The 57,671-nt window shown below is 74.0% G+C and carries 46 protein-coding genes and 2 pseudogenes (1 of these 48 running past the window's edge); 31 read left to right on the top strand and 17 right to left on the bottom strand.

The window, feature by feature from the left end:
- On the top strand, positions 1-221 hold the final stretch of the coding sequence (locus ABT403_RS30870) for an ABC transporter permease (RefSeq protein ID WP_344165976.1). The gene continues 2,320 nt to the left of window position 1, outside the view; 221 of the gene's 2,541 nt are visible here — the last part of the coding sequence; the start codon falls outside the window, past its left edge; the stop codon is at positions 219-221.
- Positions 222-392: 171 nt separating this feature from the next.
- On the opposite strand, the gene ABT403_RS30865 is transcribed toward ABT403_RS30870, so the two are convergent.
- The 8 genes from ABT403_RS30865 to ABT403_RS30830 form a co-directional block, all read right to left on the bottom strand.
- Entirely contained in the window at positions 393-791 is a 399-nt protein-coding gene (locus ABT403_RS30865; protein ID WP_344165978.1) for a rhodanese-like domain-containing protein, read from the bottom strand.
- Positions 788-1,321, bottom strand: coding sequence for a cupin domain-containing protein (locus tag ABT403_RS30860; protein WP_344165980.1), 534 nt, complete (start codon positions 1,319-1,321; stop codon positions 788-790). Before ABT403_RS30860 ends, ABT403_RS30865 begins: the two co-directional genes overlap by 4 nt.
- A gap of 79 nt (positions 1,322-1,400) precedes the next feature.
- Positions 1,401-1,448, bottom strand: a complete 48-nt coding sequence (locus ABT403_RS39090) for a hypothetical protein (protein WP_311314449.1) — start codon at positions 1,446-1,448, stop codon at positions 1,401-1,403.
- 72 nt (positions 1,449-1,520) lie between these two features.
- Positions 1,521-3,092, bottom strand: a complete 1,572-nt coding sequence (locus ABT403_RS30850; protein ID WP_344165982.1) for an FAD-dependent monooxygenase — start codon at positions 3,090-3,092, stop codon at positions 1,521-1,523.
- A 164-nt stretch (positions 3,093-3,256) separates the two neighbouring features.
- Positions 3,257-4,150, bottom strand: coding sequence for an amino acid ABC transporter permease (locus ABT403_RS30845; RefSeq protein ID WP_344165984.1), 894 nt, complete (start codon positions 4,148-4,150; stop codon positions 3,257-3,259).
- Complete coding sequence (locus tag ABT403_RS30840) at positions 4,147-4,821, bottom strand: amino acid ABC transporter permease (protein ID WP_344165986.1); 675 nt, start codon at positions 4,819-4,821, stop codon at positions 4,147-4,149. Before ABT403_RS30840 ends, ABT403_RS30845 begins: the two co-directional genes overlap by 4 nt.
- 84 nt (positions 4,822-4,905) lie before the next feature.
- Positions 4,906-5,760, bottom strand: a complete 855-nt coding sequence (locus ABT403_RS30835) for a glutamate ABC transporter substrate-binding protein (RefSeq protein ID WP_344165988.1) — start codon at positions 5,758-5,760, stop codon at positions 4,906-4,908.
- Positions 5,761-5,858: 98 nt separating this feature from the next.
- Entirely contained in the window at positions 5,859-6,644 is a 786-nt protein-coding gene (locus tag ABT403_RS30830; RefSeq protein ID WP_344165990.1) for an amino acid ABC transporter ATP-binding protein, read from the bottom strand.
- A gap of 283 nt (positions 6,645-6,927) precedes the next feature.
- Between ABT403_RS30830 and ABT403_RS30825 the strand changes: the two genes are divergently transcribed.
- Together ABT403_RS30825 and ABT403_RS30820 are read left to right on the top strand one after the other, a co-directional pair.
- Positions 6,928-7,641 (top strand): response regulator transcription factor, encoded by a 714-nt coding sequence (locus ABT403_RS30825; RefSeq protein ID WP_344165992.1) that lies wholly within the window; start codon positions 6,928-6,930, stop codon positions 7,639-7,641.
- 12 nt (positions 7,642-7,653) lie between these two features.
- Entirely contained in the window at positions 7,654-9,069 is a 1,416-nt protein-coding gene (locus ABT403_RS30820; RefSeq protein WP_344165994.1) for a sensor histidine kinase, read from the top strand.
- 4 nt (positions 9,070-9,073) lie between these two features.
- Here ABT403_RS30820 and ABT403_RS30815 read toward each other — a convergent pair whose 3' ends face one another.
- Together ABT403_RS30815 and ABT403_RS30810 are read right to left on the bottom strand one after the other, a co-directional pair.
- A complete protein-coding gene (locus ABT403_RS30815; protein WP_344165996.1) occupies positions 9,074-11,179 on the bottom strand; it encodes an endo-beta-N-acetylglucosaminidase in 2,106 nt (701 codons plus the stop codon).
- An 80-nt stretch (positions 11,180-11,259) separates the two neighbouring features.
- Complete coding sequence (locus ABT403_RS30810; protein WP_344165998.1) at positions 11,260-12,513, bottom strand: glycoside hydrolase 5 family protein; 1,254 nt, start codon at positions 12,511-12,513, stop codon at positions 11,260-11,262.
- A gap of 356 nt (positions 12,514-12,869) precedes the next feature.
- Between ABT403_RS30810 and ABT403_RS30805 the strand changes: the two are divergent.
- The 3 genes and pseudogenes from ABT403_RS30805 to ABT403_RS30795 form a co-directional block, all read left to right on the top strand.
- Positions 12,870-13,400: pseudogene (locus tag ABT403_RS30805) on the top strand (LacI family DNA-binding transcriptional regulator); the annotation flags it as partial.
- Positions 13,401-13,829: 429 nt separating this feature from the next.
- Positions 13,830-14,411, top strand: a pseudogene (locus ABT403_RS30800) (substrate-binding domain-containing protein); the annotation flags it as partial.
- A gap of 109 nt (positions 14,412-14,520) precedes the next feature.
- Positions 14,521-15,444, top strand: coding sequence for an ROK family protein (locus ABT403_RS30795; protein WP_344166701.1), 924 nt, complete (start codon positions 14,521-14,523; stop codon positions 15,442-15,444).
- Positions 15,445-15,453: 9 nt separating this feature from the next.
- Here ABT403_RS30795 and ABT403_RS30790 read toward each other — a convergent pair whose 3' ends face one another.
- Positions 15,454-16,449 (bottom strand): TAXI family TRAP transporter solute-binding subunit, encoded by a 996-nt coding sequence (locus tag ABT403_RS30790; RefSeq protein ID WP_344166000.1) that lies wholly within the window; start codon positions 16,447-16,449, stop codon positions 15,454-15,456.
- A 157-nt stretch (positions 16,450-16,606) separates the two neighbouring features.
- Here ABT403_RS30790 and miaB point away from each other — a divergent pair, with 157 nt between their 5' ends.
- Positions 16,607-18,127, top strand: coding sequence for a tRNA (N6-isopentenyl adenosine(37)-C2)-methylthiotransferase MiaB (gene miaB / locus ABT403_RS30785; RefSeq protein WP_344166002.1), 1,521 nt, complete (start codon positions 16,607-16,609; stop codon positions 18,125-18,127).
- A 138-nt stretch (positions 18,128-18,265) separates the two neighbouring features.
- Entirely contained in the window at positions 18,266-18,973 is a 708-nt protein-coding gene (locus ABT403_RS30780) for a class III extradiol dioxygenase subunit B-like domain-containing protein (protein WP_344166004.1), read from the top strand.
- 103 nt (positions 18,974-19,076) lie between these two features.
- On the opposite strand, the gene ABT403_RS30775 is transcribed toward ABT403_RS30780, so the two are convergent.
- Both ABT403_RS30775 and ABT403_RS30770 read right to left on the bottom strand, forming a co-directional pair.
- On the bottom strand, positions 19,077-19,322 hold the full coding sequence (locus ABT403_RS30775) for an antitoxin (protein WP_344166006.1): 246 nt from the start codon (positions 19,320-19,322) through the stop codon (positions 19,077-19,079).
- 48 nt (positions 19,323-19,370) lie between these two features.
- Positions 19,371-19,565 carry a gliding motility protein gene (locus ABT403_RS30770; protein WP_344166008.1) on the bottom strand — a complete coding sequence of 65 codons (195 nt, stop codon included), beginning with the start codon at positions 19,563-19,565 and terminating at the stop codon, positions 19,371-19,373.
- 217 nt (positions 19,566-19,782) lie between these two features.
- Here ABT403_RS30770 and miaA point away from each other — a divergent pair, with 217 nt between their 5' ends.
- From miaA to hflX, 6 genes are all read left to right on the top strand, one after another.
- The gene (gene miaA, locus ABT403_RS30765) at positions 19,783-20,721 is read left to right on the top strand and encodes a tRNA (adenosine(37)-N6)-dimethylallyltransferase MiaA (RefSeq protein ID WP_344166010.1); all 939 of its coding nucleotides are present in this window, start codon (positions 19,783-19,785) and stop codon (positions 20,719-20,721) included.
- 112 nt (positions 20,722-20,833) lie between these two features.
- Positions 20,834-21,400 (top strand): hypothetical protein, encoded by a 567-nt coding sequence (locus ABT403_RS30760; protein WP_344166703.1) that lies wholly within the window; start codon positions 20,834-20,836, stop codon positions 21,398-21,400.
- A gap of 96 nt (positions 21,401-21,496) precedes the next feature.
- A complete protein-coding gene (gene dapF / locus ABT403_RS30755) occupies positions 21,497-22,372 on the top strand; it encodes a diaminopimelate epimerase (RefSeq protein WP_344166012.1) in 876 nt (291 codons plus the stop codon).
- Between the two features lie 140 nt (positions 22,373-22,512).
- Complete coding sequence (locus ABT403_RS30750) at positions 22,513-24,585, top strand: RelA/SpoT family protein (protein ID WP_344166014.1); 2,073 nt, start codon at positions 22,513-22,515, stop codon at positions 24,583-24,585.
- 110 nt (positions 24,586-24,695) lie between these two features.
- Positions 24,696-26,186, top strand: a complete 1,491-nt coding sequence (locus tag ABT403_RS30745; RefSeq protein ID WP_344166016.1) for a M1 family metallopeptidase — start codon at positions 24,696-24,698, stop codon at positions 26,184-26,186.
- Positions 26,187-26,347: 161 nt separating this feature from the next.
- Positions 26,348-27,853 carry a GTPase HflX gene (gene hflX, locus ABT403_RS30740; RefSeq protein ID WP_344166018.1) on the top strand — a complete coding sequence of 502 codons (1,506 nt, stop codon included), beginning with the start codon at positions 26,348-26,350 and terminating at the stop codon, positions 27,851-27,853.
- A gap of 82 nt (positions 27,854-27,935) precedes the next feature.
- Here the strand turns inward: hflX and ABT403_RS30735 are convergent, their stop codons facing one another.
- On the bottom strand, positions 27,936-29,120 hold the full coding sequence (locus ABT403_RS30735) for a trypsin-like serine peptidase (RefSeq protein WP_344166020.1): 1,185 nt from the start codon (positions 29,118-29,120) through the stop codon (positions 27,936-27,938).
- Positions 29,121-29,461: 341 nt separating this feature from the next.
- Here ABT403_RS30735 and ABT403_RS30730 point away from each other — a divergent pair, with 341 nt between their 5' ends.
- The 5 genes from ABT403_RS30730 (at position 29,462) to ABT403_RS30710 (ending at position 38,397) form a co-directional block, all read left to right on the top strand.
- Positions 29,462-30,808, top strand: coding sequence for a diaminobutyrate--2-oxoglutarate transaminase family protein (locus ABT403_RS30730; RefSeq protein WP_425580276.1), 1,347 nt, complete (start codon positions 29,462-29,464; stop codon positions 30,806-30,808).
- 983 nt (positions 30,809-31,791) lie between these two features.
- The gene (locus ABT403_RS30725) at positions 31,792-33,672 is read left to right on the top strand and encodes an IucA/IucC family protein (protein ID WP_425580277.1); all 1,881 of its coding nucleotides are present in this window, start codon (positions 31,792-31,794) and stop codon (positions 33,670-33,672) included.
- 30 nt (positions 33,673-33,702) lie between these two features.
- A complete protein-coding gene (locus ABT403_RS30720; protein WP_344166022.1) occupies positions 33,703-34,404 on the top strand; it encodes a GNAT family N-acetyltransferase in 702 nt (233 codons plus the stop codon).
- A gap of 114 nt (positions 34,405-34,518) precedes the next feature.
- Positions 34,519-36,375, top strand: a complete 1,857-nt coding sequence (locus tag ABT403_RS30715; RefSeq protein ID WP_425580278.1) for an IucA/IucC family protein — start codon at positions 34,519-34,521, stop codon at positions 36,373-36,375.
- 51 nt (positions 36,376-36,426) lie between these two features.
- Positions 36,427-38,397 (top strand): ATP-dependent DNA helicase, encoded by a 1,971-nt coding sequence (locus tag ABT403_RS30710; RefSeq protein ID WP_344166024.1) that lies wholly within the window; start codon positions 36,427-36,429, stop codon positions 38,395-38,397.
- A gap of 92 nt (positions 38,398-38,489) precedes the next feature.
- Here the strand turns inward: ABT403_RS30710 and lexA are convergent, their stop codons facing one another.
- Entirely contained in the window at positions 38,490-39,284 is a 795-nt protein-coding gene (gene lexA / locus ABT403_RS30705; RefSeq protein WP_344166026.1) for a transcriptional repressor LexA, read from the bottom strand.
- Positions 39,285-39,801: 517 nt separating this feature from the next.
- Here lexA and nrdR point away from each other — a divergent pair.
- The 8 genes from nrdR (at position 39,802) to ABT403_RS30665 (ending at position 48,498) form a co-directional block, all read left to right on the top strand.
- Positions 39,802-40,317 carry a transcriptional regulator NrdR gene (gene nrdR, locus ABT403_RS30700; protein WP_079431988.1) on the top strand — a complete coding sequence of 172 codons (516 nt, stop codon included), beginning with the start codon at positions 39,802-39,804 and terminating at the stop codon, positions 40,315-40,317.
- Between the two features lie 134 nt (positions 40,318-40,451).
- Positions 40,452-43,334 (top strand): vitamin B12-dependent ribonucleotide reductase, encoded by a 2,883-nt coding sequence (locus ABT403_RS30695; RefSeq protein ID WP_344166030.1) that lies wholly within the window; start codon positions 40,452-40,454, stop codon positions 43,332-43,334.
- A 179-nt stretch (positions 43,335-43,513) separates the two neighbouring features.
- Positions 43,514-44,344 carry an arylamine N-acetyltransferase family protein gene (locus ABT403_RS30690; RefSeq protein WP_344166032.1) on the top strand — a complete coding sequence of 277 codons (831 nt, stop codon included), beginning with the start codon at positions 43,514-43,516 and terminating at the stop codon, positions 44,342-44,344.
- A 33-nt stretch (positions 44,345-44,377) separates the two neighbouring features.
- Positions 44,378-44,983, top strand: coding sequence for a YdbC family protein (locus tag ABT403_RS30685; protein ID WP_344166035.1), 606 nt, complete (start codon positions 44,378-44,380; stop codon positions 44,981-44,983).
- A gap of 75 nt (positions 44,984-45,058) precedes the next feature.
- The gene (locus ABT403_RS30680; protein WP_344166037.1) at positions 45,059-45,718 is read left to right on the top strand and encodes a histidine phosphatase family protein; all 660 of its coding nucleotides are present in this window, start codon (positions 45,059-45,061) and stop codon (positions 45,716-45,718) included.
- Between the two features lie 11 nt (positions 45,719-45,729).
- Positions 45,730-46,644, top strand: a complete 915-nt coding sequence (locus ABT403_RS30675) for an ADP-ribosylglycohydrolase family protein (RefSeq protein ID WP_344166039.1) — start codon at positions 45,730-45,732, stop codon at positions 46,642-46,644.
- A 448-nt stretch (positions 46,645-47,092) separates the two neighbouring features.
- On the top strand, positions 47,093-47,803 hold the full coding sequence (gene rnhB, locus ABT403_RS30670) for a ribonuclease HII (protein WP_344166041.1): 711 nt from the start codon (positions 47,093-47,095) through the stop codon (positions 47,801-47,803).
- A 59-nt stretch (positions 47,804-47,862) separates the two neighbouring features.
- A complete protein-coding gene (locus ABT403_RS30665) occupies positions 47,863-48,498 on the top strand; it encodes a hypothetical protein (RefSeq protein WP_344166043.1) in 636 nt (211 codons plus the stop codon).
- Positions 48,499-48,646: 148 nt separating this feature from the next.
- Here ABT403_RS30665 and ABT403_RS30660 read toward each other — a convergent pair whose 3' ends face one another.
- Both ABT403_RS30660 and ABT403_RS30655 read right to left on the bottom strand, forming a co-directional pair.
- Positions 48,647-49,273 (bottom strand): hypothetical protein, encoded by a 627-nt coding sequence (locus ABT403_RS30660; RefSeq protein WP_344166045.1) that lies wholly within the window; start codon positions 49,271-49,273, stop codon positions 48,647-48,649.
- A 215-nt stretch (positions 49,274-49,488) separates the two neighbouring features.
- Positions 49,489-51,648, bottom strand: coding sequence for a RecQ family ATP-dependent DNA helicase (locus ABT403_RS30655; protein WP_344166047.1), 2,160 nt, complete (start codon positions 51,646-51,648; stop codon positions 49,489-49,491).
- Between the two features lie 123 nt (positions 51,649-51,771).
- On the opposite strand from ABT403_RS30655, the gene ABT403_RS30650 reads away from it, so the two are divergent.
- The 4 genes from ABT403_RS30650 to ABT403_RS30635 form a co-directional block, all read left to right on the top strand.
- Entirely contained in the window at positions 51,772-53,034 is a 1,263-nt protein-coding gene (locus ABT403_RS30650; protein WP_344166049.1) for a DUF4192 domain-containing protein, read from the top strand.
- A 212-nt stretch (positions 53,035-53,246) separates the two neighbouring features.
- On the top strand, positions 53,247-55,583 hold the full coding sequence (locus ABT403_RS30645) for a glycogen debranching N-terminal domain-containing protein (RefSeq protein WP_425580279.1): 2,337 nt from the start codon (positions 53,247-53,249) through the stop codon (positions 55,581-55,583).
- 118 nt (positions 55,584-55,701) lie between these two features.
- Complete coding sequence (locus ABT403_RS30640; protein ID WP_344166051.1) at positions 55,702-56,448, top strand: NUDIX hydrolase; 747 nt, start codon at positions 55,702-55,704, stop codon at positions 56,446-56,448.
- Between the two features lie 158 nt (positions 56,449-56,606).
- Positions 56,607-57,671: ATP-binding cassette domain-containing protein (locus ABT403_RS30635; RefSeq protein ID WP_351650303.1), on the top strand; the 1,065-nt coding region annotated here is incomplete at its 3' end.

The raw sequence follows: 57,671 nt of genomic DNA, 5'->3' as shown, positions 1-57,671 counted from the left end.
TGGGGGTGCTGCTGACGGGCGTGGTGCTGGGGTCGGGGATCGCGGCGGCGGTGCTGACGGCCTTCAGCGTCGGGATGACGGGGTCGGCCGCGCCGACGGTGCTGCCGGTGGTGTGGGCGGGCGTGGCCGGCGCGGCCGCCCTCCTGGCCCTCCCGTCCGTCGCCCTCCCGGGCCGCCTGGCCCTGCGGCTCCGCCCGGTGGACGTGGCGACGTCGTCGTGACCCCTGGCGGGGCCTCCTGGGGGCTCCGCCCCCAGACCCCGCGCCTCACACGCCGGCGAGGCTGGATGAATCCAGCCCGCGCGGCGTCTGAGCGCAACGGGGTCCGGGGCGCAGCCCCGGGGAACGGGCGAAGGGCGGGGCGGGGAGACGGCTCCGCGCAGCGGACGACCCTCAGGCGGGGGTGACGGGCAGGCCCGCCGCGCGCCAGGCCTGGAAGCCGCCCGTGAGGTCCGTCGCCCGGCGGAGCCCCAGCGCGTGGAGCGACGCCGCCGCCAGCGAGGACGCGTACCCCTCGTTGCAGATCACCACCGCCCGCACCTCGTGCGAGACGGCCTCCGGGAGCCGGTGGGAGCCCAGCGGGTCCAGCCGCCACTCCAGTTCGTTGCGCTCCACGATCACCGCCCCCGGGATCACCCCGTCCCGCTCGCGCAGCGCCTGATAGCGGATGTCCACCAGCAGCGCGTCCCCGCCCCGCCACGCCTCGTACGCGGCCCGGGGGTCCACCCGGGTGTACGTCGCGCGGACCCGCTCCAGGAGCTCGTCGATGCCCACCGGGCCCTGGCCGCTCACTGCCAGTCCGCCGGACGCTCGACGTGCTCCAGCGTGAGGACCGGCCCGCTGCGGCTGTAGCGGCGGATCAGCGGCAGCGGCGGGTAGTACGCGTGGACCGACACGGCGTGCTCGGTCCCGGACTCGTTGAGCACCTCGTGGACGTGGTGCTCCCCGAACGCCCGCCCGGTCACCGCGCCGAGGCTGCGGGTGCGGTCCACATCCCCGGCCAGTTCCAGGTTCCGCCACCCCTCCGAGGGCAGCCGGACCGTCAGGGAGTGCTCGGTGAGCCGGCCCCGCGCGGTCGCGAACGCGCCCCGGGACTCGGCGTGGTCGTGCCAGCCGGTGCCGGTGCCGGGCGGCCAGCCGATCAGCCAGGCCTCGCTGCCGCCCGGGCCGTCGAGCCGGATCCAGGTCCGGCCCTCCGGGTCGAGGGGGAGCGAGTCGACGATCTCGGGGTCGGCGGCGGTGCGCAGGGCGAAGTCGAGGAGCTCCGCCGCCGTGGGGGCGGAGGAGCGGGCGGGGGCGTGCGTGGACACGGAGGCAGACATGGGGTGGTGACCGTCCTGGGGTTCGCGAAAAGGGCGCGCGGGCCCGGAAGGGCGACGGGGCGCGCGGGGAAGGGGCGAATCAGCAGGAGGGGCGACACACGCAGCCCGCGTAGCGGAGCAGGTCCATGTGAACCCTCCGCCACAGGCGTACGTCGTTGCCGGTCATGTCGGCGAGTGAACCACGAGTCCCCGAGGGCGGTCAATCGATCACAGGGGCGGGTGTGGCGGGAGCGCCGGCCGGGGCACCGGCCCGGACGGCGTCCGCGGCCGCGTACAGCTCGGCCGGGCGGACCCCCGCGAAGGTCGCGGCCAGGTGCCCGTCGGGCCGTACGAGGAGCACGGTGTGCGCCGGGGCCCCCGGGTAGCCGTCCGCCACGAGCAGGTCCGCCGGCACCGGCAGCGCGGTCACGGCCGCGGCGAGCCGGGGCATCAGCCCGGCCCCCAGCCAGTGCCGCCGGTCCCACACCCCGGTGCCCGGTGCGACCAGCAGCACCAGCAGCCGGCCCCGCCCCAGCAGGTCGCGCAGCGGGACGGTGGACCCGTCGGGCGCGGAGACGGGCACGTTCGCCACGGGCCCGCCCGGCTCCGTGTCCGTCGGGACCTCCCGTACGGCCACCGGCGGGGCGTACACCGGACGGCCGCCCAGCGGGCCCCGCCCCAGGTGCCCGTCGGTCAGCAGGGTTTCGGCGGACCGCCCCGACCCGGGCAGCAGGGTGCGCAGGCCGCCCCCGCCGCGCAGGACGGGCAGGGCCTGGTCGGCGGCGCGCAGCCGGGCCGCGACCGCGGTGCGCCGCTCGCCCTCGTAGCTGTCGAGCAGGGCGTCGGAGGCGCCCTGGTGCCAGTCCAGGGCCAGCTTCCAGGCGAGGTTCTCCGCGTCGCGCAGCCCCTCCTCGACGCCCTGGGTGCCGAGCGCGCCCAGCAGGTGCGCCGCGTCCCCGGCGAGGAAGGCCCGGCCGTCACGCCAGCGCCGGGCGAGGCGGTGGTGCAGGGTGTGCACCCCGGTGTCGATGAGGTCGTACGGGGGAGTGCTGCCCCCGCACCAGAGCGCCAGGGTGTCGCGGATGAGGGTGACGAGGGCGTCCGGTGTGACCAGTTCCCCCCGCGCGGGCAGCAGCCAGTCCAGCCGCCAGACCCCGTCGGGCAGCGGCCGGGCGGTGATCTCCTCGGGCCCGGACGGCGGGTTGCGGTGCAGCAACGCCTCGCCGGGCCAGGGCAGTTCGGCGCGCAGCGCGGCCACGGCGTGCCGCTCGACGGCGGTCCGGCCGGGGAAGCGGATGCCGAGCAGCTTGCGTACCGTGGAGCGGGCGCCGTCGCAGCCGACCAGGTGGCTGCCGCGCCACCAGGTGGTCTCGGAGCCCCGGGTGTGCGCGGTGACCCCGCGCCCGTCCTGCTCCAGGGAGTCGAGCTTGGAGTCGGTGACCCGCTGGATGAGCGGGTGCGCCGCGGCGGCGGCGCGCAGCCCGCGCGTGAGGGCGTGCTGGGGGAGGTGCAGGGGGGCGGGGTGGTCCTCGAAGGTGATCCGCCCGGACTCCTGACGGCGCCTCATGGTGCGCCAGGCCGCGTACCGCGCGCCCTCGTCGCGCAGGGTCGTACAGCCCAGCCGGTGCGCCATGGCCGCGGTGTCGGAGTGCAGGACGACGCTGCGGGCGGGCCGGGGTTCGTCCTTGCCGGGTCCTTCGTCGAGGAGGACGGAGGGCACGCCGTGGCCGGCCAGGGCGAGGGACAGGGAGAGTCCGACCGGGCCCGAGCCGACGACGATCACCGGGTCCATGATGCGGCTCCCGATGTCCGGTATGTGATCACAGAACGTATGCAACCCACTGGAGGTTCCGGCGTCAAGTGACCCCGGTCCGGACAACGCGGTGTGGTGCGGCGGAGAGCTCCGCCGCACCACACAGGCTACGCATCATGCCGGACTGACCGGACGTCAGCCCCCTACGCCCCGGCCGCCGAGTTGGCGCCGGTGGCCAGGTCGTCGACCTCGGCCACGGCGAGCACGGTGCCGGTGCCCTTCTTCGACTTCCGCAGCCGGCCCTCCAGCCAGGAGGCGAAGGAGGTGAGGGCGAAGTTCACCGCGATGTAGATCAGGGCGATCACCACGAGCGTGGGGATGGTGTTGCTGTAGTTCGCCGAGATCTGCCGGTTGGCGGCGAGCAGTTCGGTCAGGCCGAGCAGCGAACCGCCGAGCGCGGTGTCCTTGAGGATGACCACGAGCTGGCTGACCAGGGCGGGCAGCATGACCGTGACGGCCTGCGGGATGAGCACGTGGACCATGGTCTGGCCCTTGCGCATGCCGATCGCCTTGGCGGCGTCCGTCTGGCCGCGCGGCAGGGAGAGCACACCCGCCCGGACGATCTCGGCGATGACCGCCGCGTTGTACAGCACCAGGCCGGTGATCACCGCGTACAGGGGCCGGAAGTCCGAGGACACGGCGGGCACGAACTGCACGAAGAACGCCGAGCCGAAGATCATCAGCATCAGCACCGGGATGGCGCGGAAGAACTCGACGACCGTGCCGACCGGGACGCGCACCCAGGCGTGGTCGGAGAGCCGGCCGATGCCCAGCAGGGCGCCCAGCGGCAGGGCGATCAGCATGGCGATCGCACCGGCCCGCAGGGTCTCGCCGAGGCCCGGGAGCAGGTAGGTGGTCCATACCCGGCCGTCGGTGACGAAGGGGCTCCACTTGTCGGCGTCGAGCTGGTGCTTGTCCGCCATGACGGACAGGATCCACCAGGCGGCGAGCGCGAACAGGACCAGGAAGACGGCCGTGTAGATCCAGTTGCGGACCTTGGCCCTGGGGCCGGGGACGTCGTACAGCACGGAGCTCATCGCTTCACCGCCACTCGCTTGGCCACCCAGCCCAGCAGCAGACCGGTGGGCAGGGTCAGCAGGCAGAAACCGAGGGCGAAGATCCCGAAGACGGCGAAGAGCGCGTCCGCCTCGTTCTCGATCATTTCCTTCATCAGCAGGGCCGCTTCGGCCACGCCGATGGCCGCCGCCACCGTGGTGTTCTTGGTGAGGGCGATCAGTACGTTGGCGAGCGGCGCGATGACCGCCCGGAAGGCCTGGGGGAGCACGATCAGGGTGAGCACCTGGAAGAAGCTCAGCCCCAGCGCGCGGGCCGCCTCGGCCTGGCCCACGGGCACGGTGTTGATGCCCGAGCGCAGGGCCTCACAGACGAAGGTGCCGGTGTAGGCGGTCAGCGCGAGGACGGCGAGGCGGAAGCCGATCTCCTTGAAGGTGCCGCCGCCCAGGTTGATGCTCAGGGTCTGGCTCAGGCCCAGCGAGCTGCCGATGATCAGCAGGGTCAGCGGGGTGTTGCGGACCAGATTCACGTACGCGGTGCCGAAGGCCCGCATCAGCGGGACCGGGCTGACCCGCATCCCGGCCAGGACGGTGCCCCAGACCAGGGAGCCCACCGCCGAGTAGAGGGTGAGCTGAACCGTCACCCAGAAGGCTCCGAGCAGGTCGTACTGCCCGGAATCAAGAAAGTCGAACACGATGCCCTGCGCTCTCCCCAGGATGGCCGGCGGGGCGCGCCGCCGCCCGCGGACGGGCGGGCGGCGGCGCACCCCACCGGGAAATCAGCTGCCTTCGGTGATCTGCGGGGCAGGCTCGTTCTTGTAGTTGGCCGGGCCGAGGTTCTTCTTCACGGCCGCTTCCCAGCTGCCGTCCGCGACCATCTTCTTGAGGGCGGCGTTGATCTTGGTCTGGAGGTCCTTGTCGCCCTTCTTCAGACCGATGCCGTAGTTCTCGTTGCTCATCTTCAGGCCGACGAGCTTGAACTTGCCCTTGTTCTTCTCCTGCGCGGCGTAGCCGGCGAGGATCGAGTCGTCCGTGGTGAGGGCGTCGACGGCCTTGTTCTCCAGACCCGTCAGGCACTCGGAGTAGCCCGGGAACTCCTGGAGGTCGGCTTCCTTGGCCAGGTCCTTCTTGATGTTCTGCGCCGAGGTCGAGCCCGTGACGGAGCAGAGCTTCTTCTTGTTGAGGTCCTCGACCTTGGTGATCGAGTTGTCGTCGGCGCGGACCAGCAGGTCCTGGTGGGCCAGGAAGTACGGGCCGGCGAAGTCGACCTTCGCCTTGCGCTTGTCGTTGATCGAGTAGGTGGCGGCGATGAACTTGACGTCGCCGTTGGAGATCAGGTTCTCGCGCTCGGCGCTGACGGCCTGCTTCCACTCGATCTGGTCCGGCTGGTAGCCGAGCTCCTTGGCGACGTAGGTCGCCACGTCGACGTCGAAGCCCTCGTACTTGCCGTCGGGGGTCTTCAGGCCCATGCCGGGCTGGTCGAACTTGATGCCGATGACGATCTTGTCCGACTTGGTGCCCCCGGAGGCGCCCGCGTCGCTCGCCGTGTCCTTGCTGCCGCCGCCACAGGCGGTCGCCGTCAGCGCGAGGACGACGGCCGTGGCCACTGCCGCGCCGGCCTTGAGAACCTTCATGGTGAACTTCCCTCAGGTGAGACGTTGTTGTACGACGAGCTGGACACGTCGTGTGCGACGGCGTGCGCCGTCGACCGGATCACTACCAGACGCGGGCGTCAGTGGTGCAGGATCTTGGACAGGAAGTCCTTGGCGCGGTCGCTCTTCGGGTTGCTGAAGAACTGCTCGGGGGTGGCCTGTTCGACGATCTTCCCGTCGGCCATGAAGACGACCCGGTTGGCCGCAGAGCGGGCGAAGCCCATCTCGTGCGTGACGACCACCATCGTCATCCCCTCGCGGGCGAGCTGCTGCATGACCTCCAGCACCTCGTTGATCATCTCCGGGTCGAGGGCCGAGGTGGGCTCGTCGAAGAGCATCACCTTCGGGTCCATCGCCAGCGCGCGGGCGATCGCCACGCGCTGCTGCTGGCCGCCGGACAGCTGCGCCGGGTACTTGTCGGCCTGGGAGCCGACGCCCACGCGGTCCAGGAGCGACTTCGCCTTCTCCGCCGCCGCGGCCTGGTCCGTCTTGCGGACCTTCAGCTGACCCAGCATCACGTTCTGCAGCACCGTCTTGTGCGCGAACAGGTTGAACGACTGGAAGACCATGCCCACGTCGGCGCGGAGCCGGGCCAGTTCCCTGCCCTCGGAGGGCAGTTCCTTCCCGTCGACCGTGATGGTCCCCGAGTCGATGGTCTCCAGCCGGTTGATGGTCCGGCACAGCGTCGACTTGCCCGATCCCGAAGGACCGATCACCACGACGACCTCGCCGCGGGCGATGCTCAGATCGATGTCCTGAAGCACGTGCAGCGCGCCGAAGTGCTTGTTGACGTTGCTCAGTACGACCAGGCCGTCCGCGGCGCCAGCCGCGTCCTGCGCGTCCTTGGCCACTGATACTCCGCTCATCGGCTTCTTGCTCCGTCCTCCGTCGGTTGGCAGGACAGTAGTGACGGGGCGCGCACAGCGTCATCACATCTGAGCGAGAATTGAGCATAACGATACGGCCTCGCGACGATACGCTCCGTGCTCTGCCGCCACGGGTGCACGATGTACGCGTACCGGGTGCATAACGGAAGACTCGCCGGGCCGGAACACCCTTGACGTGGGAGTCTTCATCGGCGTGGATGCATGGTGGCCATCCGCCGTCCGAACGGAACCCCAAGAGCGAGAGAAGGAGAGGGGGACGACCATGAGACTGCTGCTCGTCGAGGACGACGACCACGTCGCCGCCGCCCTGTCCGCGATCCTCGCGCGGCACGGCTTCCAGGTCACCCACGCCCGCAACGGCGAGGAGGCCCTCCAGGCGCTGCTGCCCGCCGGGGCCAAACCCTTCGGTGTGGTCCTGCTGGACCTCGGCCTGCCCGACCAGGACGGCTACGAGGTCTGCGGCAAGATCCGCAAGCGCACCAGCACCCCCGTGATCATGGTGACGGCCCGCGGTGACGTCCGCTCCCGCATCCACGGCCTGAACATGGGCGCCGACGACTACGTGGTCAAGCCGTACGACACCGGCGAGCTCCTCGCCCGCATCCACGCCGTCGCCCGGCGCACCGGCACGACCGAGGAGCCCGCCGCCCCCGGCGCGGCCCCCGGTGGCGAACCCGGCCTGGTCCGGTTCGGCCCGGTCGCCGTCGAGCTGCCGACCCGGCGCGTCACCGTCAACGGCACCGACGTCCCCCTCACCCGCAAGGAATTCGACCTCCTGGCCCTGCTCGCACAGCGGCCCGGGGTGGTCTTCCGGCGCGAGCAGATCATCAGCGAGGTCTGGCGCACCAGCTGGGAGGGGACCGGCCGCACCCTTGAGGTCCACGTCGCCTCCCTCCGCTCCAAGCTCGGCATGCCCGCCCTCATCGAGACCGTCCGCGGGGTGGGCTACCGGCTCGTCACCCCGGCCGCGCCCTAGCGGGGCCCCGCCGTGCGCGCCCGCCTGCTCCCGCTCCTCGTCGTCCTGATGGCGGGCGTGCTGCTCGCCCTCGGCTTCCCGCTCGCCGTCAGCCTCGCCGCCGCCCAGCAGCAGAGGGTGGTCGTCGACCGCATCGACGACAGCGCCCGCTTCGCCGCCCTCGCCCAGTTCGTCATCGACGCCGAGGGCTCCGGCGCCACCGGCGCCGACGAGCGGCGCGACACCCTCCAGCTGGAACTCGCCCGCTACCAGGAGCTGTACGGCATCCGCGTCGGCATCTTCTACCGCGACGACAACGCCATGGTCCGCGCCCCCGGCTGGTGGCAGCTGCCCGACTCCGGCGAGGCCCGGCGCTCCTTCGAGGAGGCCCTCGCCGGACGCCGCAGCCACGACCCCGGACAGGTCTGGCCCTGGCAGGTCAACGGCAAACTCCTCGTCGTCTCCCCGGTCGTCCTCGACGGCGACGTGGTCGCCGTCGTCGCCACCGAATCGCCCACCGACCAGATGCGCGCCCGCATCCTGCACGGCTGGCTGCTCATCGCGGCCGGACTCGCCGCCGCCATGCTCGCCGCCTTCGGCGCCGCGCTGCGCCTGACCGGCTGGGTGCTGAGGCCCGTCCGGACCCTGGACGCGGCCGCCCACGGCATCGCCACCGGACGCATGAACTCCCGCGTCGCCGCCGCGAGCGGCCCCCCGGAACTCCGACGCCTGGCCCGCTCGTTCAACGAGATGGCCGACAACGTCGAAGAGGTACTGGAGCAGCAGCGGGCGTTCGTCGCGGACGCCTCCCACCAGCTGCGCAACCCGCTCGCCGCGCTGCTCCTGCGGATCGAGCTCCTCGCCCTCGAACTCCCCGAGGGCAACGAGGAGATCGCCTCCGTGCGCACCGAGGGCAAACGCCTGGCCCAGGTGCTCGACGACCTCCTCGACCTGGCGCTGGCCGAGCACGCCTCCGCCGAGATCAGCCTCACCGACATCGGCGCCCTCGCCGCCGAGCGGGTGGCCTCCTGGCGGCCGTACGCCGAGGAGAAGGGCGTACGGCTCAGCGAGACGGGCCGGTCCGCCGTCACCGGCTGGGCCGACCCCATCGCCCTGTCCAGCGCCCTCGACGCCGTCATCGACAACGCCCTGAAGTTCACCCCCGCCGGCGAGGAGGTCGAGGTGTCGGTCTCCGCGGAGGGCGGCAGCGCCCTCGTCGTCGTCGCCGACCACGGTCCCGGCCTGACGGAGGAGGAGCTCCAGCGGGTCGGCGACCGCTTCTGGCGCAGCGGCCGCCACCAGAACGTCAAGGGCTCCGGGCTGGGCCTGTCCATCTCCCGGGCCCTGCTCGCCACCGGCGGCGGCACCCTCTCCTACGCGAAGAACACCCCGCACGGGCTGCGCGTCACGGTGTCCGTCCCGCGCACCGGTCCGGACGAGACGGCCTGAGCCCTCACCAGGGGAAACCGGCCCGGGCCGGGGCCGAGGCCGTGTACGTCTCGTCCACCGCCCGCAGCTCGAACGCCGCCGCCCGCTCCCGCCCGGCCCGCCCCAGGCGCGGCAGGTACAGGGCGGTCCCGCAGGTGCCGGCCAGGAAGCGGCGGGCGCCGTCCGGCAGGCGGCGGTACAGCTCGTAGTGCCGGACGGGCCCGGCCGCCCGGCGCCAGGACAGGCGGAGCTCGGCTTCCGCGCCCCGGCGGGCCGAGGCGTCGACCCTCAGGTGCGAGGGCGGGGCCGGGTGCCGCCCGGCGGTGGTGTCGCGTACCGACAGGGCTCCGAGCCGCCACGACACCGGCGCCGTACCGCGCGCGGTGATCCGTACGGCGAGGGCGTGCGCGGTCTGCCCGGCCAGCGCCGCGAGGGGGATCCGGGAGGTCCGCCAGCCCCCGGCGCCGCCCGCCGTGCCGGCCCGGAGCCAGGTGTAGGGGACCGGGGCGCCCGGTGCGGCCGGCTCGCGGACGGCCACCCCGAGCTCGACGTCCACCGGGTCCGCGCCGCCCGTGTGGACCAGTTCCGCGACCGTGGAAGGGGTCAGCGGCAGCCGGACGGCGTGCAGGCCGACGGCGGCGGGCGCGGTGAGGGAGCCCGCCACGAGCAGGCTGGAGCCGCCGCGCCAGGCGTCCGCGAAATCCAGGCCGACTTCGGGGCGTTCGCCGTCGGTGTCCACCACCCAGCGGCGCCCGGGGAGCCGGTCCTGGAGCCCGAGATGGCTCCAGGGGGCCTCGGAGACCACCGCGCCGCCCTCGTACCAGCGCAGCCCGTGCCCGGTGTTGAAGGAGCAGGCGAACGGGAGCCCGCTGACGGTGGACCGGTCGGCGACGGCCGACGCCGGCGCCCGCCAGGGCGCGTCGGGCGCGGGGCGGGCGGGGTCCAGGGACTCGCCCGTCCAGAACCGGTCGTCGGCGCGGTGGAAGGCGCCGGGGGAGCGGTCGGCGAGGTGCTCGCGGGTCCACTCCGGCCGGTAGAAGCCGAGGCTGACGACATGGTCGCGCCCGCGCGGCACGATCGCCTCCCAGTCGACCGCGGCGTCCCAGCCCCGGGACTCCACGTCCACGGCCGCCCACAGCTCGTGGCGGGACCGGCCCAGCCGCTCGGCGAGGCCGCCCGAGGCGGCCAGGGACCCGGGCGTCCAGCGGAAGTCCACGAACATCGTGTCCGAGACCCTGCCCGCCCGGTCCTCGAAGAACTCGCGGTTGAGCTCGTCCAGCGCGCCCCGCCAGCCCACCGCGCCGGTGCTGTTCATGGCGTCGTACCAGGTGATGCGCAGGCCGTGCGGCTCACCGGCGGCCCGCAGCGCGCGCAGGAACCCCCGCATCAGGGTGGCCAGCGCGCTGTCCCCGCCGTCCGTCTCGGCGTTGACGAACCAGCCGTCGAACCCGTACGCCGCCGCCACCTCGGCCAGCTTCTCCGCGAGGGGGAAGCGGCCGTCGGCCTCGCGGCGGACCAGGTCCCGGGTCCAGCGCAGGTCGCCGCCGTAGGCGACGGGCGGCAGGAAGACGTTGCCGAGGACCCGGACCCCGTTGCGGTGGGCGGCGTCGACCACGGGCGCGTTGGGCGCGAGGACGAGGCCCTCGCCGGCCGAACCGCCCCAGAACACCAGCTCGTCGAGGTAGGCCCAGTGCGTCAGCGCGTAGGAGTCGGCGCTCGCCGAGCCCTGCGAGGGGTTGCCGGAGGTGGGCCCGAAGGAGACGAGCGAGGTGATCCGGGCCTGGCCCGCGCGGGCGTCCCGGTTCGCCGGGACCGGAGTGAAGCGCGGGGCCAGAGGGACGCTCGCGGTGTTGTGGGCCAGGTCCGGATCCGACGACGGACTCCACTCCCTGAGGGAGCGCCAGACGACGCCCGGCCCGGGGACGCCCGCCGGGAGGGAGTCGGGGAACCAGTAGGAGGCGTACGGGGCCAGGGCCCCGCCCCCCGGGGAGGGGGAGGCGCCGGCCGCGCGGGCGGCCGGGGGCAGCAGGGCGGCCGCACCGGCCCCGGCGCCCAGGGCCAGGACGGTACGGCGCGCCGGAGGTAAGGGGGCGGCGGTACGAGGACCGGCGCCGTTGCCGGGTTCGGACATGCGGGGGCTCCTCGGGGTCGGAGGCGGAGGCGGAGGCGGAGGCGGAGGCGGGGGCGGGGGCGGAGGCGGGGCGGCTCGGGTCAGGCCAGGACGTCGTGCACGCGCAGCACCTCGGTGATGCCGCGCGCGGCCAGCCGGGCCGGGTCCCCGGCGTCCTCCTCCCGTACCGCCGCCGGCCGCACCCCCCGCGCCGCGAGCACCGCCCAGGCCTCGAAGAAGGGACCGCCGGGCGCGCACGCCGAGCGGGGCGAGCCGGCGTCCAGGGCGAGCGCGGTGGACCGTACGGGCGGGCGGTGCTCCCGCCCGCGCAGGGCCCCGGCGATCCGGGCGACGGCGGCCCCGGCGGGTTTGAGCCGGCGTCCGGCGGTGAGCAGGCCCAGCCCGTACTCCAGCTCCGGGAAGTCCGCCAGCTCCCGGGACACGTCGTGCGAGCACCACCAGGTCACCCCCCACAGGCCGGGGCAGTCCAGCGCGGCCGCCAGGGTGGCCTCGGTGAACTCCGCCGCCCCCTCGGGCGGCACCAGCGGCGCCGGCGCCCCGACCTCCTGGAGCCACACCGGGCGGTGCGGGTCCTCGGCCCATGCCTTGGACAGCTCGATCAGGTAGGCGGCGTGCTGTTCGGTGGCCGTCCCGGTGGGGCCGTGGCGCTGCGCGGTGCCGTTGAACACCCACGAGTGCACGGCCGTGGCCGCGCCCAGCCGGGCCGCCTGCGCGGGGGTGAAGGGGTGCCCGTCCCGGTACCAGACGGCGTCGTACTCGGCGTGCAGGTGGAACCGGCCCGGCGCGCCCTCCTCGCAGGCGGCCAGCATCCGCTCCAGCCACCGCCCGGCCTGGGCGGCGGTGATCCGGTCGGGGTCGGGGTGGGGGTCGTCGGAGAACTGGTTGACCTCGTTGCCGACGGTCATGCCCAGGAAGTTCGGCCGTCCGGACAGGGCCCCGGCCAGGGTGCGCAGGTACTCCTCCTGGCCGGCCGTCACGTCCGGATCCGTGAACAGGCCCCGGCGGTGCCAGGTCCGGGTCCAGGCGGGCAGGAAGTCGAAGCTGGAGAGGTGCCCCTGGAGGCCGTCCACGGCCACGTCGAGCCCCCGCTCGGCGGCCGCGTCGGCGAGCGCGACGAGCTGTTCGACGGCGCGCGGCCGGATCAGGGTCCGGTTGGGCTGGAAGAGCGGCCACAGCGGGAAGACCCGTACGTGGTCCAGGCCGAGCGCGGCGACCGAGTCCAGGTCGGCCCGGACCTCGTCCAGGTCGAAGTCCAGCCAGTGGTGGAACCAGCCCCGGGTCGGGGTGTAGTTCACGCCGAAGCGCACGGCGCGGGGGCGGGCGGCGCGGTCCATGAGGAGTCCCGGAGTCCAAGGGGAATTCGCCGGACACCCACAAACTGCCGGGGCTGTCCGGAGGAAGTCAACAGGGCCTCCGAGGGCCTCCGTGGGCCTTCGGCCGGATTCCGGCGGGCGGTGACTCGTGGGCTCCGGCCGTCGCGGCGGAAGGGCGGCGGGCCGGTGAACCCGTCGCCGCTCGTGCGGTTCGGTACGGGCGCGCGCGTACCGGCTCGGGAGGTTCAAGCCGCTCCGGGGGGCGTGGCGGCCCGCCGCCGGGGCGGACGACCGGGGCCGGATCGCGTACCGTCCGGCCAACGCGGTCCACGTCGACCACGTCGACCCCGCCACCGAGGGATGAGGCAGGCACGGCCATGGCGCGCAGACCCACCATCAAGGACATCGCCCGCCGGGCCGGGGTGTCGGAGAGCGCCGTCTCCTTCGCGCTGAACGGCAGACCGGGCGTCTCCGAGGACACCCGCGCCCGGATCCGCCGGGTCGCGGAGGAGCTGGGCTGGCGGCCCAACAGCGCCGCCCGGGCCCTGTCCGGCGAACGCTCCGGCGCCGTCGGACTGGTGCTGGCCCGTCCCGCGCACACCCTCGGTGCCGAGGCCTTCTTCCTGCGCCTGGTCTCCGGCATACAGGAGGTGCTCTCGGCCGCCGGGACGGCCCTGCTCTTCCAGGTGGTCGAGGACGTCGAGGCCGAATGCGCCGTCTACCGCCGCTGGTGGGCCGAGCGCCGGGTGGACGGGGTCCTCGTCGTCGACCCCCGCACCACGGACCCGCGCCCGGCCCTGCTGACCCGGCTGGGACTGCCGGCGGTGGTGATAGGCGGCGGCGCGGGCGACGTGACCGACGGCGCCGGAACGGACGGTGCCGGAACCGGTGGTGCGGTGACGGACGGTGCCGTGACGGGCGGTGCGGTGACCGACGGTGCCTTGACGGGCGGCGGGGGCACGGCCGCCGTGGGCGGGCCCGGCGTCGGCCGGGAGCCCGGTCCTGGCCCCGGCCCCGGTCCTGGCCCCGGTCCTGGCCCTGGCCCTGGCCCCGGCCCCGGCCCCGGCCCTGGCACCGAGCCTGGCCCTGGCACCGGCCTCGGCCCTGGCCCCGACCCCGGGCCCGGCGGCGGCCGGGAGCCTGACTCTGGCTCCGGCCCCGGCCCCGGCCCCGGCCCCGGCCCCGGCCCCGACCTTGGCTCTGGCCCCAGGCCTGGCGGCGGCCCCGGCCCCGGCCCAGGCTCTGGCCCCGGCCCCGGCCCCGACCTTGGCTCTGGCCCCGGGCCCGGCGGCGGCCAGGAGCCCGGTGCCGGCCCCGGCCCCGGATCCGGGCCGGACGGCCGGGCCGGGGACGGTGGGCGGGCCGGGCTCGCGGTGGTGCGGGCGGATGACGCCCGGGCTATGGCCGAGGTCCTGGGCCACCTCCACGGGCTCGGCCACCGGCGCATCGTCCACATCGCCGGCCTGCCCGGCCTCGCCCACACCGCCCGCCGGATCGCCGCGCTGCGCGCCGAGGCCGCACGGCTCGGGATACCGCCCGGCCGGGTGCGCTCGGTGCCCACGGACTACTCCGACGCCGAGGGCGCGGCCGCCACCCGCCGGGTCCTCGCCGAGCCCGAGCCGCCCACGGCCCTGGTCTACGACAACGACGTGATGGCGGTGGCGGGCAGCGCGGTCGCCGCCGGACTGGGGATCCCGGTGCCCGGGCGGCTCTCCATCGTCGCCTGGGACGACTCGGCCCTGTGCCGGGTCACGAACCCGCCGCTGACCGCCCTGGTCCGGGACACCGCCGGGTTCGGCCGGCTCGCCGCCGAGGAACTGCTCTCCGTCCTCGCCGGCGCCCCGCCCCGGGTCCGGGAGAGCGAGCTGCCCCGGCTGGAACCCCGCGGGAGTACGGCCCCGCCGCCGGCCGCATACTGAGATCCGACCCCTTTTCAGGAGTGCTCCCGTGACCACCCCCACCTCAGCCTTCCCCACCCCGCGCGCGGCCACGGCGGCGTCCGCCGCGGCCGAGGCCGACGGCCCGACCGTGGCCATCGACATCGGGGGGACGAAGATCGCCGGGGCGCTGGTCCACCCCGACGGCTCGATGACCGCCGCCACCCGCCGCCCGACCCCGCGCGCGACGGACCCGGAGGCCGTGATGGCGGCCGTCACCGAGGTGATCGCCGAACTGTCCGGAGCCCCCCAGTGGGAGCGGGCCGTCCGCTGCGGCATCGGCAGCGCCGGCCCGGTCGACACCTCGCGGGGCACGGTCAGCCCGGTCAACATCGGCGCCTGGCGCGGCTTCCCCGTCCAGGAGCGGGTCGCCGCCGAACTGGGCGCCCGGGGGGCCCGAGTCCCGGTCGTCCTCGCGGGCGACGGGGTGGCCATGACCGCGGCCGAGCACTGGCTCGGCGCCGCCCGGGGGTACGCGAACGCCCTGTGCATGGTGGTCTCCACCGGTGTCGGGGGCGGCCTCGTCCTGAACGACCGGCTCCACGCCGGCCCCACCGGCAACGCCGGCCACATCGGCCACATCAGCGTCGCCTTCGACGGCGAGCCCTGCGTCTGCGGAGGCCGCGGCTGCGTCGAATCCCTCGCCTCCGGCACCGCCATCGCCCGCTGGGCCCGCGACCAGGGCTGGACCGGCCCCGACCCGACGGCGGCGGGCGTCGCCGCCTCCGCCGGGGCGGGCGACCCGGTGGCGCTGGCCGCATTCGACCGCGCCGGGCGCGCCCTGGCCGCCGCCATCGCGGCCACCGCCACCCTGGTCGAGACCGACATCGCGGTGATCGGCGGCGGGGTCGCCGCCAGCGGGGACACCCTCTTCGGACCGGTCCGGCGCCACCTCGCCTCGTACGCCACCCTGTCCTTCGTCCAGGACCTGCGGGTCGTCCCGGCCGCGCTCGGCACCCACGCCGGGATCATCGGCGCGGCGGCCGCCGCGATGATGCTGGCGCCCGCCGGCTGACGGCGCGGGCTACGGCTTGACCGAGCGGTAGTACCGCCGGGCCCCCTCGTGCAGGTCCAGCGGGTCGGTGTAGATCGCCGTCCTCAGGTCCACCAGCTGCGCCGCGTGCACCTCGTGCCCGATCCGGTCCCGGCTCAGGATCACCGTCCGGGTGAACTGCTCCGTCAGCCGGGCGTCCGTCCCCTCCTTGGTGACCAGCAGGTTCGGGACGGCCAGCGTGGCCACCGACGAGGTGTTGCGGGCCCGCGCGTACGCGTCCTGCGGCATCACCGCCGCCCGGTAGTACCGCGCGGGGCTCCCGCTGGCCTGGAGCTGCTCCACCAGGTCGCCGAGCTGGACGAGCCGGATGTCGAAGCGCTCCGACAGCTCGCGCACCGCGTTCGTCGGGAGCCCGCCCGACCAGAAGAAGGCGTCGATCCGCCCCGCCTGCAGCTCCGCCGGCATGGTGTCGATGCCGATGGCGACCGGGGTGATGTCGTGGGCCGGGTCCAGCTTGGCCGCCCGCAGCAGCCGGTCCGAGACCAGCCGCACCCCCGAGCCCTCCTGGCCGACCGCGACCCGCTTGCCCCGCAGGTCACGGGCAGACTGCACCGGCGACCCGGCGGGCACGACCAGCTGGACGTAGTCGTCGTAGAGCCGGGCGCACCCGCGCAGCTGCTCCGCGCCCGGCTTCCCGTCGGCCCGGTACTTGGCGACCGCGTCCGCCGTCGCGATGGTGAAGTCGGCCTCGCCCGAGGCCACCCGCTGGAGGTTCTGCTGGGAGCCCTCACTGGGCTCCAGCCGGACCTTGACCCCGGGCATGTCCTGCGCGAGGGCCTGCTCCAGCAGCTGCCCGTAGCGGTGGTAGACGCCGGTACGGACACCCGTGCTGAAGGTGAGCCGCCCCGTGAGCGCGGGCTCCCCGAAGGGCCGCAGCCACCACAGCAGCACCCCGGCCAGGGCCAGTACGGCGGCCAGCCCCACGAGGAGGCGGCGCGGGGTGACACGGGGTGGTACGAGGGGCATGCCCGCGATCCTCCCACCCGCCCGCCCGTCCTGTCACGGGCCGCCCGCCCGTCCCGTCACGGCCGGCCCGCCGCGCCCGGGGCCGCCCGGCCGCCCGGCCCCGGGCCTCCGCCGGAGGGGGGACGGGGGGCCGTCCGGCACCGCCTACCCTTGTTGCATGACCAGCAGCAGCGACCGGAGCCCGGCAGTGGTGGACCCCAAGGGAACTTACGAGGTGCGCACCTACGGGTGCCAGATGAACGTGCACGACTCCGAGCGACTCTCCGGTCTGCTGGAGGACGCCGGCTACGTCCGGGCCCCCGAGGGCTCCGACGGCGACGCCGACGTGGTCGTCTTCAACACCTGCGCGGTGCGCGAGAACGCCGACAACAAGCTGTACGGCAACCTCGGCCGCCTCGCCCCGATGAAGACCAAGCGCCCCGGCATGCAGATCGCCGTCGGCGGCTGCCTCGCCCAGAAGGACCGCGACACCATCGTCAAGAAGGCCCCCTGGGTCGACGTGGTCTTCGGCACGCACAACATCGGCAAGCTGCCCGTCCTCCTGGAGCGCGCCCGCGTCCAGGAGGAGGCCCAGATCGAGATCGCCGAGTCGCTGGAGGCCTTCCCCTCCACCCTGCCGACCCGCCGCGAGTCCGCGTACGCCGCCTGGGTCTCCATCTCCGTCGGCTGCAACAACACCTGCACCTTCTGCATCGTCCCGGCGCTGCGCGGCAAGGAGGAGGACCGCCGTCCCGGCGACATCCTCGCCGAGGTGGAGGCGCTGGTCGCCGAGGGCGTCTCGGAGATCACCCTGCTCGGCCAGAACGTCAACGCGTACGGCTCCGACCTGGGCGACCGCGAGGCCTTCAGCAAGCTGCTGCGCGCCTGCGGGCAGATCGAGGGCCTGGAGCGGGTCCGCTTCACCTCCCCGCACCCGAAGGACTTCACCGACGACGTCATCGCCGCCATGGCCGAGACCCCGAACGTGATGCCGCAGCTGCACATGCCGCTCCAGTCGGGTTCGGACCCGGTCCTGCGGGCCATGCGCCGGTCCTACCGGCAGGAGCGTTTCCTCGGGATCATCGAGAAGGTCCGCGCCGCCATCCCGCACGCCGCGATCTCCACCGACATCATCGTGGGCTTCCCCGGGGAGACGGAGGAGGACTTCCAGCAGACGATGCACGTGGTCCGCGAGGCCCGCTTCGCCAGCGCCTTCACCTTCCAGTACTCCAAGCGCCCCGGCACCCCGGCCGCCGAGATGGACGGGCAGATCCCCAAGGAGGTCGTCCAGGACCGCTACATGCGCCTGGTCGCCCTCCAGGAGGAGATCTCCTGGGAGGAGAACAAGAAGCAGGTCGGCCGCACCCTGGAGGTCATGGTCGCCGAGGGCGAGGGCCGCAAGGACGGCGCCACCGCCCGCCTCTCGGGCCGCGCCCCCGACAACCGCCTGGTCCACTTCACCAAGCCGGACGAGGAGGTCCGCCCGGGCGACGTGGTGACCGTGGAGATCACCTACGCGGCCCCGCACCACCTGCTGGCCGAGGGCCCGACCACCGCCGTGCGCCGCACCCGCGCGGGCGACGCCTGGGAGAAGCGCAACGCCGCCCCCGCCCAGCCCCAGGGCGTCATGCTCGGCATCCCCACCCTCGGCGTCCCGGCCCCGCTGCCGGTGGCGACCTCGGGCTGCGCGATCGACTGACCCCGGACTGACCCAGGGCCGCTCCCGGACCGGCCCCGGACCGGCCCGGGATCCTTCCCGGCACCGGCGCGGCGGGCCACCGGCCGCCGCGCCGGGACGTCTGGCCCGATCGGCACGACAGCGCCTAGGCTGCGGATCATGCTCGTAGCCGCCGCCGTCTGCCCCGCCCCGCCGCTCCTCGTGCCGGAGGTCGCCGCCGGCGCCGCCGCCGAGCTCGACGGGGCCCGTACCGCCTGTTCCGACGCGCTCGCCGTGCTGGCCGCCTCCCGGCCCGACGTGCTGGTCGTGGTCGGCAGCGCCGACGCCGACCACCAGGGGACGTACCCGCAGGGCTCCCGGGGCGGCTTCCACGGCTTCGGCGTCGACGCCGAGGTCCGTCTCGGGGAGGGCGAGGAGGGGCCGCGCCCGCTGCCCGCCTCCCTCGCCGTCGGCGCCTGGCTGCTGGGCCGCGCGCGGTGGGGCGCCGCCCCCGTCGAGGGGCTCGCCGTCGCCGAGTCCCTGGAGGCCGGCCGCTGCCTGGAGACCGGCCGCGAGCTCGCCGCCGCCGACGAGCGGGTCGCCCTGCTGGTCATGGGCGACGGCAGCGCCTGCCGCACCCTGAAGGCCCCGGGCTACCTCGACGACCGCGCCGCCGCCTTCGACGCCGCCGCCGGCCGCGCCCTGGGCGCCGCCGACACCGGTGCGCTGGCCGCGCTGGACCCCGTACTCGCCGCCGAGCTCCAGGCGGCCGGACGGGCCCCCTGGCAGGTTCTGGCGGGCGCTGCCGAGGGCGCGGGCCTGGGCGGGCGGCTCCTGTACGAGGACGCCCCCTACGGGGTCGGCTACTTCGTGGCCGCCTGGTCCTGACCCCGGCGCACCGCCGGGCGTGACGGCGTACGGCGAAGGGGCGCGGGACCCTCGGTCCCACGCCCCTTGATCCCGGCGCGCCGCTCCTCGGCGGCGCCCTGCCTCAGGAAGCCGCCGGCGGCGTCGGCCCGCCGGGGGCGTCCTTGTGCGCGACCTTGCCCAGGGCGTCCTTCGCCTTGTCCGTACCGGTCGTGATCCGGTCGCTGTACTTGCCATGGGTCTTGGAGTCCACGACCTTGGCGACCTTGTCCAGGCCCTCGCCGATCTTCCCCTCGTGCTTCTGTGCGAGATCGCCGACCTTCTCCTTGGCCGGGGCGAGCTTGGCCTTCAGATTGTCGAGCAGGCCCATGGGTCACCTTCCTGGGGTCCCCCCGGACGGAGCCCGGGGAAGCGGTGGCTAGGTACGGGCGCCCTCGCCGGTCTCGCTGTCCGCGGCCACCTCCGCCGACTGCTGCTTCGGGATCTCCACGGCGGCCTCCGCCTCGGGAGCCCCGGTCGCAGCCGCCTCGGCCTGCCCGGCCCCACCGGCCGGGCAGGTTTCCGCGGCCGGCGTCTCCGCCGGGGCGGTCTCGGCGGAGACCTGTTCGGTCACTGCCTCGTCCTTACGGCGAAAAATCCGGTCAAAAACGCCCATGTCTACTCCCATAACGTTACTCGTGCGGGTGAAGTTCCGCTGTGGCCGGACCGGCCTCCACCAGATGTGCGCCAGGCGCGCGCCGGGCCGGAACCTCTTCAGGGCAACGACCCCGGACACACCCCGTCACCTCACCCGATCGGGTACACGCTGCGGGGTTTGCGAGACTGTGTCGGTGAGGAATGCAGCCCCCGCCCCGCGGGTCATCGCCGTCGTCGGTCCCACCGCGGCCGGAAAGTCCGACCTGGGCGTCGCCCTGGCCCGCCACTTCGACGGCGAGGTCGTCAACGCCGACTCCATGCAGCTCTACCGGGGGATGGACATCGGCACCGCCAAGCTGACGATGGACGAGCGCGGCGGGGTCCCCCACCACCTCCTCGACGTCTGGGACGTCACCGAGACCGCCAGCGTCGCCGAGTACCAGCGCCTCGCCCGCGCCGAGATCGACAAGCTCCTCGCCCAGGGCCGCACCCCGGTCCTCGTCGGCGGGTCCGGCCTCTACGTCCGCGGCGCCCTCGACGCCATGGAGTTCCCCGGCACCGACCCGGAGGTCCGTGCCCGGCTGGAGGAGGAGGCCGCCCAGCACGGCCCCGGCGCCCTGCACGCCCGCCTCGCCGCCGCCGACCCGGCCGCGGCCGCCGCGATCCTCCCCGGCAACTCCCGCCGCATCGTCCGGGCACTCGAAGTGATCGAGATCACCGGCAAGCCCTTCACCGCCAACCTGCCCGGCCACGAGTCGGTCTACGACACCGTCCAGATCGGCGTCGACGTCGCCCGCCCCGAGCTCGACGAGCGCATCGCGACGCGCGTCGACCGCATGTGGGAGGCCGGCCTGGTCGACGAGGTCCGCGCCCTGGAGGCGCGGGGGCTGCGCGAGGGCATCACCGCCTCCCGGGCCCTCGGCTACCAGCAGGTACTGGCCGCCCTCGCCGGCGAGTGCACCGAGGACGAGGCCCGGGCCGAGACCGTGCGGGCCACCAAGCGCTTCGCCCGCCGCCAGGACTCCTGGTTCCGCCGCGACCCCCGCGTCCACTGGCTCAGCGGAGCCGCCGCCGACCGGGGGGAACTCCCCCGACTCGCGCAGTCGTTGGTCGAACGAGCGGTCACAGCCTGATCACGTGATGGCATCGGGACGCCCCGAGCGCCCGTCACGGGCCCGGGACCGTGCCATCATCAAACTTCTGAACAGTGGCGTGCGGAGTCCGAAGTGGGGAGGGCGCGTGGCTATGGAGGCCGGCCCTCGGCGAGACACCGGGCGGGACGACACCGAGCGGGAAACGGACGTGAACCCGTCCGCTCTGCCCGCGACGGCCGGCGAGCCCGCGGGCCCCGGCGCGCCGGGAGCCCCCGGCGGCCCGGACGGCCCCGGCGGTCTCGGCCTGCCCGCCGACCCCGCGCGGCTGACCCCCGACGGCCCCGACGCCCCCGAGCCCGGCACCGAGGCCGCCGCCGGCCCGGCCGTCGAGGTCGAGCTGCGGCCCCAGCGCAGACTGCGCATCTGGCAGATCGCCCCCATCGTGATGCTGGCCGCCGCCGGCTCCCTGATGTTCGCCTTCCCGCTCGCCTTCGAGTTCGGCGACGGCGGCGCCGTCGTCGCCATGCTCGGCTTCCTCATCAGCTCCTGCGCGGGTGGCTGGGGCATGATGGCCGCGCGCCGTGTCGGCTACTCCTGGCCCGGGCTTCCGTCCCGGGGCAGCGGCCGCCGCCCCGACTGGCGGATCGCCGCGCTGTACGCGCTGGTCGCGCTCGTCGTCGTCGCGCTGGCCGTCTACCGGGTGGCCCGGCTGCGCTGACCGGCGCGGACACGGCGGCGACCGCCTCCCGGACGCACGCCGCCCACATGCCGAACCCGTCGGCCGGGGCCGAGGCCCGCTCGGTACGATGGGCTCGTGACGCACACCACCCTCCCCTTCCTCAAGGGCCACGGGACCGAGAACGACTTCGTGATCGTCCCCGACCCGGACAACGCCGTCGAACTGCCGCCCACCGCCGTCGCCGCCCTGTGCGACCGCCGGGCCGGCATCGGGGCGGACGGTGTGCTGCACGTCGTGCGCTCCGCCGCCCACCCCGAGGCCGCGCACCTGGCCGACGAGGCCGAGTGGTTCATGGACTACCGCAACAGCGACGGCTCCGTCGCCGAGATGTGCGGCAACGGCGTACGCGTCTTCGCCCGCTACCTCCACCACGCCGGACACGTCGAGCCCGGCGACTTCGCGGTCGCCACCCGGGGCGGGGTCAAGCAGGTCCACCTCGCGAAGACGGGCGACGTCACGGTCTCCATGGGCAGCGCCCTGCTCCCCGAGGGAGAGGTCACCGTCTCCGTCGGCGAGCGCTCCTGGCCCGCGCGGAACGTGAACATGGGGAACCCGCACGCCGTCGCGTTCGTTGAAAGCCTCGACGACGCCGGCGACCTGTACAGCCCCCCGCCCTTCAGCCCGGCCTCCGCCTACCCCACCGGGGTCAACGTCGAGTTCGTCGTCGACCGCGGCCCGCGGCACGTGGCCATGCGCGTCCACGAGCGCGGTTCCGGCGAGACCCGCTCCTGCGGGACGGGCGCCTGCGCCGTCGCCGTGGCCGCGATCCGCCGTGACGGCGCCGACCCCGCCGTCACCGGTGAGCCCGTCTCGTACACGGTTGACCTTCCCGGCGGTACCCTCGTCATCACCGAACACCCCGACGGTCGCATCGACATGACCGGACCGGCCGTCATCGTGGCCTCCGGCGAGTTCGAAGCGGACTGGCTCACCGAAACGGCTTTCGCCTGAAGGTTCCCTCTCATGGGTGATCCGTTTCACGCTGAGCGAGAGGCGGACTGCGCCACGTGGTGGGGTCGGTAACATCAGGCACCGGCCCTGAGGGCTCACCCCATGCCCGCCACCGCCGGTCGAAGCCGCCGGAGGTGCCCATGAGTGCAGAGGCCACGAACCCCGAAGCACATGCCGAAGTGCGCCCTGAGCTGCGCAGACGTGGCCGGACCCGGCTCGATCTACGCCGCCTGGGCCGTGCCGCCCTGCTCGGGCCCGCGTCCCGGGACCGACTCCCGGACGCCATCGGACACGTAGCAGAAGCGCACCGCGCCCACCACCCGGACGCGGACCTGTCCATCCTGCGCCGTGCGTATCTCCTGGCGGAGTCCTCGCACCGCGGCCAGATGCGCAAGAGCGGTGAGCCGTACATCACACACCCGCTCGCCGTCACGCTCATCCTGGCCGAACTCGGCGCCGAGACCACCACCCTGACGGCCTCCCTGCTGCACGACACCGTCGAGGACACCGAAGTGACCCTCGATCAGGTCCGCGCCGAGTTCGGCGACGAGGTCGCCTTCATCGTCGACGGCGTCACCAAGGTCGAGAAGATCGACTACGGCGCCGCCGCCGAACCCGAGACCTTCCGCAAGATGCTCGTCGCCACCGGCAACGACGTCCGCGTCATGTCCATCAAACTCGCCGACCGGCTGCACAACATGCGCACCCTCGGCGTGATGCGCCCCGAGAAACAGGCCCGCATCGCCAAGGTCACCCGCGACGTCCTGATCCCGCTCGCCGAACGCCTCGGCGTCCAGGCCCTCAAGACCGAACTGGAAGACCTCGTCTTCGCGATCCTGCACCCCGAGGAGTACGAGCGCACCCGCGCGCTCATCGCCTCCCACGCCGGCGCCGACGACCCCCTCCTCGCCATCGCCGAGTCCGTACGCACCGTCCTGCGCGACGCCGGCATCGCCGCCGAGGTGCTCGTCCGCCCCCGGCACTTCGTCTCCGTCCACCGCATCTCCCGCACCCGCGGCGAGCTGCGCGGCCCCGACTTCGGACGCATCCTCGTCCTCGTCGGCGAGAACGCCGACTGCTACGCGGTCCTCGGCGAGCTCCACACCTGCTTCACCCCGGTCATCTCGGAGTTCAAGGACTTCATCGCCGTCCCGAAGTTCAACCTCTACCAGTCGCTGCACACCGCCGTCGCCGTCCCCGAGGGGTACGTCGCCGAAGTCATCGTCCGCACCCGGCAGATGCACCGCGTCGCCGAGGCCGGCGTGGTCGCCCTCGGCAACCCCTACGCCACCGGCGAGGGCGCCGACAGCGAGGACGAGCGCGTCGACCCCACCCGGCCCGGCTGGCTCTCCCGGCTCCTCGACTGGCAGCAGTCCGCGCCCGACCCCGACACCTTCTGGACCGGGCTGCGCGCCGAGCTCGCCCAGGACCGCGAGATCACCGTCTACCGCGCCGACGGCGGCACCCTGGCCCTGCCCGCCGGGGCCAGCTGTATCGACGCCGCCTACGCGCAGCACGGCGAGGCGGCCCACGGCTGTATCGGCGCCCGCGTCAACGGGCGCCTCACCTCCCTCTCCGCCACCCTCTCCGACGGGGACACCGTCCAGCTCCTGCTCGCCCAGGACGCCTCCTCCGGGCCCGCCGCCGACTGGCTGGGCCACGCCAGGACCCCGGCCGCCCGGATCGCCATCAGCGGCTGGCTCCAGGCCCACCCCGACGGGCCGGTGCCCGCCACCGCCGCCCCCCGCGCCCCGCTGTCGGTGCCCGGGCTGCGCGGGGGCGGGGGCAACGCCGTCGCCGACCTCCCCGACGCCCACGTCCGCCTCGCCGGCTGCTGCACCCCCGTACCGCCCGACGCGGTCGCCGGGTTCGTCGTCCGGGGCGGGGCCGTCACCGTGCACCGCGTCCACTGCCCGGCCGTCGCGCAGATGCGCTCCCTGGGCCGCACCTCCGTCGCCGTACACTGGCGGGCCACCGCCGACTGCCGGGTCACCCTGCTCGCTGAATCGTTCGGCCGCCCGCACCTGCTGGCCGATCTCACCGAGGCCATCGCCCGCCAGGGGGTCGAGGTGGTCTCCGCCACCGTGGAGCCGCCCGTGGAGCAGCGGGTCCGGCACAGCTACACCCTCCACCTGCCCGACGCCTCGGTACTGCCCGCCCTGATGCGGGCCATGCGGGACGTGCCCGGCGTGTACGACGTCGGCCGGGCCTGAGGGGGCCTGAGGGGGGCCGGGGGGCGGGGGGCCGCAGGGGGAGTCTCGTTCGGGTGGATCCGTCGCGCGCCGCGCGCGGGCCCGCCGCGGGCGCTGGTAAGCGGTGGTGGATGCAGCTCTCCTCCCCGCGCCTGCGCGCCGCCCTGCTCGCCGCGGCCTCCCTCACCCTCGTCGCCGCCGTGCTGCCCCCGCCGAAGCCGCTCGGCATCGGCGACCGGCTCTTCCCCGAGCTCGGCAACCCCGGGTACGACGTCCTCTCGTACGACCTGTCCCTCACGTACAAGGACAACCGCAGCCCCCTCGACGCGGTGACCACCCTCGAAGCCCGGACCCTCGCCCCGCTGGAGCGGGTCAACCTGGACTTCACCCACGGGACGGTGGCCTCCGCCGAGGTCAACGGCGAGCCCGCGCGGTTCGAGAGCGCCGGGGAGGACCTCGTCCTGACCCCCGCCCGACCCATCGCCGCGAACACGCCGCTGCGGATCACCGTCCGGCACACCAGCGACCCGCGCGGTTCGGCCGACGGAGGCTGGGTCACCACCGAGGACGGCCTGGCCATGGCCAACCAGGCCGACGCCGCGCACCGCGTCTTCCCCTGCAACGACCACCCGGCCGACAAGGCGTACTTCACCTTCCGGGTCACCGTCCCCGAGGGCTACACGGCCGTGGCCAACGGCATCCCCGGCGCCCTCCCGGCCGCCCGCGCCGGGGGCGCGGCCCAGTGGACGTACCGGACCCTGCACCCGATGGCCACCGAGCTGGCCCAGGTCTCCATCGGCCGCTCCGCCGTCCTGCACCGCACCGGACCGCACGGGCTGCCCGTGCGCGACGTGGTCCCGGCCGCCGACCGGGAACGGCTCGAACCCTGGCTGGCCAGGACCCCCGGGCACATCGCGTGGATGGAGGAGCGGGTCGGCCGCTACCCCTTCGAGAACTACGGGGTGCTGATCGCCCGGGCCCGCACCGGCTTCGAGCTGGAGACGCAGACCCTGTCGCTCTTCGAGAACGGCCTCTTCGCGGGGGAGAAGGAGGGCTACCCCGCGTGGTACGTGGAGGCGATCATGGTCCACGAGTTGGCCCACCAGTGGTTCGGCGACAGCGTCACCCCGCGCACCTGGTCCGACCTGTGGCTCAACGAAGGACACGCCACCTGGTACGAGGCCCTGTACGCGGACGGGCTCGGCAAGTACTCCCTGGAGCGGCGCATGCGCGAGGCGTACCAGCGCTCCGACCAGTGGCGGGCGGCCGGCGGCCCCCCGGCGGCCCCGAAGGCGGCGGCCCCCGGCCAGAAGATCGGACTGTTCCGGCCGGTGGTCTACGACGGCGCGGCGCTGATCCTCTACGCCCTGCGGGAGGAGATCGGCGCGGCCGCCTTCGACCGGGTCGAGCGGCGCTGGGTGGCGGAGCACAAGGACGGTACGGCCGGCACCGAGGACTTCGTACGCCTGGCCTCGCAGGAGGCCGGACGCGACCTCTCGGCCTTCCTGCGGCCCTGGCTGTACGGGGAGAAGACCCCCGCGATGCCCGGCCACCCGGACTGGAGCGCCCCGGCGGCCGGAAAGACGGCCGCCGGAAAGACGGCACCCGGAAAAACGGTATGACGGCCCGCGAACGGGCATGTCACCATCGACGAGGCCGGCGACGGGGCGGTCCGGGGAATCCCCGGACGGGGTCCCGCGTTGGACGTGACAGAGAATGTCACGCACGGCGGTACCTTTGGCCCTAGCCGGCGCGCACGCAATCGAATCGACGTAAGGATCCAATGACCTCCTCTTCATCCCCTTCCCAGGACCCGCGGGACGCGCAGGACGTGCGGGACTCGCAGAGCTTCACCGAGAGCCTTCGGGCCGATGCCCTGATGGAAGAGGACGTCGCCTGGAGCCACGCGATCGACGGAGACCGGGACGGCGACCAGTTCGACCGCTCCGAGCGCGCGGCCCTGCGCCGCGTGGCGGGCCTGTCCACCGAGCTCGAGGACGTCACCGAGGTCGAGTACCGCCAGCTCCGCCTGGAGCGGGTCGTCCTCGTCGGTGTCTGGACCTCCGGCACGGTGGGCGACGCCGAGAACTCCCTCGCGGAACTCGCGGCCCTCGCCGAGACGGCGGGCGCCCTCGTCCTCGACGGTGTCATCCAGCGCCGCGACAAGCCCGACCCGGCCACCTTCATCGGTTCCGGCAAGGCCCGCGAGCTGCGCGACATCGTGCTGGAGAGCGGCGCCGACACCGTCGTCTGCGACGGCGAGCTCAGCCCCGGCCAGCTCATCGCCCTCGAAGACGTCGTCAAGGTCAAGGTCGTCGACCGGACCGCCCTCATCCTGGACATCTTCGCCCAGCACGCCAAGTCCCGAGAGGGCAAGGCGCAGGTCGCCCTCGCGCAGATGCAGTACATGCTGCCCCGTCTGCGCGGCTGGGGTCAGTCGCTGTCCCGGCAGATGGGCGGCGGCGGCGGTGGCGGCATGGCCACCCGAGGCCCCGGTGAGACCAAGATCGAGACCGACCGGCGCCGCATCCGCGAGAAGATGGCGAAGATGCGCCGGGAGATCGCCGAGATGAAGACCGGCCGCGACATCAAGCGGCAGGAACGGCGCCGCAACAAGGTGCCCTCGGTCGCCATCGCCGGCTACACCAACGCCGGCAAGTCCTCCCTGCTCAACCGTCTCACCGGCGCGGGCGTCCTGGTGGAGAACGCGCTGTTCGCCACCCTCGACCCCACCGTGCGCCGCGCCGAGACCCCGTCCGGCCGGGTCTACACCCTGGCCGACACCGTGGGCTTCGTCCGGCACCTGCCCCACCACCTCGTCGAGGCGTTCCGCTCCACGATGGAGGAGGTCGGCGACTCCGACCTCATCCTGCACATCGTGGACGGCTCGCACCCGGCGCCGGAGGAGCAGCTGGCGGCCGTCCGCGAGGTCATCCGCGAGGTCGGCGCGGTCAACGTGCCCGAGATCGTGGTGGTCAACAAGGCCGACGCCGCGGACCCGCTGGTCCTGCAGCGCCTGCTGCGCATCGAGCGGCACTCCATCGCCGTCTCGGCCCGTACCGGCCAGGGCATCGAGGAACTCCTCGCGCTCATCGACAGCGAGCTGCCGCGGCCGGCCGTCGAGGTGGAGGCCCTGGTGCCGTACACCCGCGGCGGGCTGATCGCCCGGGCGCACGCCGAGGGTGAGGTGATCTCCGAGGAGCACACCCCGGAGGGCACCCTCCTCAAGGCGCGCGTCCACCGGGAACTCGCGGCGGAACTGGCGCCGTACGTCCCCGCCAAGCAGTAACGCCGCCCGGCACGACCGAGGGCCCTCCGCACCTGCGGAGGGCCCTCGGTCTTCGCGCGCCCGCCCGTCGGCGGGCCGGCGCTCAGCGCTTGAACTTGGCGCTTACCGCGTCGTAGATCCCCTTGGCCTCGGGCCCCAGCTTCGGGCCGGCCAGCCAGCCCGCCTTCGCCGGGCCGATCGAGGTGTTCGACACCAGCGCCGGCTTGCCGTCGGCGCCCGTGGCGACCCAGCCGCCGCCGGAGGAGCCGCCCGTCATCGTGCAGCCGATGCGGTACATCACCGGGTCACCCTGGTGCAGGGCCAGGCGTCCCGGCTTGTCCGTGCACTGGAACGCCTTCTGGCCGTCGAACGGGGCCGCCGCCGGGTAACCCGTCGCCGTCATGCCCGTGATCTTCGGCACCGCCGGGGCGTTGAACTCCACCGGGAGCGCCGTACCGACCGTCTCCTCCAGGGACTTGCCGTTGCCGCCCTTCTCCGGGGTCACGTGCAGCACCGCGAAGTCGTACGGGGCGCCCGCGCCGCCCGTCGGACCGCCGGTCGCGATCCACTGGTCGGAGGTCTGCGCCCAGTCGCTCCACCACACGCCGTACGGGGCCACCTGCTCGCGCGGCGCGCCCTTGAGCTCGGCCGCCGGGCGGCCCGCGTTGTTGTACGAAGGGACGAAGGCGATGTTGCGGTACCAGCCGCCGGCCTTGCCCGCGTGCACGCAGTGGCCGGCCGTCCAGACCATGTTGGACTTGCCGGGGTGCGCCGGGTCCTTCACCACGGTCGCCGAGCAGACCATCGAGCCCTCGGGGCCGTCGAAGAAGACCTTCCCGGACGCCGGGACGGTCGAGTGGTACGGCGAGGCCGCGGCCTTGGCCGTCACCGGGGCCGGGGTCGGGTCGGTGACGCCCTGGTCCTTGCCGGCGTCGGGGTCGACGGCCGGGGGCTGCGGCTGCTCCGCGTCACGCATCCGGTCCGGGTCCCACAGGCCGTCGATGATGGGGTTGACGTAGTCGCCCGCCTCGCGGAGCCAGTCCTGCTTGTTCCAGTTCTTCCACGCGCCCCCCTTCCACTTCTCCATGTCGAAGCCGTGTTCCTTGAGCTTGTCCTTCAGCTCCTGCGGGATCTTGATCGGGCCGTCCGCGCCACCGGACGGGAGGGGCGCTGCCACGGTCGGCTTGGCGTCGCCGCCGGCCTCCCCGTCTCCGGGTCCGCAGGCCGCGGCGGTCAGCGCGAGCGCGGCCGCGCAGAGGGCCGCGGTGACCGGTCGGTTCGGTCGCATGTCGTAAGTCCCCCATGTGCTTCGAGGTGTTGGGACGGTGTCGTCCAGGGTGATCCGGTTCGCTTTCGCAGCACCCCACTATGCCGCCGCCGTTGAAGACGGCGGGGCCCGGGTCCGTGGTTCCGGTCCCCACCGGAGCTCTTCAGCCGCCGTGCGCGCGGGTACGGGGCCGCCCACGCCCGCCGCTGAAAGGCTTTCAGGACCCGCCGGGCCGCAAGGATCTTCGGGTGACCCGTGATCCGCCGCCGTCACCGTCGTTGGTACGTACGGGGGACGGCGCGGCAGCGTTCGTGTTCGAGGCGCAATCCGGAAGAGCAGACCGTGCGGGAGGTCCGACAGTCGTGTCCCTGACCGAGCAGGCCGCAGCCGCGGCACAGATTCCGCCCCAGGGCGTCCGGGGGCCGGTCGCGGCCGAAGCCATCCTGCGCAGGCAGGCGCAGCGGGAGTCCGCCGCCCGGACGTACGCGCGCTCACTGCCCATCGTCCCGGTGCGGGCGCGGGGACTGACCATCGAGGGTGCCGATGGGCGGCGCTACCTCGACTGCCTCTCCGGCGCGGGGACCCTCGCCCTCGGACACAACCATCCCGTCGTCCTGGAGGCCATCCGGGGGGTCCTCGACTCCGGGGCCCCGCTGCACGTGCTCGACCTCGCGACCCCGGTCAAGGACGCCTTCACCACCGAGCTCTTCGCGAACCTCCCGGCCGGGCTGGCCGCCGACGCCCGCATCCAGTTCTGCGGGCCGGCCGGGACGGACGCCGTCGAGGCCGCGCTGAAACTGGTCCGGGTCGCCACGGGGCGCTCCGGACTGCTCGCCTTCGCCGGGGCCTACCACGGGATGACGGCCGGGGCGCTGGAGGCCTCCGGCGGCGCCACCGACGTCCGGGTGACCCGGCTGCCCTACCCGCAGGACCACCGCTGTCCGTTCGGCGTGGGCGGGGCCGAGGGCGCGCGGCTCTCCGCGGCCTGGACCGAGAGCCTGCTCGACGACCCCAAGGGCGGGGTGCCCGCACCGGCGGGCATGCTCGTCGAACCCGTCCAGGGCGAGGGCGGGGTCCACCCGGCGCCGGACGACTGGCTGCGCCGGATGCGGGAGATCACCGAGAGCCGGGGCATCCCGCTGATCGCGGACGAGGTCCAGACCGGGGTGGGCCGCACCGGCGCCTTCTGGGGCGTCGACCACTCCGGGGTGGTCCCCGACGTGATGGTCCTGTCCAAGGCGATCGGCGGCAGCCTCCCGCTCGCGGTGATCGTCTACCGCTCGGAGCTGGACGTCTGGGCCCCCGGCGCCCATGCCGGAACGTTCCGCGGCAACCAGCTCGCGATGGCCGCCGGCACCGCCACCCTCGCCTACGTCCGCCGCAACGGCCTCGCGGAGCGGGCGGCGGAGCTGGGCGGGCGGATGCTGACGGCGCTGCGCGGCCTGGCGGCCGACCGGCCCTGCATCGGGGACGTACGGGGACGGGGGCTGATGCTCGGCGTCGAGATCGTCGACCCCGAGACGGGAGCGGCGGCCCCCGCTCTGGCCGCCGCCATCCGCCGGGACTGCCTGGACCGCGGCCTGATCGTCGAACTCGGCGGCCGCCACGGCGCCGTGGTCCGCCTGCTCCCCCCGCTCACCCTGACCGACGAGCAGGCCACCGCCGTCCTGGACCGCCTGGCAGACGCCATCCCCGCCGCCGCCCACTGACCGAGGACCCACCCATGCCCGACCCCAAACCCCCACAGCCCACCCACCCCACCACCGGCCCGCACCAACCGCAGGTCCCCACCGCGGCCCCGGACCACCCCGGCACCGCCCGCCAGACACCCCACACCCCACAGCGGAGCACCCCCACCCCCGGAAGCCCCGCCCACCAGGCCCCCACCGCCCCGCTCCAGCCGGCCACGCCCCCCACGGGACGGCCCCTCCGCCTGGGCCCCGCCACGCCGGAGTGTGACACCCCTACGTCTACCCTGCCCGCCGCCCCGCTCCAACCGGCCGCACCCTCGACCGGACGGCCTCTCCGCCTGGGCCCCGGCACGCCGGAGGACGCCCCCACCGCTGCCCCGCCCACCGCCCCGCTCCAGTCGGTCGCACCCCCCACCGGACGGGCCCCTCACCAGGAGCCCGGCGAGCGGGAGTGGGGCACGCCCATCGCTGCCCCCGGCATCGAGACGGGCCAGCCTGACGTTGCTGCCGAAGCCCCCGCCGCCTGCACGGGTGGCCCCTGCGAGGGGGCCTCCACCCTGCGGGTGGCTCACGACGGGCCGTCCGGGCGCCCCGACCGGACGGTTACGCCTGGAGACCCGGACCCCGCGCAGGCCGGACACCCGGCTGCCACGCACCCGGCCGCCGGGCAGGCCGACCCCCTGGCTCTGCCGGGCGCGCTGCGGACCGGGGCGGGGGAGGAGGTCCGGCCCCCCGCAGGCCCGGCCCGGCCCCCGCAGCTGTCCCCGGCAGGTCCGGCCCGGCCCCCACAGCTGTCCCCGGCAGGAACGGCCCGGCCCCCACAGCCGCCCCCGGCGGCACCGCCCGCCACTGGCCAGGCCGCCCCGGAGGACACCCCGGGCCTTCCCCGGGCGGACGCCGGACCCACCCCGGTGCTCCCCTGGGCCGGAGCCGGAGCCGGAGCCGGAGCCGGAGCCGCTCAGCTGCCCGGGAGTCCCGAGGCGGCGCGGGAGCAGCCCGCCGTGCCTGCTCCGGGCCTGCCCCGGGCCGGTGCCGACACCGGACCGGGGTCCAGGCCGGCGGCGGAGGGTGCCACCGTGCCCCGGCAGAAGGCCGGCAGCCACCGGCCCCGGGTGGGCGGGACCGGTCCCGTCGGGCCCGAGCCGGCGGTGCTGCCCGACCTGCTGGACCACCCCGACCCGGCCACCGCCGCCGAGTCCGCCACCGTCGAGAACCTGCTCCGCTGCTGGGTCCGCGAGAACGGCATCGGCCGCCCCGACGGGCCCCCCGGAACCCTGCTCCGCATCCCCCTCCCCGCATCCGCCGCCGCGCTGCTCGTCCCCGTCCGCCACTGGTCCGAGGCCGGCTGGCACCGCTTCGCGCCGGCCCGGCTCGAAGGCGCCCCCGCCGACGCCCCCGCCGTGGACGCCGTCACCCTCGCCGCCCTGATCGCCCGCGAAGGCAACGGCCGCGGCGCCGATCTCGTCGGCCGGGTCGCCGACTCCGTACGCCACACCGCCGCGTTCATCGCCGACCGGCGCCGCCGCCCCACCGCCCCCGCTCCCATCGCGGGGGACCTCTTCCTCACCGCCGAACAGTCCCTCCTCCTCGGTCACCCCCTCCAGCCGGACCCGAAGAGCCGCGAGGGACTCTCCGAAGCCGAAGCGCACCACTACTCACCCGAACTCCACGGCTCCTTCCCCCTGCACTGGATCGCCGTCGCACCCACGGCCCTCGCCACCGACTCCGCCTGGACCGAACGCGGCCGCCCCGTCTCCGCCGCCCAGCTCCTCGCCCGTATCGCCCCCGGGCTCCCGCTGCCCGCCGGCACCACCCCCCTTCCCCTGCACCCCTGGCAGGCCCGCGACCTCTTCCAGCGCCCCGGTGTCGCCGCCCTCCGCGACGCGGGACTCCTCACCGACCTGGGCCCGTACGGAACCCCCTGGTACCCCACCTCCTCCGTTCGCACCGTCCACCGCCCCGGCGCCCCCGCGATGCTGAAGCTGTCCCTGGGCCTGCGCATCACCAACTCCCGCCGGGAGAACCTCCGCAAGGAACTCCACCGAGGCGTCGAGGTGCACCGGCTGCTCCGCACCGGCCTCGCCGAGCAGTGGCAGACCGCCCACCCCGGCTTCGACATCGTCCGCGACCCCGCCTGGGTCGCCGTCGACGCCCCGGACGGCACCCCCGTGCCGGGCCTCGACGTCCTGCTCCGCCACAACCCCTTCCGTTCCGACGACGACGCCGTCTGCGTCGCCGCACTCACCGCCCCGCGCCCCTGGCCCGGTCGCACCACGATGCGCTCCCGGCTCGCCGAGACCGTCTCCCGGCTCGCCGCCTCCACCGGCCGCCCCGCCTCCGCCGTCGCCACCGAGTGGTTCCTGCGCTACCTCGACCAGGTCGTCCTGCCGGTCCTGGCCTTCGACTCACTCGCCGGCATCGCCCTCGAAGCCCACCAGCAGAACACCCTGGTGCTCCTCGACCGGGCCGGCTGGCCCGTCGGCGGCCGCTTCCGCGACAACCAGGGCTACTACTTCCGCGACTCCCGGCGTACCGAACTGGAACACCGGCTCCCCGGCATCGGCCGCGCCAGCGACACCTTCGTCCCGGACGCCGTCACCGACGAACGCTTCGCCTACTACCTCGGCATCAACAACGTGCTCGGCCTCATCGGCGCCTTCGGCTCCCAGCGGCTCGCCGACGAGCGCGTACTCCTCGCCGCGTTCCGCCGGTTCCTCGGCAAGGCCACGGGCCTCGGCCCGCTCCCCGCGCAGCTGCTCGATTCACCCACCCTCCGCTGCAAGGCGAACCTGCTCACCCGCCTGGGCGGCCTCGACGAGCTCGTGGGCCCCGTCGAAACGCAGTCCGTCTACGTCACCATCACCAACCCCCTCCACGACTGACGCGGTCCCACCGAGACGGAGAAGAGCCCGATGCCTCCCACCGACACGACCACCGACACGACCACCGGAACCGCCACCGACCCCGACCGCTACGGCACGGCCCACCACGAGACCGCCGAACAACGCTTCACCGTCGGCCTGTTGCCCCTGCTCGCCGAAGCGGACCTCCTCGACTCGCCCGCAGGCTGGAGCGCCCTGCCCACACCCGTCGGGGTCTTCCGCCTCGAACCCGTACGGCCGGGCCGGGACCTCCCGCTCCTCACCCGCTGGATGAACGACCCGGCCGTCGCCGCCTACTGGGAGCTGGCCGGCGCCTCCGCCGTCACCGCAGCCCACCTGAGGGCCCAGCTCGACGGAGACGGCCGCAGCATCCCCTGCCTCGGCGTCCTCGACGGCACCCCGATGAGCTACTGGGAGATTTACCGGGCCGACCTCGACCCGGTCTCGCGCCACTACCCGGCGCGCCCCCACGACACGGGTATCCACCTGCTGATCGGAGACGGCACGAACCGCGGCCGGGGCCTGGGGACCACGCTGCTGCGCGCCGTCACCGAGCTCGTCTTCGACAACCGCCCCCGCTGCACACGGGTCATCGCCGAACCGGACATCCGCAACACCCCCTCCGTATCAGCCTTCCTTGCCGCCGGTTTCCGCTACGCCACGGAAATCGAACTTCCCGGGAAGCGCGCCGCCCTGATGATCCGGGAGCGGTCGCTGCGCAATCTGCTCTGATCGCCGCAGCCGACCCGCTGCCGTCCGTCCCAGGCTCCCAGGCCTGTTGCCTCGCGCCTCTCCCTTCGAAAACTCCGTGCCCCGCCGCGGAGTTCCCGATCATCGAGGAGTCAAGTGCAGAATTTCCCCGTAAGCCCCGGCTCCGCGGAACCCGCAATCCCCTGGTCGCCCCAACACCCCTGCACGCCGCCCGAACTCAACCGTCCGACCTGGGACGCCGCCGCCCGCCGGCTGCTCGCCAAGATGCTCGCCGAGTTCGCGTACGAGGAGATCATCGTCCCCGCTCCGGCGCCGGCGCCCGAGGGTGACGCCTGGACCCTGGCCCTCGACGACGGCAGCAGCCTGGGCTTCCGCGCCCGCCGCCGCGCCTACGGGAGCTGGCAGGTCGCGCCGGACACCATCACCCTCACCCCGCCGCCCCCCGCCACCGAGCCTCCGACGGCCTTCGCGGACCCCTACGGATTCCTCGTCCGCGCCCGCGGCCTCCTCGGCCTCGACGGACCCACCCTCGGCCACCTGATCCGCGAGCTCGGCGCCACCCTCGCCGCCGACGCCCGCCTCGACCACCACGCCCTCACCGCCGACGTCCTCGCCGACCTGGACTACGCCGCCCTCGAAGGGCACCAGACGGGCCACCCCTGGCTCGTCCCGAACAAGGGCCGCGTCGGATGGTCCGCCGCCGACGCCGCCGCCTGGGCCCCGGAAGCCCGCACCCCGCAGCGCCTGCCCTGGCTCGCGGCCCACACCTCCCTCGCCGAGTACCGGGGCGGTGCCGGCCTGGAAGACCCCGCACGCCTCTACGCGGCCGAACTCGACCCCGTCACCCGGGCCGCCTTCGACGGGGTCCTGCGCGACCGGGGCCTGGACCCCCTGCGCTACCTCTACCTGCCCGTCCACCCCTGGCAGTGGGACCAGGTCGTCCTCCCCCTCTTCGCGCCCGCCCTCGCCTCCGGCGCACTGGTCCCGCTCCCCGCCGACCCGGACGAACGGCTGCCCCAGCAGTCCGTCCGCACCTTCCTCAACCTCACCCGCCCCGACCGCCACAGCGTCAAGCTGCCGCTGTCCGTCTTCAACACCATGGTCTGGCGCGGCCTGCCCAGCGACCTCGCCCTCGCCGCCCCCGTCGTGACGGCCTGGATCCACTCCGTTCGCGACGCCGACCCCTTCCTCCGCGACGAATGCGGGGTGATCCTGCTCGGCGAGGTCGCGTCCGTCACGGTCCGCCACCCCGTGTACGACCGGCTCCCCGAGGTCCCCTACCAGTACAAGGAACTCCTCGGCGCGATCTGGCGCGAGCCCCTGGGCCCCCACCTGGCCCCCGGCGAGCGCGCCCGCACCCTCGCCTCGCTCCTCCACACCGACCCGCGCGGCCGCTCCTTCACGGCCGAGCTCGTCGCCCGCTCCGGCCTGACCCCCGTGGTGTGGCTCCGGCGGCTCTTCGCCGCGCTGCTGCCCCCGCTGCTCCATTTCCTCTACCGCTACGGCACCGTCTTCTCCCCCCACGGCGAGAACGCGGTCGTGATCTTCGACGAGCACGACGTGCCGGTCCGGCTCGCGGTCAAGGACTTCGTGGACGACGTCAACCTCAGCCGGACCCCGCTGCCCGAGCACGCGTCCCTGCCCGACGAGGTCCGCGCCGTCCTGCTCACCGAGCCGCCCGGCTTCCTCACCCAGTTCATCCACTCCGGCCTGTTCGTCGGCGTCTTCCGGTACCTGGCCCCCCTGTGCGAGGACCGGCTCGGCGTCCCCGAGGACGAGTTCTGGTCCCTCGTACGGGCGGAGATCCTCCACCACCAGGCCCGCTTCCCCGAGCTCAAGGACCGCTTCGAGCTCTTCGACCTGCTCACCGAGCGGATCGACCGGATCTGCCTCAACCGCAACCGGCTCCACGAGGACGGTTACCGTGACCGCCCCGACCGGCCCCACGCCGTCACCCACGGCACCGTCCCCAACCCCCTGCACCGCCCGTGAGGCCGGATCGGTACGCCACTGTCAGCGGCGCCCCGTAGGGTTGGTCCTGCTATGACGAAGCCCTCCCTCCCCGACCTGCTGCACGCCGCCGTCTCCGCCGTCGGCGGTTCGGAGCGCCCCGGCCAGGTGGCCATGGCCGAAGCCGTCGCCGAAGCGATCGACGACAACTCCCATCGGCTGATCCAGGCCGGCACCGGGACCGGCAAGTCCCTCGGCTACCTGGTCCCGGCCCTCGCCCACGGCGAGCGGGTCGTCGTGGCCACGGCGACGCTGGCGCTCCAGCGCCAGCTCGTCGAGCGCGACCTGCCGCGGACGGTCGAGGCGCTGCATCCGCAGCTGCGCCGCCGGCCGCAGTTCGCCATGCTCAAGGGCCGGTCGAACTACCTGTGCCTGCACCGGCTGCACGAGGGCGCCCCGCAGGACGAGGAGGAGGGCCTCTTCGACCAGTTCGAGGCGGCCGCGCCCACCAGCAAGCTCGGCAAGGACCTGCTGCGCCTGCGCGACTGGGCGGACGAGACGGAGACCGGCGACCGGGACGACCTCACCCCCGGCGTCTCCGACAAGGCCTGGAGCCAGGTCTCGGTCTCCTCCCGGGAGTGCCTGGGTGCCACGAAGTGCGCGTACGGCGCAGAGTGCTTCGCCGAGGCCGCCCGCGAGCGGGCCAAGCTCGCGGACGTGGTCGTCACCAACCACGCCCTGCTCGCCATCGACGCCATCGAGGGCGCCCCCGTCCTGCCCCAGCACGAGGTGCTGATCGTGGACGAGGCCCACGAGCTGGTCTCCCGCGTCACCGGCGTCGCCACCGGCGAGCTCACCCCGGGACAGGTCAACCGGGCGGTGAAGCGTGCCGCCAAGCTGGTCGACGAGAAGACGGCGGACTCCCTGCAGACCGCTTCCGAGACCTTCGAACGGGTGATGGAGCTGGCGCTCCCCGGCCGCCTGGAGCAGATCCCCGAGGACCTCGGCTACGCCCTGGCCGCGCTGCGCGACTCCGCGCGCAATGTGATCTCCGCGATCGGCGCCACCCGCGACAAGTCCGTCCACGACGAGGACGCCGTCCGCAAGCAGGCCCTGGCCGCCGTGGAGAACGTCCACGCGGTGGCCGAGCGGATCATGATCGGATCCGAGTACGACGTGGTCTGGTACGAGCGCCACGACCGCTTCGGCGCCACCCTCCGGGTCGCGCCGCTGTCGGTGTCCGGGCTGCTGCGCGAGAAGCTCTTCGAGGACCGCTCGGTGGTCCTCACCTCCGCCACCCTCAAGCTCGGCGGGGACTTCAACGGCGTCGCCGCCTCGCTCGGCCTCTCCCCGGAAGGGGTCGAGGGTGAGGGCGTGCCGCTCTGGCGGGGCCTGGACGTGGGCTCCCCGTTCGACTACCCGAAGCAGGGCATCCTCTACGTCGCCAAGCACCTGGCCACCCCGGGCCGGGAGGGCACCCGCGGCGACATGATGGACGAGCTGGCGGAACTGATCGAGGCGGCGGGCGGCCGCGCCCTCGGCCTCTTCTCCTCCATGCGCGGGGCGAAGGCCGCCGCGGAGGAACTGCGCGGGCGGCTCGACAACCCGATCCTGCTCCAGGGCGAGGAGACGCTGGGCGAGCTGATCAAGTCCTTCGCCGCAGACCCGCGCACCTGCCTGTTCGGGACGCTCTCCCTCTGGCAGGGCGTGGACGTGCCCGGTCCCAGCTGCCAGCTGGTCATCATGGACCGGATCCCGTTCCCGCGCCCCGACGACCCGCTGATGAGCGCGCGGCAGAAGTCGGTGGAGGAGAACGGCGGCAACGGGTTCATGGCGGTCGCCGCGACGCACGCCGCCCTGCTGATGGCGCAGGGCGCCGGCCGGCTCGTACGTGCCTCCGGCGACCGGGGCGTCGTCGCGGTGCTCGACCCCCGACTGGCGACGGCACGGTACGGCAGCTTCCTCCGGGCCTCGCTGCCCGACTTCTGGTACACCACGGACCGCAACCAGGTCCGCCGCTCCCTCGCCGCGATCGACGCGAGCGCGCAGGCCGACGGCAAGTAACACCGCCCCGTCCCCGAGAGGGGCGTACAGCGGGCATACAACAGCTCCGGGACCGGCGCAGAGGGTCCCGGAGCTGGCTGAGGGGCGAGGGATCAGACCCGGCGCAGGACCGCGACGACCTTGCCGAGGATGGTCGCCTCGTCGCCCGGGATCGGCTGGTAGGCGGCGTTGTGCGGGAGCAGCCACACGTGGCCGTCCTCCCGCTTGAATCGCTTGACGGTGGCCTCGCCGTCCAGCATCGCGGCGACGATGTCGCCGTTCTCCGCGACGGGCTGGCGACGGACGGTGACCCAGTCGCCGTCGCAGATGGCGGCCTCGATCATCGAGTCGCCGACGACCTTCAGTACGAACAGCTCACCGTCGCCGACGAGCTGGCGGGGGAGCGGGAACACGTCCTCGACCGACTCCTCGGCGAGGATCGGGCCGCCGGCCGCGATCCGGCCGACCAGCGGGACGTAGGAGGCGGCGGGCTTGCCGGTGGTGTCGGTGGGCTGCGAGCTGGGCTGGTCGGAGCCGCGGACCTCGTAGGCGCGGGGACGGTGCGGGTCCCGGCGCAGGAAGCCCTTGCGCTCCAGGGCCATCAGCTGGTGCGCGACGGAGGAGGTGCTGGAGAGGCCGACGGCCTGGCCGATCTCCCGCATCGACGGCGGGTAGCCGCGCCGCTGCACCGAGTCCCGGATGACCTCGATGACCCTTCGCTGCCGGTCCGTGAGCCCGGAGCTGTCGGCGCGGATGCCTGGAGGTCGCCCTGGCAGCGAGCGTGCGGGGCGCACTGCGGCCTCCGCCTCCGGGTTCAGGCTTGCGTCGTTCATGGCATGCACCGGCTCGAGTCGGCTCTGGGAGCGGTTCTGGGCAGTGATGGTGGCACTGTCTGCGGTGGTGGTCACGTCGGCCCCTCTCGAAATGTTCTCCCTAGCTGGACAACGGTAGTAGCTTTCGAAAGGTTGCGCCAAACACACGTTCGAGTGAAAAATCGCGGATCGCCCACCTGGGCTAGAGCGGCGGGTGTATGGCCGACCGGTGCGGATGGCCGGCCGGGCGGGGGGTCCGGAGGCGTGTGGCCGACCCCTCGTCCGAACGCGGATTCGGAACCGCGTCTGCTGCTTACGGTACCCTTCCCGGTTGGGTCGCCACCCTTCGGGCCTCTGCCCAGTGTGGCAGCGAAACCCGTGAAATCCGGCCATCGAGCCCCGCGACACGCGTAGGGGCGCAAATCCTCCCCAACGCAAGATCTAGTGGTTGGATGAGCGTCACAACCCACAAGTTGTGGTCCACGGTCTGCTCGAACCTCCGGGATCGCATATGCTTGTGGCTGCTTCACGGGCCCCCGGCAGAGACTTGCTCTCTGTCGCCGAAGGGCTCCGTGGGGTGATTCAGCCGTGCCAAGAGGAGGGTGAGGGAACCATGCACTGCCCCTTCTGCAGGCACCCCGACAGCCGCGTCGTCGACAGCCGCACCACCGACGACGGAACGTCGATCCGCAGACGCCGTCAGTGCCCCGACTGCTCCCGTCGCTTCACGACGGTGGAGACGGCCTCGCTGATGGTGATCAAGCGAAGCGGGGTCACCGAACCCTTCAGCCGCACCAAGGTCATCTCTGGCGTCCGCAAGGCGTGCCAGGGGCGGCCGGTCACCGAGGACGCCCTCGCCAAGCTCGGCCAGCGGGTCGAGGAGGCGGTGCGCGCCACCGGGAGCGCCGAGCTGACCACCCACGACGTGGGCCTGGCCATACTCGGCCCGTTGCAGGAGCTCGACCTGGTCGCGTACCTGCGGTTCGCGTCCGTCTACAAAGCTTTCGACACCCTTGAAGACTTCGAGACCGCCATCGCGGAACTCCGCGAACCGCGGCCTCACCCCCATGAGTGCGAGCCCGGAGGGACCCCCCCGGTCGTCCCCGTGCCCGCCTCCGCCGCCGACTGACCGGACGGGGCCGCAGCGCAGTGCGGCCCGGCCGGTCGGCAGGGCGAGATTCGTAGATACAAGACACAGCATTGTGCCGCGGAATATCGCTGGCACTTTAGGGCGTTTTTGCCCGCATATGGGAGGCAGGCGGCATGACAGAGACGGCGAGCAGCTCGGCACGTGGTTCCCGCGCCAAGGGGACCAAGGCCGCCAAGGGCGGCCTGCGGATCGAGCGCATCCACACCACCCCCGGCGTGCACCCGTACGACGAGGTGAACTGGGAGCTCCGTGACGTCGTCATGACCAACTGGCGCGACGGCTCGGTCAACTTCGAGCAGCGCGGCGTCGAGTTCCCCGACTTCTGGTCGGTGAACGCGGTCAACATCGTCACCAGCAAGTACTTCCGCGGCGCCGTCGGCACGCCGCAGCGCGAGACCGGCCTGAAGCAGCTCATCGACCGCATCGTGAAGACGTACACGAAGGCGGGCGAGGACTACGACTACTTCGCGTCCCCCGCCGACGCGGAGATCTTCGAGCACGAGCTGACCTACGCCCTCCTGCACCAGATCTTCAGCTTCAACTCCCCGGTGTGGTTCAACGTCGGCACGCCCCAGCCGCAGCAGGTTTCCGCCTGCTTCATCCTGTCCGTCGACGACTCCATGGAGTCCATCCTCGACTGGTACAAGGAAGAGGGCATGATCTTCAAGGGCGGCTCCGGCGCCGGCCTGAACCTCTCCCGCATCCGCTCCTCCAAGGAGCTTCTCTCCTCCGGCGGCAACGCCTCCGGCCCGGTCTCCTTCATGCGCGGCGCCGACGCGTCCGCCGGAACGATCAAGTCGGGCGGCGCCACCCGCCGCGCGGCCAAGATGGTCGTCCTGGACGTGGACCACCCGGACGTCGAGGACTTCATCGCCACCAAGGTGAAGGAGGAGGAGAAGATCCGCGCCCTGCGCGACGCGGGCTTCGACATGGACCTGGGCGGCGACGACATCACGTCCGTCCAGTACCAGAACGCCAACAACTCCGTCCGTGTGAACGACGAGTTCATGACGGCCGTCGAGAACGGCACCGAGTTCGGCCTGCGTGCCCGCATGACCGGTGAGGTCATCGAGAAGGTCGACGCCAAGGCGCTGTTCCGCAAGCTCGCCGAGGCCGCGTGGGCCTGTGCCGACCCGGGCATCCAGTACGACGGTGTGATCAACAACTGGCACACCTGCCCCGAGTCCGGCCGCATCACCGCGTCCAACCCCTGCAGCGAGTACATGCACCTGGACAACACGTCCTGCAACCTCGCCTCGCTGAACCTGATGAAGTTCCTGAACGACGACGGCAAGGGCGACCAGTCCTTCGACGCCGAGCGCTTCGCCAAGGTCGTCGAGCTCGTCATCACCGCGATGGACATCTCCATCTGCTTCGCGGACTTCCCGACGCAGAAGATCGGCGAGAACACCCGCGCCTTCCGCCAGCTGGGCATCGGCTACGCCAACCTCGGGGCCCTGCTGATGGCCACCGGCCACGCCTACGACTCGGACGGCGGCCGCACCCTCGCCGCCTCGATCACCTCGCTGATGACCGGCACCGCGTACAAGCGCTCCGCCGAGCTGGCCGCCATCGTCGGCCCGTACGACGGCTACGCCCGCAACGCCGACTCGCACAAGCGCGTCATGAAGCAGCACGCCGACGCCAACGCCGTCGCGCCGCGCACCGACGACCTGGACAACGCGATCTGGGCCGCCGCCACCGAGGCCTGGCAGGACGTCCTGCGCCTCGGCGAGAAGAACGGCTTCCGCAACGCCCAGGCCTCCGTCCTCGCGCCGACCGGCACCATCGGTCTCGCGATGTCCTGCGACACCACCGGTGTCGAGCCGGACCTGGCCCTGGTCAAGTTCAAGAAGCTCGTCGGCGGCGGCTCGATGCAGATCGTCAACGGCACCGTCCCGCAGGCCCTGCGCCGCCTGGGTTACCAGGAGGAGCAGATCGAGGCGATCGTCACCCACATCGCCGAGCACGGCAACGTCGTCGACGCCCCCGGCCTGAAGACCGAGCACTACGAGGTCTTCGACTGCGCGATGGGCGAGCGCTCCATCTCCCCGATGGGCCACGTCCGCATGATGGCCGCGATCCAGCCCTGGATCTCCGGCGCGATCTCGAAGACGGTCAACATGCCGGAGACGGCGACCGTCGAGGAGATCGAGGAGATCTACTTCGAGGCGTGGAAGCTGGGCGTCAAGGCGCTCGCGATCTACCGCGACAACTGCAAGGTCGGCCAGCCCCTTTCCGCCAAGAAGAAGGAGGAGGAGAAGGCCGAGATCACCGAGAAGGCCGAGGAGACCATCCGCACGGCGGTCGAGAAGGTCATCGAGTACCGCCCGGTCCGCAAGCGCCTCCCCAAGGGCCGCCCGGGGATCACCACCTCCTTCACGGTCGGTGGCGCCGAGGGCTACATGACGGCCAACTCCTACCCGGACGACGGCCTGGGCGAGGTCTTCCTGAAGATGTCCAAGCAGGGTTCGACCCTCGCGGGCATGATGGACGCCTTCTCCATCGCCGTCTCCGTCGGCCTGCAGTACGGCGTCCCGCTGGAGACGTACGTCGCGAAGTTCACCAACATGCGCTTCGAGCCGGCCGGTATGACGGACGACCCGGACGTGCGGATGGCGCAGTCGATCGTCGACTACATCTTCCGTCGCGTGGCGCTGGACTTCCTGCCCTTCGAGACCCGCTCGGCCCTCGGCATCCACTCCGCCGAGGAGCGCCAGCGCCACCTCGACACCGGCTCCTACGAGCCGCTCGAGGAGGAGCTCGACACCGAGTCCCTGGCCCAGTCGGCGCCCGTCGCCCCCGTGGCCGCCAAGCCGGTGACGATCGCCCCGGTCCCGGCCCCGAAGACGGCGCACAGCAACGCCGAGCTGGTCGAGATGCAGATGGGCGTCTCCGCCGACGCCCCGCTGTGCTTCTCCTGCGGCACGAAGATGCAGCGCGCCGGCTCCTGCTACATCTGCGAGGGCTGCGGCTCCACCAGCGGCTGCAGCTGACGGCTGACGCCTAGCACCGCGTGAGAGGGTGCCGACCCACGGGTCGGCACCCTCCTCGGCGTTCGTGGAGCGGGAGCGGGTGAATACGGGTTGGTGCGCGGCGCGGGCGTGGCGATCATTGAGCGGGGCCCGCGGGTACGCGCGGGCCGGGGAACGGCGCGGCGGGGGAGCGGATCGGTATGTGGAACGGTGACGAGCTGGATCTGGGCGCCTATCTGGCGCGGATCGGGCTCGGGGGTGACGGCCGGGAACTGCGGCCGGACCTCGAGACGTTGTACGCGGTGCACCGGGCCCACACCGCCGCCATCCCCTTCGAAAGCCTGGACGTCCTGCTCGGCCGCCCCGTCGCGCTGGAGGTCAAGGCCCTGGAGGACAAGCTCGTGCACGGCCGTCGCGGCGGCTACTGCTACGAGCAGAACTCGCTGCTGGCCGCCGCCCTGGAGCGGATCGGCTTCGAGGTCTCCGGGCGCGGCGCCCGCAACCGCACCCGGGGCGACACCCTCCTCGCTGTAACGCACGCGGTCCTCGTCGTCACCGTCGGAGGCGAACCGTGGCTCTGCGACGCGGGGTTCGGCTACCAGGGCCCGCGCGAGCCCGTTCCGCTCGGGCGGCCCGGGGCCGAGGTGCGCCAGGGCCCGTGGACCTTCGCCGTCCATGAGGAGGAGGACGGTGTCCTGGTCCTTCGCTTCCGCCGTGGTGATGCCTGGCGCGACCTGTACGCCTTCTCCCCGCAGCGCTACCACCCCGTCGACTACGTCGTGCTGAACCATTACAGCTCCACCCACCCCCGCTCCTCCTTCATCGGACGCACCCTCGTGCAGCTCCCGGGGCAGGAGGTGCGCACGACGCTCGTGGGACGGGAGCTGACGCGCCTGTACCCGGACGGGCGGACCGAGCGGGAGACCGTCGGACCGGACGGGCTGCTCGCGCTGCTCGACCGGGAGTTCGGCCTTCGCCTGCCCGCGCGGGATGCGGCCGAACTGGTACGGATCCACCGCTCCGAGTACTGACCGGCGCCGCGCCCGGGCCCGTACGATGGCGCGGTGCTGGTCAAGTGGATTCGCTGCACGGTGACGGACCGACGCGGGTTCGAGCGCGGGCAGCGCAAGTGGGCGGGGCTGCCCGGCGAACCCGGATTCCGGGGGCAGGGCGGCGGCTGGAGCAGAGGCCGGCAGGGGGTCGCGCATGTCTTCGCGTTCTGGGAGAGCCGCTCCTTCTACGACTCCTTCATGGCCCGCTCGCACGACAGACTGGCGGCCGCGCAGAGCGGCACCTACACCGACGCCCGGGTCACGCTCTTCGACTACCGCTTCGACGTGAAGACCGGCTTCGAGCCGCGCTTCAGCGACGCCGACGTGGTCCGGGTCGCGCACACCCGCGTCCGTGAAGGCCGGGTGGAGCACTTCGCGCTGATGCAGGAGAAGGTCTGGAACCCCGCCATGGCGGGTTCGCCCGGCATGATCCGGGGCCTCTTCGGGGAGGCGCCGGGCCGGGAGTTCCTCGTGCTGTCCATGTGGCGCGCGGCTGCCGAACACGGCAAGTACCGGCAGGAGCGCGTGGAGCGGCTCTCGCTGCGTGCCCAGACCGAGGCCGACGTCGAGGCGCTCACCGGGGACGTCGTGGATCTCGAACCCGGCTGGACGGTATGACCGTACGAGGAATCCCCGTCCGTGACCGGCGTGCCCGGGGCGTCCGCGCCCCGGGGGGCCGCATAGGGTCGGGGCATGGTCCGACCACGGCGCATCGTCCTCGTCCGGCACGGGGAATCGGAGGGAAACATCGATGACACGGTGTACGAGCGCGAGCCCGACCACGCCCTGCGGCTGACCCGGGCCGGCCGCGAACAGGCCGCCGAGGCCGGGGTCCGGCTGCGCGAGCTCTTCGGCGACGAGCACATCAGCGCGTACGTCTCCCCGTACCGGCGCACCCTCCAGACCTTCCGTGAGCTGCGCCTGGACCCCACGCGGGTGCGGATGCGCGAGGAGCCCCGGCTGCGCGAGCAGGACTGGGGCAACTGGCAGGACCGTGACGACGTCAAGCTCCAGAAGGCCTACCGCGACGCCTACGGGCACTTCTTCTACCGCTTCGCGCAGGGCGAGTCGGGCGCCGACGTCTACGACCGCGTCGGCTCCTTCCTGGAGAGCCTCTACCGCAGCTTCGAGGCACCCGACCACCCCGAGAACGTCCTGCTGGTGACGCACGGGCTGACGATGCGGCTGTTCTGCATGCGCTGGTTCCACTGGTCGGTCGCCGAGTTCGAGGCCCTCTCCAACCCCGGGAACGGCGAATTCCGGATCCTGATGCTGGGTTCCGACGGCCGCTACCGGATGGACCGCCCGTTTGAGCGGTGGACCACACCCGAGCCTTATGACCTGGACGGCTAAAGTGGCGCGCGATGACCGCTGATTCCGCTTCCGAACGGCGCTACGCACGCGCCCTGTCCAGCCTTCGTGGGCTGGCTCTGGGGGACGCCCTGGGCTCCCAGTACTTCGTTCCCGTGAACTACCCGCTGCTCAAGCGGCGCGAGCTGCCGGCCGGCAGCGAGCCGTGGCAGTGGACCGACGACACCGAGATGGCCTGCTCGGTGGTGGCCGTGCTCGCCGCGCACGGACGCATCGACCAGGACGCGCTGGCCGCCTCGTTCGCCGAGCACCACGACTTCGACCGGGGCTACGGTCCCGCCGTGAACCGGATGCTGCGCCTGGTCCGCGAGGGCGAGGACTGGCGCACCCTGGCCGCCGAGCTCTTCAACGGGCAGGGTTCCTGGGGCAACGGCGCCGCCATGCGGATCGCTCCGCTGGGCGCCTGGTACGCGGAGGACCCCGAGCAGGCCACCCACCAGGCGGAGATCTCCGCCTACACCACTCACCAGCACCGCGAGGCGGTGTGCGGGGCGATGGCCGTCGCCGCCGCGGCCGCGCTGGCGGCGGCCCCGGCCGGGCCGCCGGCCGCCGAGGAGCTGCTGGACGGGGTGATCGCGCTGGTGCCGCGCAGCGCCGTGGGCGCGGGCGTGCGCCGGGCGCGGGACATGCTGGACTACGGCGACGCGAACACCGTCGCGGCCGTGCTGGGCTGCGGACGGCGTACGAGCGCCCACGACACGGTGCCGTTCGCGCTGTGGTCGGCCGCGCGGGCGCTGGACGACTTCGAGCGGGCCTTCTGGACCACGGCCCAGGTGGGCGGGGACGTGGACACCACCTGCGCGATCGTGGGCGGGATCCTGGGCGCGCGCGGGCCCGGCGCCCTTCCGCCGGCCTGGCTGGACCGCACGGAGGCCCTCCCGGCCTGGCTGCCGGAGGTGCCGGCCTAGACCGCGCCCGCCGGGGGCTTCACCCAGGGAAGGCGGGCGCGGGGGAGGCCCCGCGCCCGGGTCCTGTCATACGGGTGGCCGCCCTCGGCCCGCCCGCGGCCTGCGCGTGCGGATGTGTGACGTCAGCGGTGCGTCGGCCGGGACGGGCGCCGCGCGCGTGCTTCACGAATGCGATCCCGCCCGGGGCGGCTTCTTCCGTGAGGTCATCCGGAAGGGGCGCGCGAGTCGGCGCACCGGCTGATTCGGAGCCGGTGATCCGCGGAACCGAGCGGGGGAGGCTGGTCCGGACGCCGCGAATCCGCTGACCGCCACCCCGCACCCGGCGATGCCGATGTACCGCACCAAGGTATGCGCAAGCGAACGGCCGGGCCGCGAGACGCCCCGTCCGAGCGCTTGCCGCAGGCCGGGGTGTGCAGGCGGCCCGGGGCGGCGTACCCTTGCTGGCGCCATGCCGTACGAAGCACCCACCCACACCGTCGAGCGCTCCCTCCGTGCAACCACCGGCGCCAAGGTCATCGCCGGGGTCGACGAGGTCGGACGAGGGGCCTGGGCCGGTCCCGTCACCGTGTGTGCGGCCGTCACCGGTCTGCGCCGGGCGCCCGAGGGCCTCACCGACTCGAAACTGCTCACCCCCAGGCGACGCGACGAACTGTTCGACGTCCTGCAGGCCTGGGTGACCGCTCACGCCCTCGGGCACGCCTCCCCGGAGGAGATCGACGAGCTGGGGATGACGGCCGCGCTGCGGCTCGCGGCGGTACGTGCCCTGGACGCCCTTCCGGTGCGGCCCGACGCGGTGATCCTCGACGGCAAGCACGACTACCTCGGCCGGCCCTGGCAGGTCCGTACGGTGATCAAGGGTGACCAGTCCTGCATCGCCGTCGCCGCGGCCTCGGTGATCGCCAAGGTCCAGCGCGACCGGATGATGGCCGCGCTGGGTGAACCGGGCGACGGGATCGAGGACTTCGCCTTCGGCGCCAACGCCGGTTACCCGTCCCCCGTGCACCGCGCCGCACTGGAGGAGCGCGGGCCCACCGCGTACCACCGGCTCTCGTGGTCGTACCTCGACGCGCTGCCCCAGTGGCGGCACTTGAAGAAGGTGCGCCGCAGCGAGGAAGCGATGGAACTGGAAAACGGAGGCCAACTCGGCTTCGATTTCTGATCGCACCCACGTGCCACCCACCGGTACGTTTCGTACCGGTGTTTGATAGACATCAACTCATGCCTCTCACCCCCGCCATCGAGGAGCCTCAGATTCACGAGAGTGCCCAGGGTCCCCGCGTCACGCCGGCCGCGAGCCGCACCGCGCAGACCCCCCGCCCCGTACCTGGTCCGCGTCCCGTCGCCGTACCCCGGCCCGGGCGCCCCGGTCCCGTCCGCCCCGCCCCGCCCGCCCAGCGTGCGGCACAGGCCGTCCCCGGACCCGTTCCCGCGGCGGCCCCCGCCGCCCCGTCCGTCTCGGCCGCGGTGCCGCAGGTCCAGCTGATCCCGGCTTCCGCCGAGGGTGCGCTGGACGCGGCCGAGGAGGCCGTGGACCTGCTGCTCGACACCGGGCGCGCGCCCGGCGACATCCTGGTGCTCACCACGGGCGACCCGCACCCGTGGGCCGCGCACGAGCTGTCCTTCGGCGAGGCCTCCTACTGGGCCCAGCACGACGCCGGGGACGACGTCTTCTACGCGGACGCGGCGCAGGTGCAGCGCGCCGCCGGCCGTCCCGTCGTGGTCTTCGCGGCCAACGGCGGACCGGCCGGGACGATCGCCGAGGCACTGCCGGTCGCGCTCGCGCGGGCAGGTGCGCTGCTCGTCGTCTGCGGAGACGTGAAGCAGATCAACTCCGTGCTGGGCGCGGGCGTCTGACGCCCCGTCCCGGCGGGCGAGGGGCCGGGCGATCTGCACGCCCGCCCCGCCGAGGTCCGAGGCCCGACCAGCCGTACCCCGCCTCCGCGGGAGTACGGCCGCCGGGGCCTGGACCGCACCCCCTGGCAGGGCGCGGACGCGGTCCCGGCTAGCGGGCGGCCGCTCGGCGCAGGGGCTCGACCGCGCCGCCTGCGGTGCTCAGGGGGAGGGGCGCTATCTCGGTCATGGAACCGAGGCGCTCGGGCCGTGACTCCGAGCTGGGGTGACGTCCGCCCCGGCCTTCGCCGAGCACCTGCCAGCCCCCGCGGGTCAGGGTGATGTACGCGCCGCAGCGCAGCCCGTGCAGGGTGCAGGCGTCCCGCAGCCCCCACATCCAGGCCCCGTCCTCCTCGGTCCACCGCTCGTCCCCGTCGCGGCAGTACATCAGCACCGCCGTCCGGACCGGGGTGCGCCGCCGCAGGTCGTGCGGGATGACCCGGCGCAGCCGGGACAGCAGGGCGTTGCGGTACTCCCAGCCGTCCGCCGAGGCCGAGCGCTGCACGAACGAGGCGCTGGCGACGAGCCGTTCCTCGGGCCCGAGCACGGCTATGACGGCGGTCGACGGCTCCGGGCTGTGCCGCGAGTGCAGACCGCTGACCACCTCGCGCGGGTTGCGCAGCAGGGGAACCCCCGCCGCGGTCCACTCGGAGGGTTCGAGCAGTCGGCCGTGCCGACTGGCGCCACCGGTGGCCGTTGTCAAGGACGCGGTCGCGGGCGGGGCGAAACCGAAGGTCACGGTCCTCCCTTCGGGTACACGCCCGCGAACGGGCACGGCTGAGGTGTGGGCGCGCCGCAGCGAGGCCCAGGAGAGTGCCGACGAGCCGAGCGGGAGCACTCCGATTCTCGCGTGGCCCGCGACGGTGGGGCAATGAGCATTTGAGGACGCGGACCGGAATTCGCCGGTATGCCGTTCATATCCTTGCCCCGCCACGCCGGAGACGACTCATTCCGCTACGGCTGAAGCGCGAGCACCAGCGGAAACACTCCCTTCACCCCCGCTCGCCGCAGCAGCCGGGCGGCCACTGCGAGGGTCCAGCCGCTCTCCGCGCGGTCGTCGACGAGGAACACCGGACCAGGGACCTCGGACAGGCTCGCCGCGAGAGCTGGCGGCACGGTCAATGCCTGGTGGAGCCCCCGGACCCGCTGGGCGCTGTTGGAGGACGGCAGCCCGAACTCCGGGGCCAGCTCGGTGTACTCCAGCGCTCCGAGCAGCGGAATCCGACCGACCTCCGCGATCCGCGCGGCCAGTGAGGCGACCAGCTGCGGGCGGCTGCGCGAGGGCAGCGCGACCACGCCCACGGGCCGTGCCGGGGCGTCCTGGGCGCCGGAGGCCCAGCCACCCGGTCCCCGGGCCCAGTCGGCCAGTACGGCCACCACGGCCTGGGCCACATCGTCCGGAACCGGCTGGTCGGGTGCCTGGGGGGCGAGCATCGGGCGCAGCCGGTTGCCCCAGCCGATGTCGGACAGCCGGCCCAGTGCCCGTCCGGGCGCGGCCTGTTCGCCGGCCGGGATCCGGCCCTTGAGGTCGACGCCCACCGCCGCCAGTCCGGTCGGCCACATCTTGCGCGGCTCCAGTTCCACCCCCGGGCGGCCCAGTTCCCCCCGGGCGGTGTCCAGCGAGGCGGAGGAGACCGCCGCTGTGAAGCGGGCGCCGGCGCAGTTGTCGCAGCGGCCGCAGGGCGCGGCCTCCTCGTCGTCGAGCTGACGGCGCAGGAACTCCATCCGGCATCCGGTCGCCGCCGCGTAGTCGCGCATCGCCTGCTGCTCGGCGGCCCGCTGCCGGGCGACCCACGCGTAGCGCTCCGCGTCGTACGCCCAGGGCTCGCCGGTGGAGGTCCAGCCGCCCTTGACCCGGTGGACCGCGCCGTCCACGTCGAGCACCTTGAGCATCGTCTCCAGGCGGGTGCGCCGCAGGTCGACCAGGGGCTCCAGGGCGGGCAGCGACAGCGGGCGGCCGGCCTGCGCCAGGACGTCCAGGGTGCGGCGCACCTGCTCCTCCGGAGGGAAGGCGACGGAGGCGAAGTACTGCCAGATCGCCTCGTCCTCGCGGCCGGGGAGCAAGAGCACCTCGGCGTGCTCGACGCCACGGCCGGCGCGGCCGACCTGCTGGTAGTAGGCGATGGGGGAGGAGGGGGAGCCGAGGTGCACCACGAAGCCGAGGTCGGGCTTGTCGAAGCCCATGCCGAGCGCGGAGGTGGCCACGAGGGCCTTGACCCGGTTCGCCTGGAGGTCGTTCTCCGCCTGCTCGCGGTCGGCGTTCTCGGTCTTGCCGGTGTACGAGGAGACGGTGTGCCCGCGATGGCGCAGGTAGGCGGTGACCTCCTCGGCGGCGGCCACCGTCAGGGTGTAGATGATCCCGGAGCCGGGGAGGTCGCCGAGGTGGTCGGCGAGCCAGGCCAGCCGGTGCGCCGCGTCGGGCAAGGTCAGTACGGCCAGGCTCAGGCTCTCGCGGTCGAGGGGGCCGCGCAGCACCAGGGCGTCCGTGCCCGCTCCGGTGCCGAGCTGTTCGGCCACGTCGGCCGTCACCCGGGCGTTGGCGGTGGCCGTCGTCGCCAGGACCGGGACGCCCGGCGGGAGGTCGGCCAGCATCGTGCGCAGCCGGCGGTAGTCGGGGCGGAAATCGTGTCCCCAGTCGGAGATGCAGTGCGCCTCGTCGACCACGAGCAGGCCGGTGGCGGCCGACAGCTTGGGCAGTACCTGGTCGCGGAACTCGGGGTTGTTGAGGCGCTCCGGGCTGACGAGGAGGACGTCCACCTCGCCGGCGGCGACCTCGGCCTGGATGCCCTCCCACTCCTCGGGGTTGGCGGAGTTGATGGTGCGCGCACGGATGCCGGCGCGGGCGGCCGCCTCGACCTGATTGCGCATCAGCGCGAGCAGCGGGGAGACGATCACGGTGGGTCCGGCGCCGCTCGCCCGCAGCAGGGAGGTGGCGACGAAGTAGACCGCGGACTTGCCCCAGCCCGTGCGCTGGACGACCAGGGCGCGCCGCTTGTGCGCGACGAGGGCCTCGATCGCCCGCCACTGGTCCTCGCGCAGCCGTGCGGTGCCCGTGGGGTCGCCCACGAGGCGGGCGAGTACGGAATCGGCGGAGGACCTCAGGTCTGCGTTCATGCCCCCATGCAACCCGATCCCTCTGACATCGCGCCAATGCGTGCCCCGGCCTGTGGATGTTGAAAGATGGACGAGTTATCCACAGGGGTTTCCGGATCGGATCGCGCACGGGACCTTCGAGTCATGACGACGAACCACGAATCACGCAGCTCGTCCGGCCGGCCGTCCATCAGCCCCGCCGGAGCCCCCACCGCCCCTCAGATCACCCTGCGCAGCCCGGCCGAACTGGCCGACGCGCTGCCCTACATGCTCGGCTTCCACCCCACCGACTCCCTCGTCATGGTCGCCGTCCACGGCGAGCGCGGCCGCTTCGGCGGCCGGCTCCGCGTCGGGATCCCCACCGCGCCCGCCGAATGGGAGGACACCGCCCGCCAGGTCGCCGAATGCCTGATCAAGGGCAGTGAACGGCGCGGGGACAAGCCCGACGGCATCGTGCTCTTCGTCTGCCAGGACCCGGCCGGCGGGGAGAGCGCGCAGCGGGTCATGACCCGCCTGCGGCCGCTCGCCCAGCGCGTGCGGACCGCCTGCGGCGCCCTGGACGTCCCGGTCCTGGAGGCCCTGTGCCTCTCCGGCGGCCGCTACTGGTCGTACGTGTGCCCCGAGGCCGACTGCTGTCCGGCCGAGGGGACGCCGCTGGCGGTTCCCGGCACCTCGGTGATGGCCGCGGCGGCCACCTTCGCCGGGCTCCGGGTCCGCGGTTCCCTCAAGGACATCGAGAAGCGGATGTCGCCGCTCGGTGGAGCCTGGGCCACGGAGCAGGAGCAGGCCCTGGAGCGGGCAGCCGTGTCCCTCGTACCGAGGATCCTCGACGGGGAGACCCGCGAGGAGGTCGGCGCGCAGACCCTCGCGCTGGCCCGCACCCTCATGCGGCGCCTGACCCTCGCCCCGCCCGCCGAGGGCGGTCCCCGCGCGGACGACTGGGACGACGCGCTGCTCGGCCACGACGAGGCCGCCGCCGTGATCCTCGGCCTCCAGGACCGCGAGATCCGCGACATCGCCGCCGAGTGGATGGAGGGCGACGAGGCGGCACCGGCGCTGCGGCTCTGGCGCGCCCTGGCCCGGCGCTGTGTCGGCGCCTACGGGGAGCACGCGGCGGCCCCGCTCACCCTGGCCGGCTGGGTCTCGTGGTCCAGCGGGGACGAGCCGACCGCCCGCATCGCCCTCGGACTGGCCCTCCAGGCGGACTCCGAGTACCGCTTCGCCCAGCTGCTCCACCACGCCTGCAACGAGGGCATCGACCCCGAGGGGCTGCGCCAGTGCCTGCGCGAGGAGCGCAGGCGCCGCGAACCCCGCCGCAAGCGGACCGCTGCGCCCACCAGGCCGCCCGGCCGCCGGAGCGGGCAGCGCCGTCGCACCTCGCGCCGCACCGAGGGGAGCGGGCGGTGAGCGCCCGCCAGGCCCCCGTACCGAGCCGTCCCTCGCGGCGACTGTGGGGCGTGGCGGGCGCGGCCGCGCGCCGCCCACGCGCCACCCGGTGCGGGCCGCCACCACCGGGGCCCGTGACCCGGGCGGGGGTGGGGGCGTTCAGCCGGTGGGCGGTGGGGGTCCGGCCGCGCCGCCGCCCAGCGGAACCGGCCGGAGCGCAGACAAGGCGACAGATGACTCCCCCCGCACCGGAAGCCGGCCCGCCCGCAACCGCGACCGCCCCGACCTCCCGCCCGCCGCAGCCCCCGCCCGGCACCGCCCCCGCACCGGGCGCGCGGCCGCCCGGCGCGGAGTCCACCCCCGGCGCCCGGCACGACGGGCCGCCGTCCGGGGCCCGGGACGTCCCCGGCGCGCGATCGCCGGGGGCCCCGCCCGGGTATCCGGCCGGCCGTTCCTCCGAGCGCCCGGCGGGGGAGCGGTACGGCCCCGAGGGTGCTCCGGGGACGGTCGCTTCCGGGCCCGGGAGCGCCGGGACGCCGTCAGGGAGGGCCGGCGACGGGCCGGCGGGGAGACCGCCGCAGGCGCCCGGTGGCCCCGGGGGCGCGCCGCCCGGGGCGGGTGGGGGGCGGCGGGTCGAACTGCCGCCGGTGCACGAGGCCGTCATCTGCGTCGCCGCACCCTGCCTGGCCATCTCGCCCGAGCACGGCCAGCTGACCGGAAGGGGCATCGAGGGGATCTACCGGTCCGGCCGCCGGCTGCTGTCCCGCTGCGTGCTGCGCGTCGCCGGACGGGATCCGGTCCCCGTTCAGGGGCGCAGCCTCGGGGCCGACCGGGCCTCCTTCACCGCCACGGTCCGCACCGGGGTCGAGCCCGGCCCCGACCCCGACATCGGCGTCGAACGGGTACGGCACGCGGACGGCACCGAGCGCATCACCGTACGCAGCTTCGCGGCCCGGCCCCTGCGCCTGCCCGTGGAGGTCTCGCTCGGCACGGACCTGGCCGAACTCGCCGCGGTGGCGGCCGGCCGCGCCGGGCCGGAGCTCGCCGCCGGGGTGCACGCGGCCGGACTGCGCTGGAGCACGGAGGAGGCCCTCGCCGTCACCACCGCCGAACCGGCCCCCGACGACGCCCTCGCCACCGCCGGACTCCTGCGCTGGCAGCTCGAACTGGGGCCGGGGGAGTCCCGCAGCATCGAACTGCGGACCACCCGGGACCGCACCGCACGGGCCCCCGCCGGACAGGTCGCCAACCCGCTGGCGGAGGTCCGGGCCGAGGGGGACGACCCGAGGGCCGAGGCATGGCTGCGGACCAGCGTCGAGGACCTGCGCGCACTGCTCCTGCGGGACCCCGCGGAGCCGGGTGACGCCTTCGCGGCGGCGGGCGTGCCCTGGCGGCTCGGGCTGGCCCCCGCGGAGTCACTGTGGGCCGCCCGGATGGCGCTGCCCCTGGGCACCGGGCTCGCCGCCGCCACCCTGCGGACCCTGGCCCGCGGCCAGATCTCCGGCCGGGGCCCCGGGGCGGGCATGATCCCCGGACCACTGCGCGCCGCCGGACCGCAGCTGCCTCCGGGCTGCACCGGCACCGAAGCCACCCTCGGCTTCCCGGCGGTGCTCGCCGAGGCCCGCCGGTGGGGGCTCCCCGAGGACGACGTGGCCCGGCTCCTGCCCGCCGCCGAGCGGTGCCTGCACTGGCTCCGCTCGGCGCTGGGCAAGGACGGCCTGCTGGCCGACCCCGACCCGGGGCCCCGGCGGTGCGAGACCCAGGCACACGCCCACCGGGCCGCACTGCTCGGCGCCGATCTGCTCGACGGGTGCGGCCGGGCCGGAGCCGCCGAATGGCGGGAGTGGGCGGCGGCCCTGCGGGAGAGGTTCCTGGACCGCTTCTGGATCGACGGCCCGGACGGGGGCCGCCCCGCCGCCGCCCTGCACCCCGACGGCCGGCCGCTGGCCCGGCTGACGGGAGCGGCCGCGCACCTCCTCGACACCGGTCTGCTGGGCGGCGGGCGGCTCGCACCCGGCCTGCTCGACCGGATCCGCACCGAACAGCTCGCCCGGCTGCTCGGCGCCCCGGCGATGGATTCCGGCTGGGGGCTGAGGAGCATGGCGACCCGGGAACCGGGACACAACCCCTTCGGCCACCGCTCGGGCGCCGTCCGGGCCCACGAGAGCGCCGTCGCCGTGGCCGGACTGGCCCAGGCCGGCCACGACAAGGAGGCCGCGGGCCTGCTGCGGGGCCTGCTGGACGCGGCGCAGGTCTTCGGCTACCGGCTGCCGGAGATGTACGCCGCCGAGCAGCGCACCGCCGGCAGCGCCCCGCTCCCGCACCCGGCGGCCTGCCGGCCGGCCGCGGTGGCCGCCGCCGCGGGGATCCACGCCCTGACCGCCCTCGCGGGCATCCGTCCCGACGCCCCGGCGTCGACGGTCGCGGTGACCCCCCGGGCGGGCGCCCCCCTCGGCGCCCTGCGCCTGGCGGGGCTGCGGGTGGCCGGGGAGCCGTTCACCGTCCGGATCAGCCGTCTCGGCGTCGGCATGGTGGAGGAGGCCGCCGATGGGCTCCAACTGGGAGGGTGAGCAGCGCGCCGGGCGGGTGGGCCCGCCTGATCGCCGGGGTGCGGACTGGGTTCCAGATCACCGTCCTCGGGATCACGAAACCGCTGTTTATCGTCAGGCAGACGACTATGATCGCGGCATGTCGCCCTACGACCCGTCGGCCTTCCCGCCCTTCGCCGTCACCGTCGACCTGGTCGTGCTCACCGTGCGCCGCCACGCGCTCTGCGCGCTGGTCGTGCGACGGGGAGAGCAGCCGTTCCAGGGGCGCTGGGCGCTGCCCGGCGGCTTCGTCCGCGGGGACGAGGACCTCGCCGGCGCCGCGGCGAGGGAACTCGCCGAGGAGACCGGGCTGTGCGCGCACGACCCGGCCGCTCCCGGAGTGGACAACGGGGCGCACCTCGAACAGCTCGCCACCTACGGGGACCCGCAGCGCGACCCCCGGATGCGCGTGGTCAGCGTGGCCCACCTGGTGCTCGCCCCCGACCTCCCCGCACCCCGCGCGGGCGGGGACGCGAACAGCGCCCGCTGGGCTCCCGTCGACGAACTCCTGGAAGGCCCCGACCAGCCCGGCGCCGGCCTCGCCTTCGACCACGCGCGGATCCTTGCCGACGGCGTGGAGCGGGCCCGCTCGAAGATCGAGTACTCCTCGCTGGCCACCGCCTTCTGCCCGCCCGAGTTCACCGTCGGCGAGCTGCGCCGGGTGTACGAGGCCGTGTGGGGCGTGGCGCTCGACCCGCGCAACTTCCACCGCAAGGTCACCGGAACCCCGGGGTTCCTGGTGCCCGCCGGGGGGACGACGACCCGTCAGGGCGGCCGGCCCGCACAGCTGTTCCGGGCCGGCGGGGCGACCCTGCTCAACCCGCCGATGCTGCGGCCGGAGGTCTGACCTCCCGCCGGCGACGGGCGCCGGGCTCCGGCGGCCCCGGACGGCGGCATGGGCGGACACAGCCCGGACCGGTTGCATAGAAAATCGGACATATCGCGTTATCTTGCATGCGGTACTCACCCTGCCGCAGAGCGGTCTCACACCCTGCGAGAGAAGCGATGCTCCAGGCCATCGGACTCACCAGCACACCCCGTCGAGATCTGCCGCCCCTCGTGGACGACCTCACCTTCGAGGCCCGCCCGGGGTGCGTGACCGCCCTGCTCGGAGAGCCGGGTTCGGGCAAGACCACCGCCCTGCGGCTCATGCTCGAACTCGAACCGGGCCGCGGCATCACCTACTTCCGCGGACGCCCGCTGCACCGCATCCCGCATCCCGGCCGTGAGGTCGGCGTGCTGCTCGGCGACGTCCCCGGACATCCGTCGAGGACCGTCCGGGGCCAGCTGCGCATGCTGTGCGCGGCCGCGGGCGTCCCCGCCTCCCGGGCGGACACCATGATGGAGGTCGTCGGCATCGCGGGCCTGCGCGATCAGCGCCTCGGCTCACTCTCGGCCGGAATGGACCGTCGCGTCGCGCTGGCCGCCGCCCTGCTCGCCGACCCCTGCACCCTGCTCCTCGACGAACCGGCCGCCGGCCTCCAGCCGCGGGAACGCGCCTGGCTGCACGCGCTGCTGCGCGGCCACGCCTCCCTCGGCGGAGCCGTCCTGTTCACCACGGCCGACGCGAAGGAGGCCGCCCGCAGCGCGGACCGCGTCGTCTCCATCGCCTCGGGCCGCCTCGTCGCCGACCAGGAGGCCGCGGACTTCGCCCGCACCCGGCTGCGCCCGAGGGTCGCCGTGCGCACCCCGCACGCCGCCCGGCTGGCCGACGTGCTGGGCCGCGAGGCCCGGGCGGCGCACCGCGCCGTGGAGATCGTCGAGGAGAGCGGCAGCCGCCTCTCCGTGTACGGCAGCAACTGCGCCGAGATCGGCGAGGCGGCGTTCCGCAACGGCGTCCTGGTCCACCAGCTCGCCGACGAGACGGGCGACGCCGGAGCCCCCGTCACACCCGTCCCGCAGGCCCGCACCGGGGCCGGCGGGACGGTCAAGGCGGAGGCGCGGGTCGAGGCCGGAGCCCCCCTCCGGGCGGCGGCGGGCGCCGCCGCCCCCGCCGCCCCCGACGCCCGCCCGGACCAGCGGCCCGCCCCCGGCCACGGGTTCCGCGCCGAGCCGGGTCCCGGGGCCGGG

It is taken from the genome of Streptomyces sp. NPDC000075, assembly GCF_040301925.1.
In the GTDB taxonomy this organism is placed as follows: Bacteria; Actinomycetota; Actinomycetes; order Streptomycetales; family Streptomycetaceae; genus Streptomyces; species Streptomyces polychromogenes.
Note: the sequence above shows the minus strand (reverse complement) of the source record. Positions and strands in the feature narration are given on the sequence as shown.

Excerpts from the sequence above, each read along its gene's own strand:
- ABT403_RS30695 (WP_344166030.1), top strand. The coding sequence starts at position 40,452 with ATGACAGAGACGGCGAGCAGCTCGGCACGTGGTTCCCGCGCCAAGGGG.
- ABT403_RS30750 (WP_344166014.1), top strand. The coding sequence starts at position 22,513 with ATGAGTGCAGAGGCCACGAACCCCGAAGCACATGCCGAAGTGCGCCCT.
- ABT403_RS30690 (WP_344166032.1), top strand. The coding sequence starts at position 43,514 with ATGTGGAACGGTGACGAGCTGGATCTGGGCGCCTATCTGGCGCGGATC.
- ABT403_RS30815 (WP_344165996.1), bottom strand. The coding sequence starts at position 11,179 with ATGTCCGAACCCGGCAACGGCGCCGGTCCTCGTACCGCCGCCCCCTTA.
- ABT403_RS30665 (WP_344166043.1), top strand. The coding sequence starts at position 47,863 with ATGCCTCTCACCCCCGCCATCGAGGAGCCTCAGATTCACGAGAGTGCC.
- ABT403_RS30780 (WP_344166004.1), top strand. The coding sequence starts at position 18,266 with ATGCTCGTAGCCGCCGCCGTCTGCCCCGCCCCGCCGCTCCTCGTGCCG.
- ABT403_RS30850 (WP_344165982.1), bottom strand. The coding sequence starts at position 3,092 with ATGGACCCGGTGATCGTCGTCGGCTCGGGCCCGGTCGGACTCTCCCTG.
- ABT403_RS30735 (WP_344166020.1), bottom strand. The coding sequence starts at position 29,120 with ATGCGACCGAACCGACCGGTCACCGCGGCCCTCTGCGCGGCCGCGCTC.
- ABT403_RS30645 (WP_425580279.1), top strand. The coding sequence starts at position 53,247 with ATGACTCCCCCCGCACCGGAAGCCGGCCCGCCCGCAACCGCGACCGCC.
- ABT403_RS30655 (WP_344166047.1), bottom strand. The coding sequence starts at position 51,648 with ATGAACGCAGACCTGAGGTCCTCCGCCGATTCCGTACTCGCCCGCCTC.
- ABT403_RS30860 (WP_344165980.1), bottom strand. The coding sequence starts at position 1,321 with ATGTCTGCCTCCGTGTCCACGCACGCCCCCGCCCGCTCCTCCGCCCCC.
- hflX (WP_344166018.1), top strand. The coding sequence starts at position 26,348 with ATGACCTCCTCTTCATCCCCTTCCCAGGACCCGCGGGACGCGCAGGAC.
- ABT403_RS30680 (WP_344166037.1), top strand. The coding sequence starts at position 45,059 with ATGGTCCGACCACGGCGCATCGTCCTCGTCCGGCACGGGGAATCGGAG.
- nrdR (WP_079431988.1), top strand. The coding sequence starts at position 39,802 with ATGCACTGCCCCTTCTGCAGGCACCCCGACAGCCGCGTCGTCGACAGC.
- ABT403_RS30790 (WP_344166000.1), bottom strand. The coding sequence starts at position 16,449 with ATGCCCCTCGTACCACCCCGTGTCACCCCGCGCCGCCTCCTCGTGGGG.
- ABT403_RS30830 (WP_344165990.1), bottom strand. The coding sequence starts at position 6,644 with ATGAGCGGAGTATCAGTGGCCAAGGACGCGCAGGACGCGGCTGGCGCC.
- ABT403_RS30810 (WP_344165998.1), bottom strand. The coding sequence starts at position 12,513 with ATGGACCGCGCCGCCCGCCCCCGCGCCGTGCGCTTCGGCGTGAACTAC.
- ABT403_RS30825 (WP_344165992.1), top strand. The coding sequence starts at position 6,928 with ATGAGACTGCTGCTCGTCGAGGACGACGACCACGTCGCCGCCGCCCTG.
- ABT403_RS30745 (WP_344166016.1), top strand. The coding sequence starts at position 24,696 with ATGCAGCTCTCCTCCCCGCGCCTGCGCGCCGCCCTGCTCGCCGCGGCC.
- miaB (WP_344166002.1), top strand. The coding sequence starts at position 16,607 with ATGACCAGCAGCAGCGACCGGAGCCCGGCAGTGGTGGACCCCAAGGGA.
- ABT403_RS30710 (WP_344166024.1), top strand. The coding sequence starts at position 36,427 with ATGACGAAGCCCTCCCTCCCCGACCTGCTGCACGCCGCCGTCTCCGCC.
- ABT403_RS30675 (WP_344166039.1), top strand. The coding sequence starts at position 45,730 with ATGACCGCTGATTCCGCTTCCGAACGGCGCTACGCACGCGCCCTGTCC.
- ABT403_RS30650 (WP_344166049.1), top strand. The coding sequence starts at position 51,772 with ATGACGACGAACCACGAATCACGCAGCTCGTCCGGCCGGCCGTCCATC.
- ABT403_RS30835 (WP_344165988.1), bottom strand. The coding sequence starts at position 5,760 with ATGAAGGTTCTCAAGGCCGGCGCGGCAGTGGCCACGGCCGTCGTCCTC.
- ABT403_RS30720 (WP_344166022.1), top strand. The coding sequence starts at position 33,703 with ATGCCTCCCACCGACACGACCACCGACACGACCACCGGAACCGCCACC.
- ABT403_RS30775 (WP_344166006.1), bottom strand. The coding sequence starts at position 19,322 with ATGGGCCTGCTCGACAATCTGAAGGCCAAGCTCGCCCCGGCCAAGGAG.
- rnhB (WP_344166041.1), top strand. The coding sequence starts at position 47,093 with ATGCCGTACGAAGCACCCACCCACACCGTCGAGCGCTCCCTCCGTGCA.
- ABT403_RS30845 (WP_344165984.1), bottom strand. The coding sequence starts at position 4,150 with ATGAGCTCCGTGCTGTACGACGTCCCCGGCCCCAGGGCCAAGGTCCGC.
- ABT403_RS30760 (WP_344166703.1), top strand. The coding sequence starts at position 20,834 with ATGGAGGCCGGCCCTCGGCGAGACACCGGGCGGGACGACACCGAGCGG.
- ABT403_RS30640 (WP_344166051.1), top strand. The coding sequence starts at position 55,702 with ATGTCGCCCTACGACCCGTCGGCCTTCCCGCCCTTCGCCGTCACCGTC.